Annotated in this window: 52 protein-coding genes, 2 rRNA genes and 2 riboswitches (2 of these 56 running past the window's edge); of the genes, 4 read left to right on the top strand and 50 right to left on the bottom strand. The window is 44.4% G+C overall.

Features of this window, described 5'->3' with window-relative positions; translation table 11 throughout:
• The 36 genes from nadB to NST85_RS00160 form a co-directional block, all read right to left on the bottom strand.
• On the bottom strand, positions 1 to 558 hold the 5' end (the start) of the coding sequence (gene nadB, locus NST85_RS00335) for an L-aspartate oxidase (RefSeq protein ID WP_127194211.1). It extends 1,059 nt beyond the left edge of the window; 558 of the gene's 1,617 nt are visible here — the first part of the coding sequence; its start codon is at positions 556 to 558; its stop codon lies off the left edge, out of view.
• Between the two features lie 36 nt (positions 559 to 594).
• The gene (nadA, locus tag NST85_RS00330; RefSeq protein WP_127194212.1) at positions 595 to 1,533 is read right to left on the bottom strand and encodes a quinolinate synthase NadA; all 939 of its coding nucleotides are present in this window, start codon (positions 1,531 to 1,533) and stop codon (positions 595 to 597) included.
• 360 nt (positions 1,534 to 1,893) lie between these two features.
• Positions 1,894 to 4,029 (bottom strand): ATP-dependent zinc metalloprotease FtsH, encoded by a 2,136-nt coding sequence (ftsH, locus tag NST85_RS00325; protein WP_127194213.1) that lies wholly within the window; start codon positions 4,027 to 4,029, stop codon positions 1,894 to 1,896.
• A 112-nt stretch (positions 4,030 to 4,141) separates the two neighbouring features.
• Positions 4,142 to 4,681: a hypoxanthine phosphoribosyltransferase gene (gene hpt, locus NST85_RS00320; protein ID WP_127194214.1), complete on the bottom strand. Its 540-nt coding sequence runs from the start codon at positions 4,679 to 4,681 to the stop codon at positions 4,142 to 4,144.
• Positions 4,682 to 4,742: 61 nt separating this feature from the next.
• A complete protein-coding gene (tilS, locus tag NST85_RS00315) occupies positions 4,743 to 6,188 on the bottom strand; it encodes a tRNA lysidine(34) synthetase TilS (protein WP_341188234.1) in 1,446 nt (481 codons plus the stop codon).
• 44 nt (positions 6,189 to 6,232) lie between these two features.
• Positions 6,233 to 7,195 (bottom strand): serine/threonine protein kinase, encoded by a 963-nt coding sequence (locus NST85_RS00310; RefSeq protein WP_127194216.1) that lies wholly within the window; start codon positions 7,193 to 7,195, stop codon positions 6,233 to 6,235.
• Positions 7,158 to 7,904 carry a hypothetical protein gene (locus NST85_RS00305; RefSeq protein ID WP_341191053.1) on the bottom strand — a complete coding sequence of 249 codons (747 nt, stop codon included), beginning with the start codon at positions 7,902 to 7,904 and terminating at the stop codon, positions 7,158 to 7,160. Before NST85_RS00305 ends, NST85_RS00310 begins: the two co-directional genes overlap by 38 nt.
• Positions 7,905 to 8,108: 204 nt before the next feature.
• On the bottom strand, positions 8,109 to 11,822 hold the full coding sequence (locus NST85_RS00300; protein WP_341188233.1) for a non-ribosomal peptide synthetase family protein: 3,714 nt from the start codon (positions 11,820 to 11,822) through the stop codon (positions 8,109 to 8,111).
• A 32-nt stretch (positions 11,823 to 11,854) separates the two neighbouring features.
• A complete protein-coding gene (locus NST85_RS00295) occupies positions 11,855 to 13,618 on the bottom strand; it encodes a methyl-accepting chemotaxis protein (protein WP_341188232.1) in 1,764 nt (587 codons plus the stop codon).
• A 171-nt stretch (positions 13,619 to 13,789) separates the two neighbouring features.
• Positions 13,790 to 13,881, bottom strand: a riboswitch (cyclic di-GMP riboswitch).
• Positions 13,882 to 14,026: 145 nt separating this feature from the next.
• The gene (spoIIE, locus tag NST85_RS00290; RefSeq protein WP_341188231.1) at positions 14,027 to 16,531 is read right to left on the bottom strand and encodes a stage II sporulation protein E; all 2,505 of its coding nucleotides are present in this window, start codon (positions 16,529 to 16,531) and stop codon (positions 14,027 to 14,029) included.
• Positions 16,532 to 16,928: 397 nt separating this feature from the next.
• Positions 16,929 to 17,429 carry a S1 domain-containing RNA-binding protein gene (locus NST85_RS00285; protein ID WP_341188230.1) on the bottom strand — a complete coding sequence of 167 codons (501 nt, stop codon included), beginning with the start codon at positions 17,427 to 17,429 and terminating at the stop codon, positions 16,929 to 16,931.
• Between the two features lie 113 nt (positions 17,430 to 17,542).
• A complete protein-coding gene (locus NST85_RS00280; RefSeq protein ID WP_246054383.1) occupies positions 17,543 to 17,890 on the bottom strand; it encodes an FtsB family cell division protein in 348 nt (115 codons plus the stop codon).
• A gap of 18 nt (positions 17,891 to 17,908) precedes the next feature.
• A complete protein-coding gene (gene yabQ / locus NST85_RS00275; protein WP_127194222.1) occupies positions 17,909 to 18,478 on the bottom strand; it encodes a spore cortex biosynthesis protein YabQ in 570 nt (189 codons plus the stop codon).
• Entirely contained in the window at positions 18,475 to 18,756 is a 282-nt protein-coding gene (yabP, locus tag NST85_RS00270) for a sporulation protein YabP (RefSeq protein ID WP_127194223.1), read from the bottom strand. The genes yabQ and yabP overlap by 4 nt, the downstream gene beginning before the upstream one ends.
• 118 nt (positions 18,757 to 18,874) lie before the next feature.
• Complete coding sequence (locus NST85_RS00265) at positions 18,875 to 19,156, bottom strand: RNA-binding S4 domain-containing protein (protein ID WP_127194224.1); 282 nt, start codon at positions 19,154 to 19,156, stop codon at positions 18,875 to 18,877.
• Positions 19,156 to 19,428: an HU family DNA-binding protein gene (locus tag NST85_RS00260; protein WP_127194225.1), complete on the bottom strand. Its 273-nt coding sequence runs from the start codon at positions 19,426 to 19,428 to the stop codon at positions 19,156 to 19,158. The genes NST85_RS00265 and NST85_RS00260 overlap by 1 nt, the downstream gene beginning before the upstream one ends.
• A gap of 184 nt (positions 19,429 to 19,612) precedes the next feature.
• Positions 19,613 to 21,109 (bottom strand): nucleoside triphosphate pyrophosphohydrolase, encoded by a 1,497-nt coding sequence (gene mazG, locus NST85_RS00255; RefSeq protein WP_341188229.1) that lies wholly within the window; start codon positions 21,107 to 21,109, stop codon positions 19,613 to 19,615.
• A 518-nt stretch (positions 21,110 to 21,627) separates the two neighbouring features.
• Positions 21,628 to 23,289, bottom strand: coding sequence for a putative polysaccharide biosynthesis protein (locus tag NST85_RS00250; protein WP_341188228.1), 1,662 nt, complete (start codon positions 23,287 to 23,289; stop codon positions 21,628 to 21,630).
• A gap of 205 nt (positions 23,290 to 23,494) precedes the next feature.
• Positions 23,495 to 24,037, bottom strand: coding sequence for a stage V sporulation protein T (gene spoVT / locus NST85_RS00245; protein ID WP_127194260.1), 543 nt, complete (start codon positions 24,035 to 24,037; stop codon positions 23,495 to 23,497).
• A 301-nt stretch (positions 24,038 to 24,338) separates the two neighbouring features.
• The gene (locus NST85_RS00240; RefSeq protein WP_127194228.1) at positions 24,339 to 25,445 is read right to left on the bottom strand and encodes a peptidylprolyl isomerase; all 1,107 of its coding nucleotides are present in this window, start codon (positions 25,443 to 25,445) and stop codon (positions 24,339 to 24,341) included.
• Entirely contained in the window at positions 25,432 to 28,956 is a 3,525-nt protein-coding gene (gene mfd / locus NST85_RS00235; RefSeq protein WP_127194229.1) for a transcription-repair coupling factor, read from the bottom strand. Before mfd ends, NST85_RS00240 begins: the two co-directional genes overlap by 14 nt.
• A 151-nt stretch (positions 28,957 to 29,107) precedes the next feature.
• Entirely contained in the window at positions 29,108 to 29,338 is a 231-nt protein-coding gene (locus NST85_RS00230; protein WP_127194230.1) for an anti-sigma-F factor Fin family protein, read from the bottom strand.
• Positions 29,339 to 29,420: 82 nt separating this feature from the next.
• Positions 29,421 to 29,981: an aminoacyl-tRNA hydrolase gene (gene pth, locus NST85_RS00225; protein WP_127194231.1), complete on the bottom strand. Its 561-nt coding sequence runs from the start codon at positions 29,979 to 29,981 to the stop codon at positions 29,421 to 29,423.
• Positions 29,982 to 30,087: 106 nt separating this feature from the next.
• Positions 30,088 to 31,041: a ribose-phosphate diphosphokinase gene (locus NST85_RS00220; protein WP_127194232.1), complete on the bottom strand. Its 954-nt coding sequence runs from the start codon at positions 31,039 to 31,041 to the stop codon at positions 30,088 to 30,090.
• A gap of 60 nt (positions 31,042 to 31,101) precedes the next feature.
• Positions 31,102 to 32,502, bottom strand: coding sequence for a bifunctional UDP-N-acetylglucosamine diphosphorylase/glucosamine-1-phosphate N-acetyltransferase GlmU (gene glmU, locus NST85_RS00215; protein WP_127194233.1), 1,401 nt, complete (start codon positions 32,500 to 32,502; stop codon positions 31,102 to 31,104).
• 124 nt (positions 32,503 to 32,626) lie between these two features.
• Positions 32,627 to 32,911: a septation regulator SpoVG gene (gene spoVG / locus NST85_RS00210; protein WP_110930526.1), complete on the bottom strand. Its 285-nt coding sequence runs from the start codon at positions 32,909 to 32,911 to the stop codon at positions 32,627 to 32,629.
• A gap of 183 nt (positions 32,912 to 33,094) precedes the next feature.
• The gene (gene purR / locus NST85_RS00205) at positions 33,095 to 33,925 is read right to left on the bottom strand and encodes a pur operon repressor (RefSeq protein ID WP_127194234.1); all 831 of its coding nucleotides are present in this window, start codon (positions 33,923 to 33,925) and stop codon (positions 33,095 to 33,097) included.
• Positions 33,926 to 33,994: 69 nt separating this feature from the next.
• Entirely contained in the window at positions 33,995 to 34,855 is an 861-nt protein-coding gene (ispE, locus tag NST85_RS00200) for a 4-(cytidine 5'-diphospho)-2-C-methyl-D-erythritol kinase (RefSeq protein ID WP_127194235.1), read from the bottom strand.
• Between the two features lie 253 nt (positions 34,856 to 35,108).
• The gene (locus NST85_RS00195; RefSeq protein WP_127194236.1) at positions 35,109 to 35,285 is read right to left on the bottom strand and encodes a small, acid-soluble spore protein, alpha/beta type; all 177 of its coding nucleotides are present in this window, start codon (positions 35,283 to 35,285) and stop codon (positions 35,109 to 35,111) included.
• A gap of 202 nt (positions 35,286 to 35,487) precedes the next feature.
• A complete protein-coding gene (veg, locus tag NST85_RS00190; protein WP_127194237.1) occupies positions 35,488 to 35,769 on the bottom strand; it encodes a biofilm formation stimulator Veg in 282 nt (93 codons plus the stop codon).
• Between the two features lie 192 nt (positions 35,770 to 35,961).
• Positions 35,962 to 36,876 carry a sporulation peptidase YabG gene (gene yabG, locus NST85_RS00185; protein ID WP_127194238.1) on the bottom strand — a complete coding sequence of 305 codons (915 nt, stop codon included), beginning with the start codon at positions 36,874 to 36,876 and terminating at the stop codon, positions 35,962 to 35,964.
• 48 nt (positions 36,877 to 36,924) lie between these two features.
• The gene (gene rsmA, locus NST85_RS00180) at positions 36,925 to 37,812 is read right to left on the bottom strand and encodes a 16S rRNA (adenine(1518)-N(6)/adenine(1519)-N(6))-dimethyltransferase RsmA (protein ID WP_127194239.1); all 888 of its coding nucleotides are present in this window, start codon (positions 37,810 to 37,812) and stop codon (positions 36,925 to 36,927) included.
• A gap of 6 nt (positions 37,813 to 37,818) precedes the next feature.
• Positions 37,819 to 38,373 (bottom strand): ribonuclease M5, encoded by a 555-nt coding sequence (gene rnmV, locus NST85_RS00175; RefSeq protein WP_341188227.1) that lies wholly within the window; start codon positions 38,371 to 38,373, stop codon positions 37,819 to 37,821.
• 116 nt (positions 38,374 to 38,489) lie between these two features.
• Positions 38,490 to 39,599 (bottom strand): 3D domain-containing protein, encoded by a 1,110-nt coding sequence (locus NST85_RS00170; protein ID WP_127194241.1) that lies wholly within the window; start codon positions 39,597 to 39,599, stop codon positions 38,490 to 38,492.
• A 257-nt stretch (positions 39,600 to 39,856) separates the two neighbouring features.
• Positions 39,857 to 40,069, bottom strand: a riboswitch (cyclic di-AMP (ydaO/yuaA leader).
• A 219-nt stretch (positions 40,070 to 40,288) separates the two neighbouring features.
• Complete coding sequence (locus NST85_RS00165) at positions 40,289 to 41,056, bottom strand: TatD family hydrolase (protein WP_127194242.1); 768 nt, start codon at positions 41,054 to 41,056, stop codon at positions 40,289 to 40,291.
• A gap of 17 nt (positions 41,057 to 41,073) precedes the next feature.
• Complete coding sequence (locus NST85_RS00160) at positions 41,074 to 42,363, bottom strand: HD domain-containing protein (protein ID WP_127194243.1); 1,290 nt, start codon at positions 42,361 to 42,363, stop codon at positions 41,074 to 41,076.
• Positions 42,364 to 42,691: 328 nt separating this feature from the next.
• Here NST85_RS00160 and NST85_RS00155 point away from each other — a divergent pair, with 328 nt between their 5' ends.
• A complete protein-coding gene (locus NST85_RS00155; RefSeq protein ID WP_127194244.1) occupies positions 42,692 to 42,946 on the top strand; it encodes an AbrB/MazE/SpoVT family DNA-binding domain-containing protein in 255 nt (84 codons plus the stop codon).
• A gap of 117 nt (positions 42,947 to 43,063) precedes the next feature.
• Here the strand turns inward: NST85_RS00155 and rsmI are convergent, their stop codons facing one another.
• From rsmI to NST85_RS00105, 10 genes are all read right to left on the bottom strand, one after another.
• Positions 43,064 to 43,954: a 16S rRNA (cytidine(1402)-2'-O)-methyltransferase gene (gene rsmI / locus NST85_RS00150; protein ID WP_127194245.1), complete on the bottom strand. Its 891-nt coding sequence runs from the start codon at positions 43,952 to 43,954 to the stop codon at positions 43,064 to 43,066.
• A complete protein-coding gene (locus NST85_RS00145) occupies positions 43,951 to 44,706 on the bottom strand; it encodes a tRNA1(Val) (adenine(37)-N6)-methyltransferase (RefSeq protein WP_127194246.1) in 756 nt (251 codons plus the stop codon). The genes rsmI and NST85_RS00145 overlap by 4 nt, the downstream gene beginning before the upstream one ends.
• Before the next feature lie 114 nt (positions 44,707 to 44,820).
• Positions 44,821 to 45,192: a DNA replication initiation control protein YabA gene (gene yabA / locus NST85_RS00140; protein ID WP_127194247.1), complete on the bottom strand. Its 372-nt coding sequence runs from the start codon at positions 45,190 to 45,192 to the stop codon at positions 44,821 to 44,823.
• A gap of 51 nt (positions 45,193 to 45,243) precedes the next feature.
• Positions 45,244 to 46,044 (bottom strand): PSP1 domain-containing protein, encoded by an 801-nt coding sequence (locus NST85_RS00135; protein WP_127194248.1) that lies wholly within the window; start codon positions 46,042 to 46,044, stop codon positions 45,244 to 45,246.
• A 113-nt stretch (positions 46,045 to 46,157) separates the two neighbouring features.
• Positions 46,158 to 47,141, bottom strand: coding sequence for a DNA polymerase III subunit delta' (holB, locus tag NST85_RS00130; RefSeq protein ID WP_127194249.1), 984 nt, complete (start codon positions 47,139 to 47,141; stop codon positions 46,158 to 46,160).
• Between the two features lie 56 nt (positions 47,142 to 47,197).
• On the bottom strand, positions 47,198 to 47,641 hold the full coding sequence (locus NST85_RS00125; protein WP_127194250.1) for a YaaR family protein: 444 nt from the start codon (positions 47,639 to 47,641) through the stop codon (positions 47,198 to 47,200).
• Positions 47,642 to 47,695: 54 nt separating this feature from the next.
• On the bottom strand, positions 47,696 to 48,025 hold the full coding sequence (locus tag NST85_RS00120; RefSeq protein WP_127194251.1) for a cyclic-di-AMP receptor: 330 nt from the start codon (positions 48,023 to 48,025) through the stop codon (positions 47,696 to 47,698).
• A gap of 52 nt (positions 48,026 to 48,077) precedes the next feature.
• On the bottom strand, positions 48,078 to 48,722 hold the full coding sequence (gene tmk / locus NST85_RS00115) for a dTMP kinase (protein WP_127194252.1): 645 nt from the start codon (positions 48,720 to 48,722) through the stop codon (positions 48,078 to 48,080).
• A complete protein-coding gene (locus NST85_RS00110) occupies positions 48,719 to 50,221 on the bottom strand; it encodes an aminotransferase class I/II-fold pyridoxal phosphate-dependent enzyme (RefSeq protein WP_127194253.1) in 1,503 nt (500 codons plus the stop codon). The genes tmk and NST85_RS00110 overlap by 4 nt, the downstream gene beginning before the upstream one ends.
• Positions 50,222 to 50,408: 187 nt before the next feature.
• On the bottom strand, positions 50,409 to 50,594 hold the full coding sequence (locus tag NST85_RS00105) for a sigma factor G inhibitor Gin (protein WP_127194254.1): 186 nt from the start codon (positions 50,592 to 50,594) through the stop codon (positions 50,409 to 50,411).
• Between the two features lie 220 nt (positions 50,595 to 50,814).
• Here NST85_RS00105 and NST85_RS00100 point away from each other — a divergent pair, with 220 nt between their 5' ends.
• Positions 50,815 to 51,339 (top strand): hypothetical protein, encoded by a 525-nt coding sequence (locus tag NST85_RS00100; protein ID WP_127194255.1) that lies wholly within the window; start codon positions 50,815 to 50,817, stop codon positions 51,337 to 51,339.
• Between the two features lie 127 nt (positions 51,340 to 51,466).
• Here the strand turns inward: NST85_RS00100 and NST85_RS00095 are convergent, their stop codons facing one another.
• Positions 51,467 to 51,892 carry a hypothetical protein gene (locus NST85_RS00095; RefSeq protein WP_341188226.1) on the bottom strand — a complete coding sequence of 142 codons (426 nt, stop codon included), beginning with the start codon at positions 51,890 to 51,892 and terminating at the stop codon, positions 51,467 to 51,469.
• Between the two features lie 505 nt (positions 51,893 to 52,397).
• Here NST85_RS00095 and NST85_RS00090 point away from each other — a divergent pair.
• Both NST85_RS00090 and NST85_RS00085 read left to right on the top strand, forming a co-directional pair.
• Positions 52,398 to 52,715 carry a helix-turn-helix domain-containing protein gene (locus NST85_RS00090; protein ID WP_127195317.1) on the top strand — a complete coding sequence of 106 codons (318 nt, stop codon included), beginning with the start codon at positions 52,398 to 52,400 and terminating at the stop codon, positions 52,713 to 52,715.
• Positions 52,682 to 53,584, top strand: a complete 903-nt coding sequence (locus NST85_RS00085; RefSeq protein ID WP_127195318.1) for an IS3 family transposase — start codon at positions 52,682 to 52,684, stop codon at positions 53,582 to 53,584. The genes NST85_RS00090 and NST85_RS00085 overlap by 34 nt, the downstream gene beginning before the upstream one ends.
• A 63-nt stretch (positions 53,585 to 53,647) precedes the next feature.
• Here the strand turns inward: NST85_RS00085 and NST85_RS00080 are convergent.
• The 3 genes from NST85_RS00080 to NST85_RS00070 form a co-directional block, all read right to left on the bottom strand.
• A protein-coding gene (locus NST85_RS00080) for an IS3 family transposase (RefSeq protein ID WP_127195313.1) occupies positions 53,648 to 55,008 on the bottom strand; the annotation gives its coding sequence in 2 pieces (ribosomal slippage) (positions 53,648 to 54,552 and positions 54,552 to 55,008; 1,362 coding nt in all).
• Positions 55,009 to 55,079: 71 nt separating this feature from the next.
• Positions 55,080 to 55,196: ribosomal RNA gene (gene rrf / locus NST85_RS00075) — 5S ribosomal RNA — on the bottom strand.
• 100 nt (positions 55,197 to 55,296) lie between these two features.
• A 23S ribosomal RNA gene (locus NST85_RS00070) occupies positions 55,297 to 57,671 on the bottom strand (it continues 557 nt past the right edge of the window).

Genomic DNA, 57,671 nt, shown 5'->3' with positions numbered 1-57,671 from the left:
TGGGTGCTGGACTAAAGCCCCTAAGCATTCATTCTCCTCTGTAATTAAATCAATTACAAAATGGTTATCCCATACTTCGATGTTCGAATGCGTGGTGACTTGCTCCGCCAATGCACGTACAATTTCATAGCCGGTTGCATCACCATTAGCGTGTAATATACGACGATGACTATGTGCACCTTCTTGAGTAAGCGCTAATTCTCCATTCTCCAAATCAAAGGAAGTACCGAGCTTAATTAACTCCTGCACACCTCCAGGGCCTTCATTAACTAGAATATCCACGGAATCTGAGGAACATAATCCCGCTCCAGCAAGCAGTGTATCTTGCCGATGATACTGAGGTGAATCCTCTTCAGAGATAACGGCGGCGATTCCTCCCTGGGCATATCTCGTATTACTTTCAAGCAGCGATTTCTTAGTAATCATAATGACACGGCGATCTTCACTCGCTTTAATTGCTGTGAATAGACCCGCGATGCCAGATCCAATCACAATAACGTCCGTATCGATTACTGTCAGTTCATTAACATCAAAATCAACCAAGTATTGTGGAATCAATTACGTCACCTATCTTGAACAAGAGAGTAGCGCATACTACTTTACTTGTAGCATGCGCTCTAGGGAGGTTCTAGCTTGATCGGCAATGGCAGGAGGCACATAAATCTGTGGTTGCATTGTCTCCAGACATTTGACTAGCTTCTTCAAATTATTTACTTTCATGTTAGGGCAGACAAGGAATTTTGTCGCAAAGTGGAACTCTTTATCTGGGCTGTCCAACCGTAACTGATATCCCGTACCGTCTTCTGTCCCAACAATGAACTTTTTATTTGTGGAATTTTTACAATAGTCAAGGATTGCTGTCGTGCTTCCAACAAAATCACCCATTGCTACTACTTCTGGGCGACATTCAGGATGTACTACAAACTCCGCACCTGGGTGAAGCGCACGCATCTCTATTACGTCCTTTATGGTCAACATATCATGGGTGTTACAATACCCTTCCCAGATGATTAGCTTCTTGTCTGTATGCTGCTGAACATAATGACCCAAATTTTTGTCTGGTACCCAAATAATTTCGTCAGCATCGACTGAATTAATCACTTTAACCGCATTGGAAGATGTACAGCAAATATCTGTTTCTGCTTTGATCTCTGCTGAAGAGTTAATGTACGTTACAACTTTAGCATTAGGGTGTTTAGCTTTCATTTTACGCAAACCGTCTACATTGACCATATCGGCCATTGGACAACCTGCACGTTCATCGGGAATGAGTACAGTCTTATTAGGAGCCAAAATTTTGGCGCTTTCCCCCATAAAATGAACCCCGCAGAAAACTATGACTTCCGCATCCGTTGAAGCCGCTTTCTGGGCAAGCAAAAACGAATCGCCTCTGAAATCGGCGACCTCCTGAATTTCATCACGCTGATAATAATGCGCTAGAATAATAGCGTTACGTTCCTTCTTCAACGTAATCAGTCTCTCCCGCAGCTCGCGGTTCATCTCAGCCTTCCGTTCCTGTGCTTGAGCTTCCACCTATTAGCCTCCCCCTTGATGCTTTGCGGTTCACTGCCGCAGACTCTCTCTATCATACATCTTATTAATGCTATTCATTGAATACGCCTAAAATCGATAAGAAAGTATAAAATTTCACGATGCTAGGCAGCGAACGCTAAAGTTTATTTGTTTCGGAGCTCCACTCTAATTTCCAGCGTAATCCTCCATATACTAAATAATTACTTTGCGGTGTTTAACAACTAATTTACACAAGCAAAGTTGCGCTGTCAATCTGCTAAAATAATAAATACAACAAAAGCCCGGAGAAACATAAAACTGTTTCCCGGGCTTAATGAATTGTTCTACATTCTTACATGTGAGAAGCAGGTAAAGATAAAATTAAACGGTTGGTGTGTTACCACCATTTCCTGGACCTTTATCAGAATCATCATGATCCGGTTTCTCCGGTGCATCATTAACGCTATCCGCAGGTTCATCCACCGTTGGTTCGCTAATGATATCATTTGGAGTTGGAGCTGGCTCATCATTAGGAATATCACCAAGTGGTGCTAACGATCCCGACTCCTCTGTTTTTCCTTGAATACGAACGCGAACATCACCAACATTATCAATGACAGGCTCACCAGTTACAGTTGAACCGCCATCTCCTTCATCGTTAGTCGCGACCGCATCAGGCAATTTACCCGTCTCAATAAGCGATTTGATTTGATCCAATTCTAATGTCTCAACCTCAAGCAACGTTTGTGCAATAAGGTGAAGCTCTTTAGAATGCTCAGTCAAAAGCTGCTTACAACGTTCATACGAACTGCTAATGAAATGCTGCATTTCTTGATCGATCTCATAAGCAATTTGATCACTATAGTTCTGCTCATGTCCGATATCACGACCCAAGAATACTTGCCCTTGAGAGGATCCAAACTGCATCGGACCAAGCTTATCACTCATACCATATTGCATAATCATGCTACGTACAATGCTTGTTGCTTGTTGGAAGTCACTGTATGCACCTGTACCAATTTCACCGATGAACAATTCTTCGGCAACCCGGCCACCAAGTAATCCAGTCACTCTGTCGAGCAATTCTTGTTTGGTCGCTAGCATACGATCTTCTTTCGGCATCATAATAACATATCCGCCAGCGCGACCGCGTGGAATAATCGTTACTTTATGAACCATATCAGCATGCTCTAGGAAATATCCAACAATCGTATGACCCGCTTCATGATAAGCAACGATCCGTTTCTCACGATCACTGATCACGCGACTGCGTTTCTCAGTACCGACAATAACGCGGTCAATTGCTTCATCCACTTCACGCATCGAAATATCTTTACGATTACGACGTGCCGCCAAGAGAGCTGCCTCATTTAGCAAATTCTCTAGATCAGCGCCCGTGAAACCAGTGGTACGTTTAGCGACAACATCCAGCTTCACGTCATTGGTTAACGGCTTGTTACGCGCATGTACTTTAAGTACTGACTCACGGCCTTTCACATCTGGGCGGTCAACCGTAATTTGACGGTCAAAACGTCCTGGACGTAGCAATGCCGGGTCAAGAATATCTGCACGGTTTGTTGCAGCGATCATAATAATACCATCGTTACCTGCGAAACCGTCCATTTCTACGAGCAATTGGTTAAGTGTTTGTTCACGCTCATCATGTCCACCACCGAGTCCAGCACCGCGCTGACGACCTACGGCATCGATCTCATCGATAAAGATGATACATGGGGAGTTCTTCTTCGCATTCTCGAACAAATCCCGTACACGGGATGCACCGACACCGACGAACATTTCGACGAAGTCAGAACCTGAAATACTGAAGAATGGTACACCAGCTTCACCCGCAACTGCACGAGCTAGCAACGTTTTACCTGTACCTGGAGGGCCAACAAGTAGCACCCCTTTTGGAATCCGTGCGCCAACGGCAGTGAACTTCCGTGGATCTTTCAAGAACTCAACAACCTCAACAAGTTCTTGTTTCTCCTCATCAGCTCCGGCTACATCCTCAAAAGTAACCTTCTTCTTCTCTTCACTATAAAGACGAGCTTTACTCTTACCGAAGTTCATGACCTTGCCGCCGCCACCCTGCGCCTGATTAAACAGGAAGAAGAACAGAATGAACATAATGGCTAATGGTACGATCGATGTTAGGAAGGTGAGCCAAATACTCTCGCCTTGCATCTTCTTCCAAGTCAATTGGAAGTCATTTTGATCGCTGTAGGTTGTTATTTCCTTCAAGACATTCTCGTCAAAAGGAATAAACGTGGCGAAGTTCTTCGTCTTGGTCTTGCCTTCCTCGACGGCTTCCCTATACTTACCGGTTACCTGATAGGCGTAACCGTCAAATTTCCCGGTTAGTTCAGCAACATTGTTATCTTTCAACTGTTGCCGCAATTCATCGTACCTAGGGGTGACGGTTGTTTCTGTTCCACCGTTGAGGAATTGCACGATGCCCACCACGACTAAGAAAAGTATCAAATAAAACCCAGAATTCCGGATGAACCGATTCATCCCCTACCTCCTCTCAAAACCTTAAGTTATTTTAACATAGTCCTTCACGCTTTTACAAAAAACAGAATGTAGAATGAGGTGATATGGGTAACAGGCCCAAAGAGCCCCTAATTCACTTGGTGTATACTTCTGGCTTCAGTACTCCGACATACGGAAGATTGCGGTATCCCTCAGCATAATCCAAACCATAACCAACAACAAATGCGTCAGGTAGGATAAACCCTGCTAAATCAGCTTCCAAATCAATTGTTCGGCCAGATGGCTTATCAAACAAAGTAACGATCTTGACTGATTTTGCATTACGACGTTGCAATACATCTACCAAATAGCTTAGTGTAAGTCCACTATCGATAATATCTTCCACAATCAGAATGTCGCGTCCTTCAATTGAAGTGTCCAAATCCTTGATGATCTTTACTTCTCCGGATGATTTGGTTGAGTTACCGTAGCTAGACACAGCCATAAAATCAAGTTCGATCGGTACTGTAATTTCCTTCACCAAGTCCGCCATAAAAATAAAAGCGCCTTTCAAAATACAAATCACGAGTGGATTACGTCCTTCATATTCCTTACTAAGACGTTGCCCTAGCTCAGCAACTTTCTCCTTGATTTCTTCCTGACTAATTAGAACTTCCTGAATATCATTCTGCAAGTTAGGTAAACCTCCTACGTTATACTATGAATGCCTGAACTTAACCATAACCTGGGTATTGTTACTCGCTACCCGCAACTAAGGTAATCCGCATAACGGAAGACGTATGCTGGGTCACCATGGCAACTGTGGACCTACGAATGCCAGCAATCCACAGAATTCGGCCTTCAGCATCACTCACAATCGGAATCTGAGATCGAAGAGAGGGGGGAATCTTTTCATCAATAAAAATATCCTTCACCTTTTTGCTCCCATCTAGTCCCATAACTCTCATGATGTCTCCCGGCAGCCGGGAACGGACTGTAAGCGGATAGACCAATTGATCCGCATCAAAAACTGCCTCGTCCTTACCCACCTTATTACTCTGCTTAACGATATGTTCTGCCTCGGACCGCATAAATTGCAGTCTATGTCCCGCCCAAGGAATGGGCACTTCAGTGCGAAATGGATCTACACTGTAACTATAACCAGATAAATCACGATCCGCCACATTCGAAACAAACCGGATGATATCGTATTCCCGCAAACAACATAATCCACCACCAAGATCGAGACTCCAAGTCGTGGGCCGGTTCTGAACCGTCCCTTTTCGAATCGCTTCGATCTTAACAAAGTCACTTTCTTCCATGTTAAAAGGCAGATAATCTAATATTAGTTTAATCAACCTCCGTTGTAAAGCGGCATGTAAGGATGCAAACTGTGGAACTTTGAAGGCCAGACCTCCATCAACCTGAGATACTAAATTATCGTAGACATGAACCACCTCTTGTTGCATGTAGTCGTCTTCATCACCTATTACCTCAGCCAGACGATTTAGCGAAGCCACCAACTGTCCATTATATTGCCCCAAAAAAGGTAGCACATCCAAACGCACAGCATTTCGATCATATTTATTCAACAGATTACTGCTATCTGTTACATAAGGAATGTTAGCCGATTGACACGCCCGGACCAGTTCCGTCTTGTATATACGAAGTAAGGGGCGAATAAGTTCCACATTTCTTTCGTGCCTTGTGATCTTCATGCCTGCTAGACCCGTTGGCCCACTCCCACGTAGCAAACGCATCATAACCGTCTCCGCTTGATCATCTGCATGATGAGCTAGGGCGATGGATTTGGCTCCATATTTATCAGCTACACTATGTAGAAATTCATATCTCTTCTCCCGTGCTGCTAGTTGCGTCCCTTTACCTGTCTCCTTCATATAAGCTGGAACGTCGAAACTACCGAGTTCAAATGGGATATCAAGCTTAGCTGCTATCTCTGCAACAAACTCCGCTTCCTTGTCCGATTCCAGCCCGCGGAATCCGTGGTTAACATGAGCACACACGAGGTTCAAGCACATTTCATTATCCCTAGCTAGTTGATTGAGGATATGCAATAAAGCCACAGAATCCGGCCCTCCGGATACTGCGACTATGATGCAATCTCCAGGAGACCATAAATGATATTCCCGAGAGGTGCGGCGAACTTGTTCCACCAAACGGTTCATGCTTGGATCGTTCATATATCCTCCTCTTTCCCTTGGTTGCTTATGTATTCTCCAGATAGTTAGAATCGAAGGGTCAAATAAACTGCGCAGATGAGTAAACTAAGCGATACCACAAATGCTCCTACCATCCACCTAGGTGTCGAACGTCTTATCCTCTTCCGCTGGGTACGCGCCCCCAATGTGAGCTCTTTCCATACAGCACAAGATTCCCTTGTATCACGAAAATCTCCCATGATCGCCCGCTTGAGCCATTCCCGATAAGGAGCAAGCGATGGTTCGCTACCGACGATTGCCAACAAATCAGTATGACTTCGAGTTTGCGGGAGCTGATTAGCTGCCTTCTTTAGAGAATCCTCCGCCAACAGATGTATGCATACGACAGCAAACGAGAACCAATCATACGATGGTTCAGCCGTCCGCCCACCTGCTCCCCAGAATCCACGGTCATACCATTCCGTAAACTGCTTCACGCTTCGTCCCATCCCACTAACGCCGCCAAAATCAATCAATTCGACTTCGCCGTAAGGTGCGACCAATACATTCTCTGGCTTCAAATCACCAAATACCCAACCCGTTTCATGCAAAGACCGCAATTGTTGCAATAAATGTAGTCCGACAACCTGCATCCATTTCCCACCCTGCTGGGCAAGAAAAGTACGAAGAGGTTGACCCTTTACATAGCGCATGACGTAGAAAGGAATCTCTCTTCCCTGAAGTGAATAATCATCCACTTCCACCAAGAAAGAGGGATTCCGTTCGGCCGCCACTCGTCGCTTACCCTGCTGTTGCAGAGCTTTCAGCACGTTGATCTCCGATTGTATGTCAATGGTGTCAAAGCCCATCTTGAGCGCATACAACTTGGCACTCTCCACCTGCTTCACCAAATATACGATTCCATTTGCTCCCTGCCCCAGCAGACGCTGGATGAGGTACCGACCACCATTCCAACGTCCGATGACCATCGTCCCTGGCGGTAAGCTCGATTTATATGACGGAATCACCGAGAACTCCTTCTCTTTCATAAGACTCCTCCGGCCATAGCCCGTGTCCATTTCTATTAAGTGTACCATAACGGAAGAATTCCATCACCTTCAAGATGGCCGGTCCAGTTGGAGTAGCACCTCTCATAGCGAGCCGTTGAAAGATCGATCGTGCCGAGCCTAAGTCTACCGTCCAATCCACATCTAACACTGCGTCTTCACCACTACGATGACCAGGGAAATGGAACACGGCTAACTTACTTTCTCCCTTCCGCGCACCAAGACTCAGCATCATATCTTGTATTGCGTCTTCTACAGCAGCTAACTTTGGTTTCATGCTAGCGCTAACATCGATTAACAAAGCTACCTGCAAAGGGCTTGTCTCTGCCATTTCATCAATGACCTCTACAACTTGAGAACGTTTATCCGGAGGTAAGTCCTCTACGGACTGATCACCTAAAATATGTCTTATCTCTCTATTAACCGCCTGCTGAATAGTCTGAACCACCGTCTTCCGGGTCAGCATCTGCATCGTTTGAGCTAGCTTTTCCGTACCTGATAATTGGCTCATTCCGCCACCAGCTTTAGCAATCTCCGCTATTTCGATGCTTCCCAATTCACCAATCGTACCGTAATCAACAATTCCAACCACATTCACCGTAATTCCATCTTCCCGAGCTAAAGCTGCTGCCATAACCGGACTTTCTCCCACATTAGAGCATCCGTCCGTAATAAGCATGATTTGCTTCATTATCATCCCGCCTTTCATCTTCTTTGTCCGTGACTCTCTCTTCTCTATCATTTCCAGAGATGAACAAATTCAAACCATAGAGAGCCAAAACAAAAGACGGGAATATATAACGGGTAAGATGCAAGACCAAAAAGAACCTGAGGTTTTCCCTCAAGTTCTCTCTGCTCGAACTGGATTAATTGCTCCTACTGAAGATACCCATATTTACGGTTGTTCAAAATAACCAATAGATATAGCATATTGAATCATCCGTGTGAAAAACGAGCGATCCATCTGCTGACATGTAACATTGGATCCTCTCAAATATTCGATCGTTTGCGGGCAAGTATACCTGTAAGGACTATTCTTAGCTCCGTCCCCTTCAAGCTGAGCCATGGCTAGCTCCAATCCACTGGCATCCTTAGGTTGACTACTATCCAACAGCCATGATTCATAATCCCGAATATCCATAAGTTCAATGTAATAGCCATATTCTCTGAAGTTTTCAATCATGTCGACATACGGAACCTGAACAGGATTACATATGTGGAACATTCTGCCCACGGTCCCCTGATGGAGCGCCAAAGAGATAATCGCTTCTCCTGCATAGTCTATCGGCGTGATATCTACCTGCCAGTTAACCCGCGGTGCTTTCTTCAATAGAATCATAGCTTTCAGCATTCTATAAAAAGCATTACTATCAATATTCCGTTGGAATACGCCCGTTTGCGAATGACAAGATAGATTGCCTACTCGATAAACGGTTGCCGCAACACCTTCCATTTCACAAGTACGTACAACCAGCTTTTCTGCTTCTAGCTTGCTGTTCGTATATACACTATCGAGAGAGACCGAATGATCATACGACTCCCTACTCGTGAACTGGTCCCATTGGCCGCTCAAGGCTAATTCTTCTGGAATTCCTACTGTTGAGACAAAATGGAAGCGAGCATTTCGTTTGCCTCTGACCAACCCTAGCAGGGAATATGTACTCTCAACGTTCACCCGATTGAAATACTCTGCCTCACCGAAATGCTTCACTTCAGCTCCGCAATGAATAATAGAATCCACTTTCTGCCGTAGCAATTCAGTGTTAGTCACCGTTAATCCCAAACTGTACTTCTCCAAATCACCCTGAACAACAATGACCTGGTTCTCCAGCTTCTCTATTATTTCTTGGCCAAAATAACTACTCATCACATGGGTAAGACGTTGACGTGGTTCCTCCCCTAAAGACGGACGGACCAAACAGTAAACTACGACATTGTCCTTCCGGTTTAGCAACTCGTATAGAAGTCGTGATCCTAAATACCCCGTAGCCCCAGTTAACAGAATATGCTGCTGGCTGTATTCTGTATCCTTGATGAATGGATTAATAAAGGAGAGTGGATATTCAGATAGATCCCTAATCTCACCATTGTCCTGGTCCATCTCATCTTCAGGAGCCGATTGGTTCAATGCGGTTACTCTCTCTGCCAATTTCTCAATCGTAGGAAATAAGAAGAAGTCGTTTATTTTTAATCTAGGGAACTGTGGTTTTAACTTGACTAATATCTCCAATATTTTTAGAGAATGCCCCCCAATTTCGAAGAAATCATCCTGAATGCCTATATTTGTACGATGAATGGCACTCTCCCAAGCGGTAGCAATTTCTCGTTGCAGATCGTTCTGAGGAGCCATATAATCTGCGTCCTGTTCATCCTCGGTTACCACTTCAAGCAGCGCTAGTTGCTTACGGTCTATTTTGCCGGTAGGGGAAACAGGTAACGACTCCACAACATAAAAATAGCTAGGAACCATGTATACAGGAACCTTGGTCTTCAGGAATTGCACTAGCTCATTCTTCGTTAGGACCTCGCCCGCCTTCGAAGTATAGAATGCGACTAACATTTTATTACCGTCAGCATCTAACTTAGGGATCACAACTGCATCCTTGATGTATTCATGCTTAGCCAGATTATCTTCGATTTCCCCAATCTCGATTCGAAAACCTCTTATTTTTACCTGCAAATCCTTCCGGCCCATGTAGTGAATACCATCCTCTTGCAATTGCACCAAATCCCCAGAACGGTAATATTTCTTACCTGACTCTGGATCAACCGGATCTATTACAAAGGCCTTCTCGGTCAATCCCGGCTGGTTCAAATAGCCTTTAGCCAAACCAACGGAGTGAATCAATAGCTCGCCCATGACGTTCAGCGGACAAGGTTGGTTATGTTCATTTACAATTAGCACTTCGTAGTTAGAGATGGGTTGACCAATACATACGCTCGATGTGTGTTCAGGAACTACATAATCAATGGTATGCGTAGTCGTCACAACCGTAACTTCTGTTGGCCCATAAGCGTTCACGATCACGGGATTGTGATGAAGTTTCTGCTGAAATGTCCGTACGACCTCTCCAGTCAACGCTTCGCCACCAATAACAAAGCTTTTGATTCCCGTATATTTCAACGCATCCTCATCAATGAGATAAGTGGATAATTGATTGAAAAATACAGTTGGCAAAATACCAATTCGTGTTGCTCCCGTATATTGAATAGCTGAAGTGAACATTTCCACCGAAAAACGCTCTTCACCCGTCAGCAAATGTAATCTAGATCCGCTACAAAGGGAACTGAATATATCGTACACGGACGCATCAAAGCTGAATGTAGAATACTGTAGAATGACATCCTGCTCACTGAGTTGCAAATGGTTCACCGTATCCACTGCCAGGTTAATCACCCCAACATGAGGAATTAAGACACCCTTAGGTTTACCCGTAGTGCCAGAAGTATAGATAACATAGGCTACATCATCCCCTGTGACAGATACATTACAAGTATCATCTGAATATACATCAAGACCCGTATCCATACAAAAAATGGCATCGTCTAAATTTCTCCCGGCAAGCAGCGTAGTTAATCGAGTGGTATAGCACTCTTTTGTAATGACAACAGGACAGTCTGTATCGGAAATAATATAGGCGTTCCGATCATCTGGATGCTCGGGATCAAGGGGAATATAAGCTCCCCCAGCCTTCAAAACACCTAGCATAGCAATCACAGCTTCGATACTTCGCTCCATGAATATCGATACAAATCCGCCTTTAACCAATCCCCGCTGTTGTAGCATATGAGCCACTTGATTGGACAAATTATCAAGTTGTCCATATGTGAGCTCTTGCGGGCCGGATGATAAGGCAATACGATCACGGAACCGCCGCACGGTCTCCTCCAGCATAGCAGGAACATTCAAAGCGTCAGGCAATACTGTAGACGTATCATTAAGTTTGTCATACGCATCCTTATCTTCTTCCGTAAGAATAGGAATGCTTGCTATAGCAATGCTGTCATCGACCAGCGAGGTTTGAACAATACATTGATAATGACCTGCGAACTTACGAATCGTACTCTCTTTGAATAAATTTTGATGATAGGAGATATCAATCGTCCATTGACCATCTCCTTTGTTCACATACCAGTTTAAGCAACTAGGTGCGTAGGTTCTGTCTACTCCATATAGGGTCTCTATAATTGGAGAATGTCCTATAATGTGCTCAATTTCACTTAGGGATAGAGGAGTAGAATGTTCTACTTTGAGCTTAGCGGATAGCTGCTGGTACAGCTTTCTAAAGGAAATGTTCCCGTTAATAACCATCCGTACTGGCATCAATTCTCCGTTACTTCTTTTTACTCCAACAATCTGGTCTTCTTCTCCACTCATTCTATAAAGGAATATAACATAGCAGGTTAACATCCATGTCTGCAAATCGAAATGTCCCTCAAAATGACCCATTTGATCTCTGCTAACATCCAGTATAAAAGTCGTTCGCTTAATCTCTGTAACGGATAGATGTTTGGGATAATCAGTGAACATATTCCATCCTGACAAAGGTGGTTTGAACTCATTGATCCAATACTCTTTGGTCTTTTCTGATAACAGTAGGGTATTCATCGGTATTTGCTCCTTAGCTCATCTATGCTGATCTATAATTTCAGTCCGGCAACAAGACTCTCCAGCTTCTCTGAAATTTGATTCATTTGCTGTGCAGAATCTACAATTTTATTGGATGAAGAACGCTGCTCTAAAGCTCGTGTCTTGATTTCATCGGATACAGCCGCATTTCTCTCTGCCAATTGGGCAAGTTGTTTGATCGCTGCTGTAATTTGCTCCGTCTCTGCAACCATCTCTTCCGTTGCCGCAGATACCTCCTGAATTTGACTCGTCACCGCATCTGTAGCCATCAGAATTCCACCAAACAATTCACCCGTCTGTTGTACAATGTTGATGCCGACCTTAACATTCTGCTCACCTTCATTGATTGATTTAACGGCTGTCAGGGTTTCCTGCTGAATGTAATGAACTAAATCTGTAATCTTCTTAGCTGAGTTACCAGACTGTTCCGCAAGCTTCTTCACTTCATTAGCAACAACTGCAAAACCTCGTCCGTCTTCACCTGCTCTAGCCGCTTCAATGCTGGCATTAAGCGATAATAGGTGGGTTTGCGTAGCGATATCTGTAATTACCTGCACAATTTCCTCAATCTCACCAGAACGTTCTTGTAAACGTTCAATGGAAACGACGGAATCCATTACAGATTGATGAATAGAGTTCATCTGGTTCATTACTTTTACGACATTGTCATTACCTTGCTCCGATTGATCTCTCATTTGCAGAGAAGCTTCGGATACGGAGGAAGTGCTTCCAGCGATCGTATTGACCCCTGAAGTGATTTCCTCAAGTGAGGTTACCCCTTCCGAGATGGATTTGCTTTGCTGCGATACCTTCTCAGAGATCTCCTCAATATTTTCGGTAATAGCCAAAGAGTGCCCATGATTTTCTTCCATTGTTGTCGATAGCACTTTAGACTGTTCTGCAGATTGAATGGAAACCGACTTTATCGTTGTTACTAAAGTATTAATATTGGCTACGGTTGAGTTAAACTTCGCATTTACCTGACCAAGCTCATCCTGACTTGTCTTTAACTGCACGCTAAAATCACCCTGGCTAAGTTTATCCAGAGCTTGCATTAAATCCTTAACTGGAGCGAATGTACGTCTGGTAGTCCAGAACTGGAATATCAAAATTAAGATAATGGTTATAATCAGTGCAATTGTAGTATATTTCAACAAATCCTGCTTACCTTTCAAGATCAAACTAGCGTCAATATCCATCCCCATATATGCAAACACCTTGCCCTGCTCATCCTGAAAAGGATAGAACACGGTTAGCCAGGTTCCATAATCATCCTTATAAGGTTTAGTAAAAGTAATCTCTTTGGTCTTAAGTAGTTCCTTTACTCCTTCAATATGAAAATCTACTTGTCCCAGATTATCACCCAAATTCAAGTCTTCTCCAGCAAACATATCCAGAATGGCTGTTGGGAAAGCAATCATCAACGTCTTGTTGCCTTCTACAATCTCTGAGCCAAAGATATATCCTTGGGCAACATTAGGATGTGTCGCTGACAATTCATCAAATATTTCAGTTACTTTCTTCTGGATAGCTGAATTTCTGTCCGTACTAGCCATAGCTTCGGCCGCTTCTGCGGGGGTGATTTTGTTCTTCCAAGCCTCCATGACTAGCTGTGAATCAGATTCCAGTTGATTGGTAAGAACCTCGCCTTGAATATAATAACTAGCTGTAATTAAAATAGCTCCCGTTAAAACAACAGAAAGACTAGCCAGTAGCATGTTCTTAAAAACAATACTTCTGTTAGTCACAATCTTGAATACATTATGTAACTTCATTTTATGTCTCCTCATTCGTATCTTAGTATGAATCTATTTGAATCTATTATGTAGGTCTTGATGGCTAAACCTTCATCACCATACCTATTCCCCCTTCAATGTCTAAACTTCTAATATTCCGAGAACAAAAAAAATGACCCATAGCAAAAAAACACCATAGATCACCAATTTTTGTGCAACTGGCTGACATCTCCCACCAAGGTAGGAAGGAAGTCCCTATAGCTTTGCGTCACTACTTTTCAGTAGTTTTGCCGAAATATTTAATTATTTGAGAATAGATTGAAAAAAATAGTTACAAAAACAAAGATAGTTCTATTTTACTTCATTCCCCTAAACTATTCCATATTTAAAAAATATACTAAAGGAATTTTATGGATTTAACTCGGTGGGTCAGCACAAAGAATCAATCTAACTCACGGTACGAGGTCGTTCTAATCTACTGATACCTGGTATATTGAGCGTTGCCCATTGCGGGCGTAAGTGATCAACCTTCACTACCACAACGGTCATATCGTCTAGAATGAGATTTTGCTGATATCGAATGACTGAATCTAGCAGGCGGTCAGCCATCTCCTGGGGCTCTTCCTCTTGAATTTCTTGGATCAATCGTTTGATCCACAATTCCTTATTCACAGCGTGACCTGGAGCATCATAAATTCCGTCTGTCATCATAATCAGTGTGTCCCCCGGGTATAATTGTACGGTTACCAAGTCAATCTCAATCTCCTGTATAATTCCGATGGGTAAATTGCTGGCTGATACAGGAATCACCTCTTGCCCACGCTTGATGAAACTTGGCGAGGATCCAATCTTCATAAATGTAGTCCGGGCAGAATATTCATCGATCAATGCCAGGTCCACCGTGGCATAAATCTCATCCGGTGATCGCAGCATCAGAATAGAATTGACCGATTTGATGGCCAGGGTCTCATCCATACCGGATTGCAACAATTGTTCGAGAATATTTAGAGCAGTACTGCTCTCCATCCTCGCCCGCTCCCCATTGCCCATACCATCACTGATCGCTACCGCGTAGGTGCCGTTTCCAAGCTCCATGGCACTAAAGCTATCACCTGAAAGTAAATCGCCACCTTTAGCTGCACCCGCCACCCCGGTAGTAATCTCATAGGTCTTGGCTGACCCAAAAGTAACACATGCAAGGCCTTCTCTTCCGCCAAGCGAAGTTTCATTGATAACTGCAATATGTTCAACTAGAATATCCGACAATAACGGAGCTATAATCTTCCGGCATTCGTCGTACCCACGAGTATAAGCATGTACAATCTCGATCTCTACGTTCCCATGATCCAGATTAACAATATCGATACTTTGGATGGATAGACCCATCTGCTCCAGTGCTTCCCTAATCTGTTCCTCCTGCCGATACATCGCTTGTCCTTCCCGCTTAATCTCCTTGGCCAGGTCTTCCATAACCTGCGAGACACCCGAGAGCTGCTCAGCCACAAGCTGACGACTATCGTATATTTGCCGTTTCCAATGCATATCATGTTGATAGAGGCCGTACTCATGCTTCATCACTTCTAATACTTGCTCCGTCTTGGAGCAAATTTTGCCCCACTTTGGAGGGAGCTGCTCCTTGCTCAAATTCGGCTTATCTTCAATCATTGTCATCATATCGGTCATATATTTATAGGTTTGATAGAACTTACCGTCCCAGCATGAATTGCGGCGAAAGCAGTTCCCACAAACTTCTTCCGTCACAGAATTCATGAAGTGCTCCATATCCCTGTTATGTCTCGCCATCTCACCAGAACCTGAGGTAACCCCGAAACTGTGAGATAACTGTTTAAATACATGTGAAAATTTCGTTACCCGCTCTGCAGTAATATCTCGTACACGCTTCGCATATTCTTGCTGTGTATTGATATGATCCTGCGTGCCAGGAACATATTTGGAGATGGCGCTAATTAAACCTTTTGGCGTCAGAAGAAACATCCCTACAGCGATGCAACTCTCCCAAGTTGAGGACAATACATCGGCTGGCCCCGTGAGATAGATGGACAAGATAGAGGAACCCAGTAACATCCCGAAACCGACTGCCCATTTACGTCCTTCGCGTAGCATTCCAGCCAACATCCCTGAAAAAGCTAGTAGACTCATTTGATAGAGTGCCGATGTATCAGCCAAACTAAGAATCAATCCGGTAACAACGCCAACCGACGCCCCTAGCGGTGCACCGCCTACTAGGGCAAATATAAGAATCAAATATCTCGATAGTACATGCTCTATGGATAACCCACTAATTTCCCAACCAACCGAACCAGTCATTACGGAAGCCAGTAAAATAACGAGACATAAAATTTCCTCATTACGCAGTTGATACGTTTTCTTGCGATAAGTCAGGATTGGCAGTGCCTGAATAAATACCAAAGTGAGCACAAAGCTTAACACTGCATCCATTACTATCATGGTCATGGCATACCAAGTAAGGGACGGACCAACGATAGCATTAAACAGACCTACGAAAAAGGTGGACGTGAACACCATTAACGGCGCATAAGATATATCCGCCCGATCGAACGACTCTACTCCTTTGTGGATCAAATAGAATATGAGCAACTCTGCAGCAATAACGATGACATGATTACCCTGAACGGGTGAAAATAAAGCTCCAGCAACCATCGACGCTCCAGCTAAGATGGCGATATCCCGGCGCATAAACATAATCACTGCGAAGAATGCGGCAGCAAACGGAGACAATTCCCCTAGGATTGTTGCTTTGCCTAGCAAAAAGCCCATGAACATCAGTAACCAGTTCCATTTATTTGCCCCAAGGATTGTACTGAATTTATTCACCATGGGGATGCTTGTCCACCCGTTCCACCACGTTGTCTTGATCGGCTCCTTCGCCTTCTTCATCCCTGGGAATGAGATGACATTCCACTTCTCCATCGTCCCGGCACCACCAATTCTAGTTTTTATAAGGTATGTCCCATTATAGGAGGGCGAAGATGGAAAGTTTGTCAGATGTCCGCATAGGTACAAAAGAATTTTCCGACAAATTGAGAGGGAATTACGAAACACCACGAACGTAGACGCACACTGTATCTGGCTTTCCTTATACGCCTTTATGTTCGCACATATTTGCATGATCTCTACAGAAGAATATCAACTCCTCACGCTGAGATAACTGGAAATGCGTAATAACCTGTCGGCAAAAGAGGGAAGACGACAAAAAAAACATGGATGGGTAATGGAGGCACGAAGTTTGCCCTAATTTCAAAATAAACACAAAAAACCGTAGGCAATCGCAATTGCCTACGGTGGGTTTAATATATAATTTGCGGAATTATACTCGTTTGGCTCCGCGTCCTCCGCGTTTGCCTTCGGTGTTCTTCTTCAGTGAAGAAATACGTTCCTCACTATCTTTAAGGAAACGTGACACCTTATCTTCAAATGTAGCTTTACCAACAGGGGGTTTAAATGAACGACCTCCCCGATCTCGGTTAAATCCACCACCACCGCCGCCACCACTTGGACGGTTTCCATCTCTTCCGCCACCTGGCGGTCGATCAGGCCTTGGTGCACGAGGCGGTCTAGCAGCCTCTACTGGTTTGTCTACAGTTTGCTTAATGGATAGTCCGATCTTACCGTCCTTATCGACATTAATTACCTTCACGGTAACCGCGTCGCCTATCTTCAGATGATCGTTGACGTCTTTAACGTAATTGTCGGCGATTTCCGAGATATGAACGAGACCCGTGACACCTCCTGACAGATCCACAAATGCTCCGAAATGCGTGATGCCTGTCACTTTTCCTTCTAACTTGGTGCCCACTTCTATTGCCATAAAATGAAATGATCCTCCCTTAAAAATATACAGTCAGTTCTCACAGTCTTGACTGCGGTGATTTGATTATACCGAATGACTCAAACAAGGTCAACAGACGTATATCCCTTAAGTCAATCATTCCCCGTCTCTGACTCCGATACCCGGACTGGAATTTCTCCTGGTTTGTAAAGACCGTATTTCTTCATTGCAATTTGGCCGATATATTCGGGATCTTGAAGGCGGTTTAATTCATATTGTAATTGATTCAAGCTTTGTTGACTCTTTGTTAAGGAGGCCTGTCTCTCCTCAAGCTCTTGTGACTTCGCTTCGATCTCCCCAGATTGGGCTATGAAAGTATATCCCGCCCAACCGAAGAACAGGATCATACACCCCATCCATAAACGAAGCCGCCTGCGTGCCCCGGTAGAACTAGAAGAAGCTTGGCCTTTGTTATTGGATTTCGTCTTAACTGAGCTCACCTGGGCACCTCCAAACCATCAATTCTTACCGAACCATTGTTGCCATATTCTAATTATCCGCTGTTGTATGTAGCGAAAGCCATCTATAATTCGAAGACGCTTTACAATTGGTCTAGTTGTCCATATTAAAAGTTTCCAAAGCGGCAATAACGTGATCCGTCCAAGAAACAACAATATGATCCCAACAAAACCCAAAAGTAATTTCATTAGTTTCAACAGCCATAGTATTGGAGCAATTAACAAAATCTGAACTACTCTTACCGTTATTGCATAAATTTGTCTAACTATCCTAATTAACATTACCACAAAACGTTCTGTTATAACACTGAGGAACAAAAAATAAGCCCAAACTCCTATAAACAGCCCTAGGAAGACATAGAACCTCAGTTCACCATGATTACTGTGATAAAGATTTCGAAATACGAACAACGAGGCGGCAATCCAATAGATCAAATCCAAAGTGTGGACACTCCAGCGCGGGAAACGAAGTTGTCCCGATATCACGCGATAGCTGTCAAAGGCAGTCCCCATGATTAACCCAGAGAATAACATCCACAGTAGGGTGGCCCACTGCATCTGTAGATTCATCGGAATAGCTTACCCATCAATCCCTTGCCCGATGACTTAGAGCCAGGATCCAAATAGGACAGAGAATTAACCAGGCCTTCGATACTGACGAGTCCCTGCTCCAAATTTAAATTCTTAATATGCAGATTTTGGCCGCGAATCGTTAAATGCCCAAGCTCGGTCTGCAGCAGGAACTCCTCACTGTCGAAGCTCTCTACATTGAGGACACCGCAAATCTCCAACAGCTTTCTTTGCAGTAAATGCAGTTCCTGACGTTTTCCTTTACTTTGTTCGATCATGGCATGTACCCCTCCTTCTTACAGATAGCTTATGGAGGGGATGCTGCCTTTAGAACTCCATATAAAGAAAGAAGCATGCCTCAGAATAACAAAGGCATGCTTCTTAAAGTCCAATCATTCAGGGCCAGTCTAACCCGGTTTCCTTCACGATCGGTTCTTCCTTAACCAAGGTATACATGGTGGCAGCGTCTTCCTTACGAGTTGATTCAGCTAGTCGGTCGACAGAAACCGTCACCAGCTTCTGGCCAAATTGAACGGTAATTTCATCGCCAACTTTGACCGCACTACTCGGTTTAGATTCACGCCCGTTGATCAGAACTCTCCCCTGTTCGGAGATATCCTTCGCCACCGTGCGACGCTTGATTAACCGCGACACCTTCAGGAATTTATCAAGACGCATTATTTTACAGCTTCTTTAAGTTTGTTACCTGCTTTGAAAGCTGGAACATTCGATGCAGGGATTTCAATTGTCATACCCGTTTGTGGGTTACGGCCTGTACGACCGGAACGTTTACGAGTTTCAAAAGTACCAAAGCCGATCAATTGTACTTTGTCTCCGTCTGCAAGTGCACCGGTTATTTCACCGAGGAATCCATTTAATACAGACTCAACGTCTTTTTTGGTCAAACCACTTTTACTTGAAATGTTGTTGATTAGGTCTGTCTTGTTCATTAATAATGCCTCCCATATAGTTAAGAAAATAGGTGATATGCAGCAGTATAAACAGCGTAAGCTTGGTACAACCGCTAGAATATCTTGTATGAATATTCTTTCTTGAAGCCCGAATTCCTGCTCCAAAGTGATAAATATTTTGTTTTTTTCGCAAAATTAGACGAAATTTAGTATTTCCTGCATATTATTGTATACCTTTGGCCTTAGCTTCATCCCATAAATTGTCCATTTCAACCAAGGTACTCTCCCGCGGTGTTTTCCCCCGCTCACGCAGTATCTCCTCTACATATCCGAAACGCCGTACAAATTTGAGAATCGTCAACGATAGTGCTTCTTCGGGATCGACCCCAATAAAGCGAGCTACGTTAACAATCGAGAATAACACATCACCAAGCTCCCTTGTCTGCTCAAGTGGATCAAGCCCACCTTGCACCGCATCCTTAAGTTCACCCAGTTCTTCCTCGATCTTAGACCAAGCCCCGTCGATATGATCCCAATCAAACCCTGCCTTAGCTGCCTTCTTCTGTAGTTTATATGCTTTCATCAAGGCAGGCAAATCTCGAGGCACGCCATCCAGTACAGAGAGCTCCTCAGGCCTAATGCCTTTTTGCCGCTTCTCCTCCGCCTTCATAGCTTCCCAGTTGTTAAGCGCCGCCTCAGCATCCTCAGCACTGAGCTCTCCAAATACGTGAGGATGACGATATAACAACTTCTCATTCAGCTCTTGAACGACATCATATACTGTAAATGCTCCGGTCTCCTCTTCAATCTGAGAGTGAAGCATAATTTGCAGCAACAGGTCACCAAGTTCTTCACGCATATGATCCGGATCATCATCATCGATCGTCTCTAGAACCTCATAAGTCTCCTCAATCAGGTTCTTGCGGATCGATTGATGCGTTTGCTCGCGGTCCCACGGACAACCCTCAGGGCTACGAAGGATAGTAACAATCTCATGAAGCCGCTGAAAGCTTCGAATCCGCAAATTATCATCCTTACTCGCCGGAACGTATACGAGGGACAGATTCCCATACCCTTCCGTACGATCAAGCTCATAGAGTGGCACCGTAATGATCTGTTCCTGTTCATCTACCCCAAGCGCATGACCAATAACGACTTGATAGTCATCAGGATAGATTTCCATCAGACTCAGCTTCACTTCTGAGGCCGTAAAGACATCATATACTTGTCCAATCAGCGTATGCATCCGCGGATCAATATTGGCGGGTGATAACCCTGAGGCATCAAGCAATTGGAATCCTTCGATGGGATCAAATCCAAACCGAAGGAAGGCCTCATCAATAAAGCTCTCTCCACCGATAACATTCAGTTCGATCTCTTCCTGCGGGCAACGTCCCCTGAGTAGCTTTACTGTGGCTTCTGCTACCATCGGATGACCCGGGACGGCATATACAATCGCTTTGCCCCCAGATTCTGATTTAGCACGCGTGATGAGTCTCTCTGTAATTTCCTTATAGACGGAGGGAAAGTCCGCTTTCTCCTCGTATACCTCATCAAATGATGAGAAGGTTACTCCTGTCTCTTCCAACCATGTAACAACGGGATGATCCTTCGTACGTACATACCGTTCTTGCGCAACTTGAAGCTGTTTTAAGCTTCCCAGAGTCAATCGGTCGGGATCTCCGGAGCCTAGTCCAACAACTGTAATGATGGCGCTCATTCTTTCACACTCCTGTCCCGCAAATATAAAAGCAGCGAATAAGTATACGTACCCGACGTATTCAAGTCTGCCTCAAAGGCGGGTCAAATTCTTGTAATTACTATACCACTAGTTCCGGTCGTTTACTAAAACCTAAGGTGTATGAGGCGAAGGTGCCTTGTCACTGAAAAGAATGGAAAGCTAACAGAGGCCGCAAGGCACCAAAAGTGATTATAGGGTATTGTAAGTGCCGTTAGGCGCGATGAAGGCCGTGCAGGGGCGGCAGAGACTGCATACGGCCAGAAATGCCACAAAAGCCGTTAGGCCCAATGAGGGCCATGCAGGGGCGTCACTGAGCGCGAGCGACCCCGAAATGCCGTGAAGGCCATTAGGCGCGGTAAAGGCCTCTTAGAGGCGGCAGTGACTGTGGGCCGACCTCATCATGCCGCAAAGCCGTCAGACACGACGAAGGCCGCCCAGGCGCCAGTTGCGGCCGTGTCCCGGGGCAAGCGGTAGTTCGGGCGAGAGCGTTAGGGTGCTTAGCGCAGCAGCCCCAGACGCCGAAGCGCGCTTAGCAGCTTCGGCCCAACGCGCGGCAGCGCGGACAGCTCCGCCTCGCTCAGCAGGCGCGTCCGCAGCACAGCTGCGGCGAATACGGCTGCGCCGAGCAGCACGCCGAGCAGACTCTCCACAACCGCCGCTAGGCGGGTGTGCGGCAACGAGGCTGTGGCGAAGCGCAGCAGGGTCAGTGCCGCGGCGAGCGCAAGCGCCGCGGCAGCAGGGCGCAGCAGCGCGTCACGGACGCGCAGCGCGATCCCTGCGCGTCGTAGCAGTAGCGCGAGGTTCAGCGCGGCTGCTACGGCGTAGGCGACGATGCCGGCGATAGCGGCACCGTCTGGGCCTAGCTGCGGCACGAGGAGCATGTTCAGCACCAGCTTTAGCACAGCTGCAGTAAGCAGGTGTAGCGCAGGCGCTCGAACGTAACCAAGGCCTTGAAGCAGGGCAGCCGTTACAGTAACGAGTGCTCCAGGTGCCGCAGTCCATGCGACCCAGGCCATCGTTCCACTCCCAGCCACATCACCGTACAGCATCACATTAATCGGCTCAGCTAACATAGCCAGACCAATTGAGGAAGCTAGACCTATCAGCCAGAACCAACGCAGCGCCACACTCGACTGACGCCGAATCCCCTCAAGGTCGCTTCTCATTTTCAACTCCGCCAGGGAGGGAATAAAGAGCACAGAAAGCGAAGTTGCAATCATGGTCACCAGTTGAACTAGAGGAATCCCCCGGTTATATATACCGACCTCTATCATCGCCCCTATTTCGCCCCCGCTCCCTCGAAGTAGGCGCGGCAATGTAAATGTATCTACCAGACTGATCAAAGGCACGGCTAGCGAAGCCAAGCAGATCGGGATCGCATAACGAAGCATACTCCGTAGAAGACCCCAACCCCATTCCCCTTTATCCAACGATATCTCACGAGTGCTCTTAGTGTGTTTCTCCGCTGGGGAGACCGTCACCATTTGGATCTTGCTCTCGCCTCTGCTGTACCTACGCCAATACATCAGCATAACAATAAGCCCTGCTACTCCGCCCGCAGCTGACCCAGCTAAAGCCCCACCCGCGATCAAATCATCTGAGGATCCTATACCACCCAAATAAACTAACAAGACGATCATAACCGCTACCCGGACAGCCTGTTCAATTACTTGAGAGACAGCGGTGGGCATCATATCTTGCAACCCTTGAAAGTAACCGCGCATCGCTGCACTAAGCGGTATAAATAACAGCGCTGGAGCTGAACTCCGTAGCGCCGGAATTAACTGACTACTTCCAATCAGACGCGATAGAAAAGGAGCCCCAAAATACATAAGAAAACTACATGCCACACCTAGAATAGCCATCACTATCGTAGCCATCCGAAGTACTTCTCGTTTGCCAGTTTCCTGCCCTACAGCGTGACGCTCCGCTACAAACTTCGAGATCGCTGTTGGAAAGCCCGCCGTCGCCAGTATGAGCAAAATCGTATAAAAGGGATAAACGGTGTTATAAATCCCAAAGACACCGTCGCCCCCTATATTCTGTAATGGAATCTTCTGTAGGGTACCAAGCAACTTGGTTACAATCGCTGCCAAGCTTAGCACTGCTGCCCCTTTAAGCAACTTAGAGGGTCCTGTTTGTTGATTATATTCCTTCATGAGTTCCCTACTTTACGGAGAAATTCTTATAATGACCTAGTACTGAGATCCATTATATGACGAATTGCCTCCTCCGTAAAAGCTAAGCATCTCACTTTACCCTTATAAAACGACAAAAAGAACACACTCCCGTGTAATCAGGGCGGCTTAGCCAATCTGATTGACGGAAGTGTGTATGTAGCAAAATTTTTATGTCAGGAGACATTTACTGCTCCATTTGTTTAGCTAGAAAACCAGCAGCTGTTTCAGCCATTTTTGACTCAAGCTCAGACATCTTGACGGAATCATCTTTGTTCAAGAGAATCACAGTACCGATTGGATCTCCCCCTGAAATGATGGGCGCCATCACAAATGAAGAAATGTTCTCTGGGTGGTCTTTATTAATTTCATAAGTTCCCGAGTTTACTTCAACAATAATCTTACGGCCTTCCATACAATTCTCTAACAACATGCTAATCTGTTTATCCAAATATTCCTTCTTGGATGCTCCTGCCACGGCAATCAATGTATCCCGGTCAGAGATTAGCGTAATATGACCCGTACTCTCAAATAATGATTCAGCATATTCCTTGGCGAAATCGCCTAACTCACCAATTGGTGAATATTTCTTCAGGATAACCTCACCATCACGGTCCACAAAAATCTCTAGTGGATCCCCTTCTCTAATCCGCAAGGTGCGACGGATTTCCTTAGGTATTACCACACGGCCCAGATCATCGATACGGCGTACAATTCCAGTTGCTTTCATTTTATAAGTTGCCCCGCTTTCTAAAGAAGTTTTGAAATACGATACGGTGTAACGGATTTTATTTAACCCGCACGTTATTACAACATCAAGAGCTTCGTATAACCAACTTAGTGATGTTTGTAAGAAGTGGTGGGATTCGGTTACTGTGATTCTAACCATAGTATTCATCCGTTTTCAGCGACTTATTCATCCGATTTATCGGTGAATTTTGAAACGTTAGTCCCTTCGCAGAGACAAGAAAGCAGCGCGAGTTATCACGCTGCCTCTTATTACTATAACTCAAACTTTCCTATGGAAGCAATTATTTGGCACTGTTGGTATTTGTATCAGTTTCTTCAGTCCCTGTGTTGGTCCCAGTATCCGGTGTTGTAGCACCATCTTTATCTTCTGTTCCTTCAGTTCCTTCAGTTGTATCAGCTGCCTTTTCAACCTTAGGTAGCTTGATTTCCTTGATGATCTTTGTCTCTAGTTCACCATTCATAAACTCGTCCAACTTATTGGAAGCTACCGTTGTTTTCACTGTTTCCTTCTCTTCATCGGTTAGTCCTTCGAAAGTCTTCTCATTCCGTGATTCCACACGAATAATATGATATCCATAAGCTGTCTCTACCGGTTCGCCTATTTCGTTAAGCGGTTGCGTCAGAGCAGCTTGCTTAAATTCTTCTACCCATTTATTAACTTTAGCATTCTCATACAATCCACCGTTAGCATTGGAACCACCGTCGGTACTGTATTCTTTGGCAAGAGTTGCAAAATCCTCACCCTTGTCCAATTTTGCTTTAACTTCATTCGCTACTTTTAGCGCTTCTTCTAAAGTATACTTCTCGTTACCTTCGGCATCCTGCAAACCAATTAGGATATGACGGACTGAAGCTGTTGTGAAATCGTCCTTAGTTGCTTCGAATTCAGCTTTAACTTCTTCATCTGTAACCAGATTCAATTGACCTTCCATTACCGTATAGACACGAACCATATAATTCTGGAATTCTTTCTCTGTCACTTTTTGTGCATCGAGCATTGCTTTAAACTGATCTTCGCCATATGCTTCTTTCATTGCCTTATATTGTTCATCGGCTTTTTTCTTGCCTTCTGCTTTCGTCTTGTCATCTGCTTTGGACTCTAAATATTTGTAGGCAATTTCTTGCTTGATCAGATATTCACGGAAATCATCCAATTGAGTGAACTGTTCCATTGTAGGTTGAAGCGACAATACGATGCGCAACTCCCGATCGAACTCATTTTCCGTAATTTGTCCACCTTCATAAGTAGCAACTACAGCACTATTGTCGCTATTTTCTGCGTCTTTAGATTCATCTTTCTTACCGCATCCTGCCATAACTGAGAAAGCTAGTACGGCCACCATTGCAATCGTCAACCTTTTCCACGTACGTTCTTTACTTCGAAACATCTAGTAATTCCCCTTTCGCTTTGAACGAAATCTTTAGCGCCTCCAGAAATTGTTCCAATAGGGCCATCAATTCTTTGTCGTCCATTCCCTTAGTTTTAATATTGATCAACATCGTCGGTCCTTGATTAAATTGTACACGTCTTCCGAACAGATTTCCAACTTCCGCAAGCTTGGATGGCATAATGTCCTTCTCACGACCCGCGTAGAACTTCATAATGACCTCATCGCCTCGTCTAGTAATGGATTCGATACCATACTTCTTACCATACAGCTTGACCCTCGCTACTGAGAGCAAGTTCTGTACAGTTTCCGGCAATTCTCCGAAACGATCGAGCATCTCATCCTCAAGTTCCGAGACATCTTCAAACGAAGATGCAGAAGCTGTCTTCTTATATATCTCAATCTTCTGAATACTATCATAAATATAATCCGACGGTAAATACGCATCTATACTAAGGTCGATCGACGTATTCCATGATTGCTCCTCCGGAACCTTCTCACCGAGCATGGATACCTTACGCTTCTTGATTTCCTCCGCTAACATTTGCGAGTATAGATCAAATCCAACGGAAGCAATAAACCCATGCTGTTCCGCTCCTAGCAGATTACCAGCCCCCCGTATTGTAAGGTCACGCATAGCGATTTTGAATCCAGAACCAAGTTCAGTAAACTCCTTAATGGATTGCAACCGCTTCTCCGCCACCTCTGTCAGAGACTTATCACGCTGATAAGTAAAATAAGCATACGCAATCCGATTGGAACGTCCCACACGTCCACGTAACTGATACAACTGGGACAAGCCCATTTTATCAGCATCATGTACGATCAAGGTGTTAACATTCGGGATATCCACCCCTGTTTCGATAATGCTTGTGCTTACCAGGACATCATATTCTCCGTCAAGAAAGTCAAGGATCGTCTTCTCTAGCTCCTGCTCTGACAATTGCCCGTGACCAACCGCAACCCGTGCGTCTGGAACAAGCATCGAAATTTGCGCCGCCATTTCTTGAATTCCTTGAACACGATTATACAAGTAATAAATTTGTCCTCCGCGCGCCATCTCCCGTTCAACCGCCTCACGCACCAGTGACTGGCTATGCTCGACAACATATGTTTGTACAGGGAAGCGATTCTCCGGAGGTGTCTCGATAACAGATAGATCACGGACTCCGAGCATCGACATATGCAAGGTTCTCGGAATCGGCGTGGCCGTTAACGTCAACACATCGACATTCGTCTTAAGGCGCTTCAGTTTCTCCTTATGCGTCACACCGAACCGCTGCTCCTCATCGACGATCAGTAGCCCCAAATCCTTAAATATGAGGTCTTGAGACAACAAGCGATGGGTGCCGATCACAATATCGACCGTACCCTTCTTAACGCCTTTAATCGTCTCATTCTGTTCCTTCCGACTGCGGAAGCGGCTAAGACTTTGTATATTAATTGGATAACCCGCAAATCGCTCACGGAAAGTTTCATAATGCTGTTGTGCGAGAATCGTCGTCGGTACAAGTACCGCAACCTGTTTGCCTTCAATGGCCGCTTTAAAAGCAGCACGAATAGCAACTTCGGTCTTCCCATATCCAACATCACCACATAACAAACGATCCATAGGCCGAGTCTGTTCCATATCCTTCTTGATTTCCTCGATAGCCCGAATCTGGTCTCGAGTCTCTTCATAAGGGAACATGGCTTCAAACTCCTGTTGCTCAGGTGTATCCTTCTCAAAGCCGTAACCAGGAGATGCTTGTCGATCGGCATATAGTTTGATAAGCTCGTCTGCAATATCCTGAACTGAGGATTGCACTTTACTCTTCACCCGAGTCCAGTCATTACCACCAAGCTTGTATACTTTCGGTTCTTTGTCTTCAGAGCCAACATATTTCTGTATCAGATCGATCTGTTCAATCGGTACCGACAGTTTATCCCCGCCAGCATACAGGATATGCATATAGTCTTTATGAATCCCGCCTACTTCAAGCGTACCAATCCCAATATACTTCCCGATCCCATGGTTCTGATGGACAACATAATCGCCAACCTTCAGCTCCGTATAGCTCTTGATGCGCTCCGCATTGTCCATGTTCTTGCTAATCTTACGCACTTTACGCTGCTTCTGGGAGAACATTTCGCCTTCGGTTATAACGACCAAATGGACGGAAGGTAGCTCAAACCCCGATTGAAGATTACCATTCAGTAGGGTTGGCTCATCAATCCCATAATCCTGCAGCACACGCCGCATTCGTTCCATCCGTTCTTCCCCGTTGGCCAGCATAATGACCTTGGCTCCGCTCTTCTTCCAGCGGTCCATTTCTGACTTCAACACATTCATCTGACCATGGAAGTCTTGCATAGCACGACTAACGAAATTCAGAATGTTCTGAGGTTGGCTATGCGGTACTTGCCGTAGGAATAACGACAAGAATAATGTTTGAAACGGCCGACGGTAGAGAACATGATCACCCTCGAACGCTAGTGGAAGCTCTGGCAGACTTTTACCATTCTGAAACAGGTTTAGATTCCACTCCGCTTCATCTCGTTCGAGTTGTTTGGCTGTCTCTAATAGACGAGCTGGCTCATCCAGAATAAGCAAGGTATCACTCGCTACATAATCGTATAACGTCTTATTCTCCGGATAAATCAGCGAAATATATTTATAAATCTCCGAAAAATATATATGCTCACGCAGCATTTCAATTTCCTTAGAGACCTCTTCCTTCAGCTTGGCCTTAGCCTTACGGTCTGTCATCTTCTCTAATTGCGCTTCCAAACGGTTGCTCGCAGCTTGCGCCGCTTTCTCCAAACGATCCTTAGAGGCAATTAGCTCCTTACAAGGAGGGATAGACACTTGCTTGACTTGATCCACCGATCGTTGATCTGCTGGATCAAACGTACGCATCGAGTCGATCTCATCGTCGAATAATTCTATCCGGTATGCTAATGTCGAGGTTAAGGGATAGAAATCGATAATCCCCCCACGAATACTCATCTCTCCTCTGGATTCAACCCGCTCAACCCGCTCATATCCGAGCTCAATCATCTTGTTCAGAAATGCATCAAGCTGAAGGGTACCTCCCAGCTTAATCTCAAGCCAGGCTTCGCGCATCGTCTCCGGTGTGGGGATAAACCGACGAACGCCAGAATAAGGCGCCACGACAATCCCCCGAAAACCCTGGGAGCATTGTAACAGCACCTCAATCCGCTGTGCCAACATCTCCGGACTGGAGACGGCAGATTCAGCAGCAACTAGCTCATTTGCTGGATACAGTAACACCTCATCAGTGGAGAGTGCCTCCTGTAAATCCTCAGCAATCTTCTGAGCGGCAAACATATTATGGGTAACGACAAGCATTGGACGATCACTTTCTTTATGAAGTGCTGCCAACATGACTTGTCTAGACGATCCCGATAATCCAGAAATTAACTGCTCTTTCATTCCGGCTTTTACACCTGCAACTGTTGAGGCAAAATCCGAATCTTGGGAAAATGCTTGAATAAGTGCTTGTAACAAATGGGGCACCTCTCTTATTGCTTAGTGGAATCTATTGTAAGTCCTGTGGGACATCCCTACACGAATCAAAAAGGAGCCTCAGCAAACGTGCCAAGGCTCTATAACCGTTAAATTCGGTATACATCCTTCGTTATTCCGCCATCATTTTCATTCATTGCAACGGACTTGATTGTAGCGAGAGTTCTGGGTTATTCTGGAGTGCTTCTCTGCAATAATCACAGGTCACTCGAACCGTTGTTTCCCCGCTTGAATCATACGCTATTATATCTCTCCGCTCATCAGGGGTCAAGAAATGGAAACCCAGTTGCAACTCTGAGACATGAGGGGCCTCGATTCTACCAATAAATGTTCGGCAATGCCTGCATACATAGTTTATTGCCATCTATATGCCTCCTGAAGAATCATTATTCCTTCAGTATGCCCTAAGCGATCTCTCTTTAGCCTCTTCCGTACACTTCAATCTACTATCCATTAAATTTTGCCATCGTCTGTTCAAAGGAATGATCTAGGCTATATTCTATAGCATCACATGCAGCATCAATTGAGGTTTGCAACAGCGCTGCATCCTTTTTTGCAAAAGTAGATAGAACGTAATCTACGACGGCATGTCCTGGATCTGGTCTGGAGATTCCCATTCTAATACGGTTAAAAGTTTGCGTTCCCGTATGCTGAATCAGCGACTTGATGCCGTTATGCCCACCCGCACTACCTTGATAACGGAGTCTGTTTCTACCTAGCTCGGTGTCCAAATCATCGTAGACGACAATCATGTCCTCCAAAGCTACTTTATAGTAATCCATATATGCCCGAACTGCTTCACCTGACAAATTCATATAGGTCATCGGCTTAATTAATGCCACTTTGTGACCTGAAATAAAGCCTTCGCCTAGTAATGCTTTGCATTTGCTCTGTTTGATGTCAATACCGTGTCTACGACCCAATTCATTAACCGCCATAAAGCCAATGTTATGCCTTGTCTTCTCATATTGGGCCCCCGGATTACCGAGACCTACGATCCACTTCAACTTTAATCAATCCTCCATTTTCAAGCCACACTAAGTATAAATATGCCGATAGGGGTTACACCTCCCAGGTGGAAGGTGTAACCCCTGTATGACTGTATCTCAGAATTTATTCTATTTCGAATAGTTTACTGATGGACAATTCCTCATGGACACGAATAATCGCTTCTCCCATCAGCGGAGCAACAGATAACACTCTCAGCTTGCTGGTTGGGTTAGCATGTGTAATCGGAATAGTGTCCGTTACGATAACTTCCTTAAGCGGGGAGTTCTCTAACCGTTCCATTGCTGGACCGGAGAGCACTGCATGAGTACAGCAAGCATAAACTTCTGTAACTCCACCCTCTTTAAGTGCATTAGCGCCAAGCACAATCGTACCAGCAGTATCGATAATATCATCAACGAGAATCGCAGTTTTACCTTCAATGTTCCCGATGATGTTCATAACCTCACTTACGTTCGGCTCTGGACGGCGTTTATCGATAATCGCTAGCGGTGCATTAAGGAAATCAGCCAACTTACGTGCTCTGACCACTCCACCATGATCCGGCGAAACGACAACAGGGTTAACAATTTGCTTAGAACGGAAGTATTGTGCCAAAATTGGCACACCTAACATGTGATCCACGGGAATATCGAAGAATCCTTGAATCTGCATAGCATGAAGGTCCATTGTAATCACACGGTGGGCTCCAGCTTTCTCGATCAAATTAGCAACCAATTTAGCTGTAATTGGATCGCGTGAGCGAGCTTTCCGGTCTTGACGGGCATAACCATAATAAGGAATAACGACATTAATACTCTTAGCCGAAGCACGTTTCAGAGCATCAACCATGACGAGAAGTTCCATCAGATTGTCGTTAACCGGACCGCAAGTTGACTGCACAATGTACACGTGACAGCCACGAACGCTCTCATTCAATTTAACTTGGATTTCGCCGTCGCTGAAGCTCGTCGTTTCCGAGTCTCCCATGGGAATCCCGATATAATCGGCGATTTGATGGGCTAGTTTGGGATTGGAATTACAGGTGAATATCTTCAATTTAGAATCACAATAAGTCATAAATTAAAAACCCTCCGTGCTGTAATAGATAGTTAAGTTATCTCATAATTAAGGAGATTCCTATGAGTCCTGTTCTCTTTGTTTCTTAGCTTTGGCACGAGCACGTATCTTCTCGGCATAACCTGATTTGTTCTCCTGCCGATTTCTAGCTATTGCAAGGTCATTGTCATTTACAGAATGAGTAATAGTCGATCCCGCAACAACATATGCACCCTTACCAACCTTCACTGGTGCGATCAAATTAACATTACTGCCAATAAATGCATCGTCCCCAATTTCAGTAATAGACTTATTATATCCATCATAATTGACTGTAATCGCGCCGCATCCGATATTTACGTTCTTGCCTACTTTGGCATCACCGATATAACTAAGATGTGACACTTTGGAGCCATCATCTAGAGAGGCATTCTTGATTTCTACGAAATCGCCTACCTTGACACCTTCTCCTAATTTTGTACCTTGACGCAAATAAGCGAAAGGCCCAACCGTCGTTCCCCTGCCGACTTCTGCTTGACAGAGTACTGATTGTTTTACCTTTGCATTAGAGTGGATTTGACAATCTTCAATTTCAGCAGAGGGCCCAATAATACAATCCTCACCGATGACACTATGACCGGAGATAAACGAACCCGGATAGATAATACTATCGGCTCCGATTGTTACATCCGCTCCGATATATGTCGAACTTGGATCGATAATGGTCACTCCACCGAGCATATGCTTCCGCAAAATTCTCTCACGCATAAACGACTCCGCCTCGGACAGCGCCAAACGGTCGTTAACACCAATAGATTCTGCGTAATCATTTGTCAAATAACCCTCGACAATCTCGCCTTCTTGCACCAAAATACCGATCACATCTGTCAAATAATATTCCTGTTGGGCATTTTGGTTCGTGACTTTCTCCAGCGCAGCAAACAACTTAGCATTATCAAAACAATAGGTGCCAGTATTGATCTCCTGCACTGCCGCATCCTCTGCCGAGCAATCCTTCTGTTCAACAATTCGTTGAACGGAATTGTTCTCTCCTCGAATGATCCGTCCGTAACCACCAGGATTATCCAAGGAAGCTGTTAACACAGTAGCCGCGGCTCCGCTGCGGGTATGAAGACTGATCAACGCTTCAAGGGTCTCCTCTGTCACTAGTGGAGTATCTCCGCAAACGACAAGGGTGATTCCTTCTTCTTCTCCCAAGAGCGGTTTAACTTGCTTCACAGCATGACCGGTTCCGAGCTGCTGCTCTTGCAGTACATATTCAGCAGACGTTCCGAGATAAGATTGAACCGCTTCAGCACCATGGCCTACGACCACAATACTACGTTCACAATTGACTTTCTTCACCGCGCTCAGGACATGCCCGACCATCGGTTTGCCACACACGGGATGGAGCACTTTATAAAGCTTGGACTTCATGCGCTTCCCCTGACCTGCGGCAAGAACAATCGCTAATCTTTTCAAGGCCCCTGCCTCCTTCTCTTAAACTCATTACTGAATATATCTCATTTAGGCCAAAAAGAAAAGAGAGCCATGTTACATGGCTCTCTTTTCTCAAACCCCAATTGATTAAAAAACTAAAATTGAATTAAGCCCCTTCTTCGATAACTTCCTCCTGGTCAGCAGCACGTTCGTATTCAGCCAATACCGCAGCTTGAATCTTCTCGCGTGTGCCGGAAGATATCGGATGCGCGATATCCCGAAATTCCCCGTCCGGTGTGCGCTTGCTTGGCATTGCCACGAACATTCCATTATTCCCGTCGATTACACGAATGTCATGAACAACAAACTCGTTATCGATGGTAATGGATGCTATCGCTTTCATTCTACCTTCCGAGCTAACCCGGCGAAGCCTTACATCCGTAATTTGCATATGTGTTCACCACCTTTTTCCATCAGAGACTTGGTGTATTATTCCACATAGCAAACGGAAATCCTTTTTTTTTCGTAAACAAAATGACCTAAATTCAGGAATTTTTTTAAGAATGAGTGATTTTCGACAAGTTTCGTCCCAAACTCATTATTTTAGTGTAAAATCGACATCTCTTTCGACCTATTATTTCCTGGAGAAATAGTTCCCAGGTTCTACTGAAATTTCCTTACCCTTGGCATCTACAGCTCTGAGTGTAGCAAGGGACACATAATCATGTAGTAGCCGTTGTTCCGACTCAACCTCACCTGATTCCACCAGTACGCCAACCCCTGCAACAGTCGCATCAAACTCAGCCAACAGGTCGACCATACCTTGAATCGTTCCGCCTGCTTTCATGAAATCATCCACGATAAGTACTCGGGATCTTTCTTTGAGTGCACGCCGAGACAGGCTCATGGTATGCAGGCTCTTCTGAGATCCAGACACATAATTAATGCTTACGGCGGACCCTTCCGTCACCTGATGATCTCTTCGCACTAGTACGACCGGCAAATTAAGCTCAGCACCCGTGGCATAAGCCAAAGGAATACCTTTGGTCTCTACGGTCATAATACAATCAATTTTTGCGTCTGCAAAAGCAGTAGCGAATAACTTACCCGCTTCATTCATCAGACCTGGTTGTCCTAACAGATCAGACATATACAAATAACCACCAGGGAGAATGCGATCAGGCTGCGACAACTTCTCACAGAGCTGATTAATAAAGATTAGAGCCCCTTCACGACTCACCTTCGGAATGTATTTAACTCCACCAGCTGCGCCGGCTAATGTAAGTAATTCACCCATTCCTTGGTCCTCGAATACTTCCTTGATAATTGCCAAGTCCTCACTGATCGACGATTTGGCTGCGCCATAGCGCTGAGCAAACGTAGTGAGCGGTATGAGGTGATGCGGACGGGATAATAAGTATTGTGTCATGTCTACCAATCGAGCGCTTCTTTTTAATTTTTTCACGAAGTACCCCTCGCTAAATCCGAATATTTTATAGAAAATATACCACTTTTGTACGGATTTGTCCAAACTTTACCCTCGAGTTAGTAGTCGCACTGCATATACTTCTTTACAGAAGCCGCGCAGTCCATTATATATTCGTGACACTTTAGACTCTTTGGAGACAAGTCCAAATACCGTAGGTCCACTGCCGGACATGAGAACACCATCCGCGCCAAGCTTAAGCATGGCCTCCTTCAAGTGAGCCACCTCTGGATGCAATTGTAGTGTCACATCCTCCAGAACATTACCAAGCCCTTCGCATACAGATGAGAAGGATCCACTCTCGATCGCCTCAATCATAGTATTGGCTGAAGGATGGTGTGTGATTCTCGAGCTACGTAGACGCCCGTATACCTCTGCGGTTGATACATTGATGGGAAGCTTCGCTAAAACAACCCAGCATTGCGGCGGATTAGGTAGCGGGGTGAGCTTCTCTCCCCGGCCTGTTGCAAGCGCAGTACCACCGGTCACACAGAAGGGGACATCCGAGCCCAGCTCTGCACCTAGTGCTTTGAGCTCTTCAACAGGGATGTCCAGCTCCCATAGTCGATTCAACCCCCGAAGTGTAGCAGCTGCATCACTGCTACCTCCAGCAAGCCCTGCTGCTACGGGAATATTCTTATCGAGATGGATGTATACACCTTTACTCACATTATAACGATCCTTAATTAACCTAGCCGCTTGAAAGGCAAGATTCTTCTCATCCAGTGGAATGTACCCAGCCTGGCTTGAAATAATAATGGTATCCCGTGGAAGAGTGCTCATTTCTAGGCGGTCAGCAAGATCGACCATCGTCATAATCATCTCTACTTCGTGATATCCGTCTTCTCGCTTATGTAATACGTCTAACATTAAATTAATTTTAGCCGGTGCTTTTTCATATATTTTCAAGGTATTCACCCACCCTCAGCATTTCCATAGATTCACATATAACTTAACATATTATAAAAAAAACTTTCACCTTCGTCTATGCAGAGAAGGAAAGGCTCCTCTTAGCTTACAAGTATCACGCTATCCCCTCATTCTACTTGATCTTCACATAAGAATAAAAGGCTATAAAGTCCCTAATTATTATCTTGGCATTATTACAGCCTTTATAATTTAAAAAAACGAAGCCTCCCAAAGGGATGGCTTCGTTTCCTTTCTATCGTTTTGAGGCGGCTTGCTCTGCGAGTTGAATCGCTCTTTTGACCATATTGCCAGCATCTTTGGCCTTAATGCCACCCCAACCCTCTTGTTGGACCGTATCGTAAAACCCTAGATCCTTTGCAAGTTCAACCTTCAAATCCTCCGACATAACGCTGCGCCTTCTACGTGACATAGCTAGCCCTCCTTACGAAATGATGGATATGAAGAAACAATGTTAGTATGACGCCTTCAAGCTCCTCTCATACGGTGGAAAACCTACCCACCCTACAGTCGCACATGACTAGGAGCTTTTGTCTATTATTGAGTATCCATTATTGGGCGCAAAAAAACGACCTAGCTTTGGGCCAAGGTCGTTTACTGAATAATCATGATGTTCACGGCTTAATATACGAAATCCGCATCTCGCTATTGTTATTATCGTTACAGATCATAACCTCAACGGATTCAGTAAGTATATCGGCATAACTGTATGACACACGTTTAAAAGTCTGTTGCTCTTCATCCAACTTCACGATAAAGACGGAAGGATAAGTTTCCTCCAATACACCGGTACGTTCGACGGTCTTTCGGCGTCCTCCGTTGGCCCGGAGCAGAATTTTCTGTCCTACGTGAGCTTCGAGACTGTGCTTAATATCTGACAGCGCATTTTTAGCCATTACCTGTGACCACCTACTTTCTTTTTCTATTATACAACAGAAAGCAGTGTCTTGTCAATTCCAAACAAATAAGTATATCAGCAAGAAAAATCGGTTGTCAATTGTTTTTTTTGGAAACCTGTATTACGCCTCATTTTCTCAGTAAAAACAAAGAAAACGCCCGATAATATCGGACGTTTCAGGATAACTAAACTACATAGAAGGTACAACCTTCAAAGTTGATAAATCTTTAGGTTTGGGCAGACCAATACGATAGCTCCCCCGTGTCTCAATACCACCTACACCCTGAGTACCGCTAATTGTATTGTTCAGCACGTCGGTGATATGAATGGTGTCCCGGATGGACGTAAACGAAGCCTTCGCGGCAATATAGACCGGATCGAGTGCATGAATGAGCACCCTCCCTGGTGAGCTGGCAAAATTGGCTCCTGCCTGTAACAATGCCTCGAAATGCGATTGACATGCTCCTGCAACAATAGTCAGGGTATCAAAATTACGTTCATATTGCCGAGCCGCTCCAATAGCCTCTACAAAATGTCTTGAGTTCTTATAGCTCGACAAATTGTAAAGATTGCTGTTAGGGCGATTCTTGAGTACACCGTCATGACCTGTCACTACCACGATATCTGGACGAACACTTGGCAGCAAACGCTGCAGTGCTCCGGCCATAGCAGACTCGTTCACAAAATAACCTTCAGCAGGCACTCTTAACTTCTCATACAGTTCAAGGCTTTTCTGCAAATACCGCTCATCACCATCTAAATGAAGTACCTTACCAGGCACCTCAAAGTACGATGGTTCAGTTTCTACGTTATCTTGTGGAAGCCATTCCTGATTTAATACAGTCTGATTTCGCTGTGCTTGCTCGACTCGTTCTCGATGTAACCACTCCAGCGATTTTGTAGCCTGGATATTCGCACGTCTCGCTCTTTCGCTAGGGGAATCCGGATCCACTTTAACTAAGTCAGTCAAAGGTGCGTCAGCCAGCAACCGAAAATCTATTCCCTTGATTATGGCCACATTTCGCTCAATCTTCTCAATTCGGAAGGTTACATCTCCTCCGTAAGATTTGCGAACGACCAAGTCTCCCAAATTCGTCAAGTCCATCACCTCTACCCCCATCGTATGGGCTAACAGAGGGAATGGTTACAGTAACTAAGAGTTCAATCCAGCACCAAGGAAAACATTGCTAAGACGAGCGAACTCCTCTAGACTGAGCGTTTCTGCACGTCTTGATGGTTCAATCTCTGCCTCTGCCAACAGGCGTTCCAATGTCTCGCGCCCTTCACCTGAGAAGAAACGGCTTTTCAGGTTATTTGCAATCGTCTTACGTCTCTGAGTAAAAGAAGACTGTACGACCTCGAAGAAGAAAGCCTCATCATCCACCTGCACTGGTGGCTCATCACGAACTGTTAACCTGATGACTGCCGATTCTACATTCGGCTGTGGAATGAAGACAGTAGGAGGCACCATACAAATTAATTCTGGCTTGCTGTAATACTGAACAGCAATACTAAGACTGCCATACTCCTTGCCTCCTGGAGAGGCCGCCATCCGCTGGGCTACTTCCTTCTGAATCATGACGACAATATGTTCCAGTGGTAATTTCTCTTCCAATAGCTTCATCAGGATCGGCGTCGTTACATAATAAGGTAAATTAGCCACCACGCTAACACCGCTAACATCGCCGAATTCTGCCTCAAATAGTGCGCGCAAATCCAGATCCAGAACGTCGCCCTGTATAACATTTACTTGAGGATAAGGCTCCATAACTTCTCTAAGAATAGGAATGAGACGACGATCGATCTCTACGGCCGCCACCTTCCCTGCTTCTTGAGCCAGCTTTTCCGTAAGCGCACCAATACCTGGACCAATCTCCAGTGCTCCTTTGGACTCATCTAATCCTGCTGCAGCAACAATCTTACCGAGGATATTCTGATCGATCAGAAAGTTCTGACCTAGACTTTTTTTAAATTTAAATCCGTGTCGCGCAATGATCTCTTTCGTCCGGCGTGGCGTTGAAACGTCTTCCAAAATATTCATAACAAGTTATACCCCTTTGTCTTCCAATTGAGCTAATGCGGCCGCAAATTCTTCCCGGCTAATTCTAAATACTGTCATCCGCTTATAAAATTGTTTCCCATTACAATATCCAATACCAAGTATTTCACCCATGACTCTCCGCCGAGCAGCTGCCTCCGGATGAATAATAAGCCCTGCCGCCAATAAATCCTCCCAGTCGGTCATTCCCGCTTCACTGGCTTCACCAACGACTTCACTGCGTACATTAGCTAGGGCCTCACGTATGACCTCAGGAGAAGCATTCTCGACGCCGATATCTCCCCGCTTCGTCGCATCTGCTTCCCGCAGGAAGGCATGCTTACAGCCAGGCACCCGATTGGCTACAATTTTGCGGATGCGCTCACCGGCATGATCAGGGTCAGTAAAAATAATAACACCACGTCGCTCCTGTGCTAGGGCTATCTTCCGCAGTGTCATTTCGTTAATTGCAGAGCCACCGGTTTCAATCGTATCTGCTTCTAAGGCACGTTTCACAGCAACCGTATCGTCCCGGCCCTCCACCACAATGATCTCTTTGATCATGTACTCTCTTCCTTCCTTATCACAACAAAAAGAAGAGGATAAATCCTCTTCTTGAACTTAAGCTTATTTATTAACATAATATTATCCGATTCCCTACCCAATGTAAAACTAGATCTCTAGTTTAACTCAGGCTTGGTAGGACCAATGACATAGACTGTACGACCCTTCTTGCGGCCAAATTGATTGGCTGCCTTCAAGCTATCGTAATAGACGTCCATTTTATTACCTTTAATTGCACCACCCGTATCCTCGGCACGACGGAAGCCAACACCTTCGATATAGACCCACCATCCCATCGGGACAACGCTCTTATCTACAGCAATTGTTCTTCCCTCTTTCACACGAGTACCGGAAGCTGTCTTCGTACCAATACCGTCTTCCTCGGCAGAATAGGCGGTAAGAGTGACGTTCTTCAGCACTTTTTTATATTTAAACGAGACGCCACCTTTGGTCGTTAGTCCACTAATATCAACCTTATCACCGGTCCGAGTGATACTGGCAGACAGAACGGCTGTTGGTTTCTTTGTACCAACGGCTATCACTTTCGGTTGAGCGGTCTTAGAGACCTCTTTACCGAGCCACTGCTTAGATACAAAAATTCCGTCTTCATATACTTTCTCTATGTTGTGGGTAACTAAACCTTTGCTTCCCTGCTGGATGACCTTAGTCTTCCCCTTAAGCAGATCTGGATCAGAGGTCTTCACGATGGTGAATGGTACAGCCTCTTGAGTTTGAACCAGTTGCTTGTTAACCCGGACAATCCGAATCTCCAAATTGGACTTAAGCTCACTACTCAAAGCAGGGGTAATTTTATCTATGGGGTCCAAGGAAACACCTAGTTCCTTGATAGCACCCTCTACGTCTTTCTGAGTTGTAAAATGTGTCTTGGTTGTTCCGTCCACAGTAAGCTTTACGGGAACGGCTCTCACAACGGAAATTGCAAGTGGACTTGAAACTTTGTCCTCCGGATTCAATAAAATGGAGTGTTCATCCAACACCTCATTCATTAGCGAGTGCTGTGTCTCTACTGATCCCATCTCACCGTCTTTTGCCAAGGCGACATTCTTCTTGTCTTGGCTATTCAAACCAATCAGTGTGACAACTGCAGCGATCACGAACAAGCTAATTACAGAAATCCGACGTAAATTTTCAGGCTTCCAATGCATTGCGTAAGACATGCTGGATGAGCGTGATTCATGGGTCTCCTTTTTGTGGAAAATGCCCATATCTTCTCTCCTCCTTCATAGCCCCGCCGTCTAAGTCGATATAAGATACATTTGACGTGACTATTATTCATTTGTACGAAATGCATAAACAACTGCATTCCGCATCCTGCCCCAGTCCGGTCGGCATAGGTCATCCTCCTGTTAAACAAGAGTATGATGTGCCTATTACATTTATTCAAAAACAAAAGAAGCCTAAAGAAAGAGTTAGAGGAACTCCTTCGTGGCTTCCGCATGTCATGATGTAATAGGATGCACGAGTTGCCTCTCTTGAGACGCTTACGAGGTTAGCTGTCGGATTCGGACGCAGAGAGCCGCCCTTTCTCAGTACATTCGCTCATGGCGCAATGACCTCGAATTCACCCCAAAGACCCATAAAGAAATCAATTACGAGAGGATCGGTATACGAACCCTGATCAATCTACGTATCGGTTCCCCCGTTCTCCATTAAGGAGATTCAGCGAGACTGGTTCATGGAAACATGTGATCGAAGACGTCCCATTAGTTTCCAGATGGACACCGAATTCGATTACTGAAAAGATTCTATCCTGTTTCGATGCATGTTGTAAAGCATCAATCAACCACGTTTCTTTTAAAATATGGTTAATTTTTTGTAATATTCTCGCTTTAAACAGTTAAAAAGTATTAATCTTTCCCGTTTACTCACTTTTTCAGCTCTTTTACTCTCGAATTCATCTAATCCCAAATAGTCCCAGCGCATTTTGAGTTGTTATTTCAGCGATTTCTTCGAAGGACATGCCTTTTATCTCAGCTGCAGCTTCTGCAACTAGACGAACATGTGCAGACTCATTTCTTTTACCACGATATGGGTGTGGTGTTAAATATGGGGAGTCCGTTTCGATCAATAATCGATCCATCGGTGTCTGTGCTAAGACCTCTTTTGGCTGTTTGGCATTTTTAAACGTAATGGGGCCACCAAACGACAAATGAAACCCCATATCCAGACACATTTTAGCAATTTCCCAGCTTCCGGAGAACGAGTGCATCACTCCGCCAACCTCACTTGCCTTCTCTTCACGTAAAATCCGAACCACATCTTCATGTGCATCCCGGTTGTGAATGCAGATTGGCATGCCCAAACTCCGAGCCAGTCCAATTTGATTACGGAGTACCGTATGTTGTACATCCTTAGGTGAAGTATCCCAATAATAATCGAGGCCTATTTCGCCGATCGCAACTACCTTTTCGTGGGCACATAATTCGGCGATCCAGTCCAAGTCACCTTCTTGCATCGTAATCGCATCCTGTGGATGCCAACCAACAGCTGCATAAATGAAGTCATGAGCCTCCGCAAGCTTCATTGTTGTCGGGATCGTCTCCCGATTAAAACCGATATTGATCATTCGAGTAACACCTTGCTCCAGTGCCCTTGTAATCGTTTCCTCGCGGTCTTCATCAAACTGAATTGCATCCAAATGAGTATGAGTATCGAATAGCATTCTGCTAATCCTCCTAATTATGTCTGTAATTGAAACAAATCCGCAATTTCCTGGGGAAGCTTATCTAACACAGGGGTCAATTTATTATCCGGAAAGTACAAATGAAATTTACCCCGATGAAGTCCACTGATTGACCGAACAATATCCGATACCTCAGAAATTTCTCGCAACTGATCTTGACGATCCAAGAGTAGTATTTGTTTCTCCCTAAATTTCCCGTCAGGTCGAAAAACATCATACGGCAGATCAGTGGGAAAATCAATTTCCAAGTCGTAATCTGGGTTAAGTCCCACTTTTGCAAAAGCGTGCCGTATTTCTTCTATCATTTCCTTATCAAGGGATTCAGTTTCTACATATTTATACAATTTACGGTCCATAAATCGGGAACAAAGATCACTAAGTAAATCATCCTTCTCATTTCTCCATTGCATAAATGCAGTTTGAATGAGCGCCTCATCTAATAGTAGATACTCCTGCACAGTTAATTCACGTTTGAATAGGCCTGGCAATGGATCAGGTAAAAAAGCGAAGGAATGCCCACTCTTATACAATTCCTTAGCTCGGCGAAGAATTTGCCTTAGGATGATCTCTGAACTACGGGTAACGGGATGAAAATAAACCTGCCAATACATCTGGTAACGGGACATCAAATAATCTTCCACCGCATGCATTCCTGATTCCTTCACAACAACCCTACCTTGAAATGGCCGGAGCATCCGTAATATTCGGTCCATATCAATGGTGCCATAATTTACACCCGTAAAATAAGCGTCCCTGAGCAAATAATCCATTCGATCCGCATCAAGCGGGCTTGAGACCAAGTTAACAACGATCGGTTTGTCATAATCTTTACGAATGACGGATGCCACTTTGGCCGGGAAATCATCACCCAATCTTCTTAATACTGAAGCAACCTCACTATCTCCGAGCAATATTTTACAAGTCCAATCCTCATGGTCCATTTGAAATGCCTGTTCTATAGAATGAGAAAAGGGACCGTGCCCAAGATCATGGAGCAATGCCGCACAAAGAGCAACCAATCGCTCATCCCTTGGCCAATCAGGGTACTTACCCTGTTCAAACTGCGAGATGATTCGACGAGTAATTTCATATACACCTAGAGAATGAGAGAATCGGCTGTGCTCTGCACCATGAAATGTTAAGTAAGATGTGCCAAGCTGCCTGATGCGACGGAGACGTTGAAATTCCGTAGTATTAATGAGAGACCAGATAATTTCATCCTGCACATGTATATAGTTGTGTACCGGATCTTTGAACACCTTTTCTTCACGTAATTGGCGATGCATGGCTAACACTCCTTATCTCATATTTTTTCATATCTAATTCTTAAAAATATTTAGCAGAATTATGCCTTATATCGACATAAAATGTCGAATTATGTCGAATAACGACGAAGTGTTGATTTCCAATATGTCGAATGTTGGAAAGCACTTATTTTTACTGGATTTATAGGAAAAACAGACCCTGCAAAGCGCAAATATGGAGAATTAAAAGAAATATTCCATTAATAGGTTGACTATTTTGGCAATGGTTGGTATTATAAATATCATAAAAGATAGAAGTTTGTCGAACTATGACATATTTAAATTATAGCGGAAGGGGTTATCATCAGTTATGATGAAATCAACTGGAATTGTAAGAAAAGTAGATGAATTAGGTCGGGTTGTTATTCCGATTGAATTACGCCGTACACTCGGTATTGGCGAAAAAGATGCACTGGAAATTTATGTAGACGGAGAGCGGATCATGTTGAAGAAATATGAACCTGCTTGTATCTTCTGCGGCAACGCTGAGAACGTTATTTACTTCAAAGGTAAGATCGTTTGTCACGAATGTATTTCTGAAATTCCTGCCCCTGTGACAAACTAGGAATTATAGTATATAATAGATTTATTGAAACTGTTAATTCTAACCTTTTTCATATCTCCTTGGTCCCTCTAGTAGGATTACTCCTACTAGTAGGGATCACTTTTTTTGTCCTTACCTCTATAATAGCAGTTGGTAAATATCTCTTTTTGAGACTCCTCGATCTCCCGCAGCTTTTTTCATCGCATCTTTACGCGAAATTCCCTCTTGCTCCTCATAATGAACAACATGTTCTTCTACTGACAATGTTTGCCACCATGCATCTCGTCTCTGTTTAACATCTTCGGGATTCGCTCCGTCTATAACAATACAATACTCACCAAGCGGTGGATGCTCTTGCAACCAAGCTTGGCATTCGCTGATCAGCCCCCTGGCCATCTCCTCATAACGCTTGGTCAATTCTCTAGCTAGTACAATTTTGCGGTCTCCCCAAGCCTCATGGATCGACTCCAGTGTCTTGAGCACTCTATGGGGTGATTCATACAGCAACAAAGTCCCTTCCTCATCTTGAAGACTCTTCAGTAGATTCTCACGCTCCTTATTATCACGGGGTAGAAATCCGAGAAATTGAAATCTTTGGGTGGATAATCCCGAAACGATAAGTGCTGATAAAGCGGCGTTTGCCCCAGGTATCGGAATGACGGATATATGCTGTTCTAACGCCAATTTTACGAGGTCGCTACCAGGGTCTGAAATGGCTGGTAAACCGGCATCACTCACGAGTGCCAAATTATTTCCTTCTATTATAAGGCGAATTAATTCAGGACCACTCGCTGCCTTATTATGTTCGTGATAACTCAGTAATTTTCCCGTTGTAATCTCATAATGAGTCAGTAGCTTCCGTGTCTGGCGTGTATCCTCAGCAGCAATAATATCAACCTCTCGCAAAGTCCGAATAGCTCGGAACGTCATATCCTCTAAATTACCAATTGGCGTAGCAACGAGATACAACTTCCCGCATGGTTTTGCATCCGGTTTTTCTACAAAACTTTTCTGAACTTGTATACTCATACTTTTCCCTCTTCTGATCCGTAATAAATGTCCATGATTTCTTCACAGTATTCCCCGTTCTCCTTGTAAACGATCAGCGGAGGTAAAATTCTCATATCGGGTTTACCATCCTTTATCGCTTCAATTAACACAATATTAGATTCCATTCCCGATCTTGGGTGTACAAATCGAATAACTTTCGGTTCTAACTTATATTGCCTAAGCAAAGTAATAATTTCGCCGAGCCGCTGCGGTTTATGCACCATGTTTACTTTCCCGCCATTTCTAACTAGTTTCGTGGCGGCGGATATCACATCCTCCAAGCTACAATGGATCTCATGTCTGGCGATCGCTTGGTGGGAGTTCAGCTTGATGTCCCCCCCGGTAAGCGGCATATACGGTGGATTTACCGTGATAGCATCATATACTCCATGACCAGTTTCCTTCACTAGTTCCCGTAAATCACCTTCGCGAATAAAAATCTTGTCCTGTAGGCCGTTCATTTCCACACTTCGTCTGGCCATATCTGCTAATCTAGGCTGAATTTCAATACCCTCGATATTAGCTTCACTCCGTGTCGATAGCAAGATGGGAACTACCCCGTTTCCGGTACACAGGTCCAGAATCTTTCCATACTTAGGTACGGATGCAAAGCGAGCTAGTAAGACAGCGTCCATCGAGAAGCTAAACACTTCGTCACTCTGAATGATCTGTAATTGATGAGTAAGTAGATCATCTACTCGTTCTTGTTCATGTATAGGCACTTTGTTCATCTATCTGATCTTCCATTCTTTTAAATTATAGAAATTGAGTTCATAAGCAAAGTATGAGCTGACCTATACTTCCCTTATATTTAAAAAAACCGTAGGACTTATCCCTACGGCTTGTTATTTATTCAAAAAAGAGAGACAGAAGAGACAATCGCCTTCCGTTCGTAAATGCCCGTAATACACATTGCAAATATGAAAGCCTTCATGATAGAGACGCGCCAGATTATCGTAACCTTCTCCCACCATGTCGATGATTTCCTTACCCTCAAGTAGAGGATTAGAAGCCTTATCCGCAGAGGTCAAAGTTAAGCGGCCTTCAGTGCTCTCCCGCTTTAATATTTTGCGCAACTGCTCGTTCTCTACAAGAAGTCGCTGGTTTTCTTCTACCAGTTTCTTCACTTCAAGTTTGAGCGTGCCCAAATCACCATGTATATCTCCCATTTGTGTTTCTACAGCTTGCATATGAGTAAAAATATCTTTGTTCTTCAAGTTCCCACCCCAGAGTCATCTCTAAAGTCTATCTTGAAAATATGTGTTACTTTACTTAACAACAACATCATCCAAAGGCAATTCTTTAACCTTGCCCACTTCAAATAATTGTACATGAACGGTACGAGAACCCGCATTCAGACCGACGACTTTACCATCCCCCAAAGAGGTAACAACTACTTTACCAACGGAAGGAAGCTCTTCCTTCACGCTTTCGTAATTATCATGTTCAAATTTCAAACAACACATAAGGCGTCCACACAATCCAGATATCTTAGTTGGATTGAGTGACAAACTCTGATCTTTAGCCATCTTAATTGAGACGGGCTCGAAATCACCAAGCCAAGAAGAACAACATAATACGCGTCCACACGGACCAATACCACCCAGCATCTTAGCCTCATCTCTTACCCCAATTTGTCTGAGTTCGATTCGAGTGCGGAAAATGCTAGCTAAATCCTTGACCAATTCGCGGAAGTCAACCCGACCTTCAGCAGTGAAATAGAAAATGATCTTATTACGGTCAAATGTAAATTCTACATCGACCAATTTCATTTTCAAATCATGATCCTTGATTTTATTTAAACATGTGGCAAATGCATTCTTTGCCGCAAGCTTATTCTCATCAACTACACAGGCGTCAGATTCATCAGCAATTCGGATGACCTTCTTCAGTGGAAGAACGACATCGGATTCTCCAACCTGTTTCTTCCCGATCACTACTTTGCCGTATTCGATCCCTCTTGCTGTTTCAACAATAACGCTCTGTTCTTTCTCAACTGGAAGTTCCAGTGGATCGAAGTAATATATTTTGCCCGCCTTTTTAAAACGGACACCCACTACAGTATACAAAAACTTACCCCCTCGTATAGCCAATAAACAACTTGATGAAGCTTTTTAATGGAAGTCCCTGCTCTTTCACGGGAGAAAGTTTGTTTATCTAGTATGCGCGTACTGCTCTCTACTTAATGTTGACCTTCAATACCAATGAGGAAACTTTCAAGACAAAGCTGGGCATTCATATTATACCGTAATTTCTTCTTGCTCTCCGCGGCCAATGCCATAGCATCAATCCACTGATCTGCACTACGAGACGACGAGTACTTAACTATAAAATCCAGTTCATCTATAAATATAATTCGGTCATGTTTATGATAGAGCGCATGAACCATATCTTTGAACCACAAATGGAAAAGGTTAAACAACATATCTAGGTGCTCACCTAGACCTGCTTTGAACACGCTTTGCTGAGCTGTAATTAATGGAGAACCACTACGGCTGATGGTCTCCTTCCCTAATTGTAACACTACGTTTCTAATTTCTGCAAACCAATTCTGTCCAAGTAGATCTCGGCATGGTCCGAGCCCTGCCGCCAAATGCACAGCGCACCCTGCTAGTATCCGTGGAATTCCCTCGTCCGACAAAATTTGGAGCATCCGATCTGGGTCTAGAGGGGTAAATGGAACCCATTGTGCCCTAGATTGAATCGTTGAAAGTAGGGCTCGTCCGTTGTCAGACAATAAGATCGCTACGGCCGGGGAAGGTGGTTCTTCAAGAAACTTTAGTAGGCTATTCGCTGCCTGCACTGACATTTTTTCAGCTTCATCAATAATATATACTTTATAATTCCCACTCTCCGAGCGATAGGAAAATATTCGCTGCAGGTCACGGATTTGGTCAATCTTAATCGTGGAACCGTCTGGAGCAACTTGGTGAAGGTCGGGATGATTACCATGTTTTACTTTGCGGCATTCCAAACATTCTCCACAAGGATTCTCACCGTTTCGCTGAGTACAGAACAGCGCTTGTGCAAAAGTCAGCGCCATTTCCTTTTGTCCACTTCCCGGCGGTCCACTGAATATATATGCATGAGATATTTGACCTCGACGAAGTCCACTCATGAGCAACTGTTTCGCAGCATCTTGACCTAATATTTCATCAAACGACATGATTGCTCTCTTACCTCCCTGCAAAAAAACCTAGAAGTGAGATGGTAAACTCACTTCTAGAAACTAAAATTAATTAAAATACCGCGAATCTCGCCTATTTTCTGCAGTAAATCAATTTTTCCTTGCTCTGTTTCTAACAACTCATCGGCCATCGCGAGTAATGCGGCATCGACCTCATCTATTAATTTATATCGTTTACCTCGTCCACGGCGGTCCCATCCCCTGGATTCCTTCATACTTACGCCCCGCCGAACCGTATCCTCCAGAAATCTTTTAACAAGAAGACGATACGCTTTCAATTCTCTGATGGTCATGGACCGCGCGAGACGATCTCCTTGTGACTGAATTTCCTTGAACCTCCGATCAAGCTCCTGCTGAGAGGCTTGTGCTCCCTGTTGCTGTATGACATCGGAGAAACTCTTCGTCTGAACTGGTTTAGCAGAACTGTCGGTTACTCCCAGTCCGTTTTTGAGCGGTCTGAATCCAGGCTCTATTTTCACTACAATCACTGCCTAACTTAGAATATTTCAAATTGGACCTCTGTTGTAACTAACTTAAAAATGTTCAAACCGGTCAACTGGAAGTACAAATACAGTAGCTCCACCAACCTGAACCTCTACAGGAAGTGGCAGATATGAATCCGTCGTTCCACTCATTGGTGTCACAGGCGTAACTAACTGCTCACGGATTTTGCAACTATTGCGAATGACATTCATTACTGATTCTATCTGATTATCGTCGACACCAATCATAAACGTTGTGTTACCCGCCCTTAGAAAGCCGCCGGTACTAGCCAATTTGGTTGCCCGAAAATTTTCCTTCACTAGTGCGCTGGATAAACGGTTGCTATCTTTATCCTGAATGATCGCAATTATGAGTTTCATATACAGCCCCTCCTCGGTATCATAAAATATAACTCACCTTATTATTTGACAATTATATCAAATAATCCTTCAAAAGTGCGGAAAGACAATTATTTATCTCCGCTGCTACCTCTTTTTTTGCTCGGGAAGCATCAATTGTCGTAATTCTCTGCGGATACATGTCCGCCACGATTAAATAACCTTCTCTCACCTTCTGGTGGAACTCAATACTCTCTAAATCCAAACGATTCACTTCTCTACCCTGTCCTGCTGCAATTCTAGACAAACCCTGCTCCGGATCAATATCCATATAAAAGGTATGATCAGGAAATCTTCCGTTAGTCGCAAAGCTGTTTATCGTAAGCACTTCCTGCACGCCTAATCCCCGTGCATACCCTTGATATGCGAGACTGCTATCAATAAACCTATCACACAACACGACCATTCCTCGCTCAAGTGCAGGCTCCACCTTCTCGACTAAATGCTGTCGTCTTGCAGCTGCGTACAATAATGCCTCTGTGCGTCCTTCCATAGCCGTATGCATGGGATCAAGAATAATACCGCGGATTTTCTCTGCAATCTCAATTCCACCTGGCTCACGAGTTATAACATATGGAACCCCTCGTTGTTCTAAGGCACGGCCTAATTCCTCGATGACTGTCGTCTTTCCAGATCCTTCTCCGCCTTCTAGTGTAATGAATAATCCTCTGCCCTTCATACCTTTCCCCTGCTTCCTTCTTTAACTTTCCTGACTCTGATCGCTCTGAGCAGTGGATCCTCCGCTCCCTGGCACTTTGCTTTGGCCTCTCTGAGCCCAACTAAACGAACCATGGTTTCCTTAGAGACCATTTCCCCTGGATATAAAAGCGGAATACCCGGTGGGTAGGGAATAATCATCTCTGCTGCTTGTCGCCCTACGCTTTGTTCGATAGAGACGGCTTCTGTCATCTCCTCAGAAATCGGAGTTAAGTTGAATAATATAGGGGATGACACTTCATCCTCCTGAGCGATGTTCCACGTGGAAAACCGAGTGTTTTCCCTAATATATCCGACTTTATCCATATTTTCCAAAGTAAGAAGCAAGCGTACAGTGTCTTTATATGTCGTTCCCTGACTTAGCGCTAACACGACATAACGATCATCACTCATCTCAGGAATACATCCTGCTGCCTCTAACTTTTCCTGCAACTCATATCCACTCCACTGGCCAGAAGTGTCATACAATACCACTTTAAAAGGATCTTGTATATCATATGCAGCATTCGTATCACTAGCGTTTACTTTGAGCACATCAAAGCGTGAAAGGTTTGCTATTCCATTACGAATAGTCTGAAATGCGGCTAATCCCTCTTCAAAAATAACCGGACCCTTCGTCTGCAGCAAACTACGACTCAAGTCGAGCGATGCCATAATGGGATACGACGGGCTTGAACTCTGGATCATAGCAAGCCGCTGAGCCAATAGCCTGCGATCCAGTAAGTCGCCTTGTACATGCAGCATCGCGCCCATAGTGAGGGCCGTCAACATCTTATGTGTTGATTGGACGACACCATCTGCGCCTGCTTCCAGCGCATTCTCCGGCAACTTCGGATGCAGCCCGAAATGGGCGCCATGTGCCTCATCAACCAGCAATGGCACACCGCTGTTGTGGCAAAGCTCTGCTAGTGGCTTAAGTGAAGTACCCATCCCATAGTAGTTCGGATGCGTCACTAGTACTCCTTTTGCGTTAGGATGCCTGCGTAGGGCTTCACGGACTGTATCTTGAGCCGGTATAGTGGCTAACCCACTCTCCGCATGTATCTGTGGTGCAAGGAACACCGCATTAGCATTAGCTAGCATTAGTCCGTGAATAACCGACTTGTGTACATTCCGCTGTACAAGTAGGACATCTCCTGGTCTAGTACATACGCTTAGAATAAGTGCCAAATTTCCTGCTGTGCTACCTCCAACGAGAAAAAAAGTTTGATCAGCTCCGAAATAACTGGCTGCCCTTTGTTGTGCCTCCAAAATCACGCCCTCAGGATGATGTAAATCATCACTTCCGGTTATTTCTGTAATATCGATATCCATCACTTGTGTTAATGGCTCTCCACCCATTTGCAATGATCGATAGGCTTGTCCATCCTTATGTCCCGGCACATGAAAGGAAACATCTTCACTTTTCTTATACCGAAGTAATGCTTCATATAATGGAGCAGATTCTTTACTATCTAACATTTCTATCTAAGTCCTTCCGGATTGTCTATTTTACCCTATAACATCAAAAATAAAACGATACTATGCCTTTATCTTACCGCTTACATCACTATGAGAGCAACAAAATAACCCCACAAAGTGGAGTCTATGTTTTAATTACTATACCTACCCCTAATTTACGAGGGTATTAGATTATTTAATAGTTCAATTATGCATTCTTCTGTACCCAAATCTGTCTTAATTGATGAATAAAGAAATGATATTTGTCCTCCTGTACTTCCGTATGCACCATCTCGGATTCACAAGCATCACATATAAATTCGGATACGATATGAATCCCTTCCGTTTTAAGCTCCCCGCATATGATACAGGTGTCTTCGATAAGTTCATTCATGAACGATCCCACCTTGTTCCGTTTTACTATCAGTATGGCACAGTTTCTATCAATTTAAACCCTTTCATAGTCCCGTTCCTGCTTTATATATATGCCGTTTATCTTCTTACGGTGTTTGTACAGTATAAAATCTTAAATATTCTTTCTTTTATCCGATATATTAAGAAAGACATGTATTTCTTTGGAAAGCTATCATGTATTAAAGGAGGGTTATGTGATCATGCCTGAGGACACAGTAACCAATGCAACATTTTATCAGTATCGACTTCTTAAAAAACTGTTGTTCCCTAAGGCCCTAATCATGAGTTATCTAACCATCCCTTTTATTTGGTTAGCAGCCGAAATGCTATTTATCTCTTGGACTAGCATCTTTTTCTTTATACTCTCTATTCCAGTGGCTTTATGGATTCAATATGTCATTTCAAGATCCGTTCTGATTGTTGTAAGCCAGGTCAATCGTAAACGATGGAAATTCTCCTTACATCTTCCTTGGATCGGATATATGCCGGATCAATTCATTAGTTATGCTGTTTTTCGCCGGGTACATTATCATTCTGCCTGGATGGGTTTCTGTATTATAGCTATCCTAATTCCTTGGTCTCCAGTATCCTTTACTTTCTCACTTTTTTTCTGGTACCTTTGGCTCATGACTCCAAGACTATTTGCTCTAATCGGTCTAAGAGACCAGCCCAAAGATGGTATGTTAAAATTCAATGAACAAGACCTCTCCTACTACAAACAATAATAAAACTTTACTAGCCCTATATTTTATAAGACCTGTTCTCTGCATAAACGCAGGCAACAGGTCTTTTGGCTTTACTCCATATGTTCTACTTCTCAACTCTATCTTGTCCGTATCCAAGCTACAGATACTAGGGGCTACTCTCTATTCCTTGTATAACCACTTTCTCATCTGTCTTCGGTACCAATACGGTAAAAGAATCATCATGAATCGTTAATTGAACAATCAACTTGCCCTTCTCGTACACCGTTGTCGTGCCCGTATTCTCTTCCACCCTTTCAACCCATCCCCACTCCGAAATTGCTTTCTCGTAAGGTTCTGGTACCCCGTCATCTTCACGAAGCCCTGGGAATGAATAGTGGACATAGTCCATCTTAGAGTTGTTAAGTACGGCATCTGTTCTATTAGCTTCTTTGGGGACAGGGTAACTTTTCTCCACCGCCGCACCTACAAAAGTCGACCAAGAAGGCTCGGAAGACGTACAGCCTGAGATGATTATGGTCATCATCAAGACTACTCCTATGAAGTATAAGGAAGACTTTCCTCTTCTCCACATGACACATTCCTCCTTACCAGCTTATATGCTATAAAAATCTATTATAATTAAATTCATATAATTGATATACCGGAATAGATGTGAATAGGCTAAATTGCCTATTTTTTATTACCACACTTAATTATAACGGTAGTCTCCATTCCGTCGGTAACAAAAAGGTTACATTCCTTTTGATAGGTCCTAAATTTATTTTTTTCTTCGCATCAAATTATTTTTCTTGCGATATATGGACATGACATGGAAGGTTTCACAGGCATATAAGTCCTCCTCCCTCTATCAACATAGCCTGTTCTTGAATTAACGTTCCCGCACAAGTTCAATTATTTACTTATAACTTACATTGATCGCCCCGTACTATTACTCTTCATCATGCTTTTCGAGTTAAATTCAAATAAATAAAAACCACCACCGATAAATGAAGTGACCCCCTAAAGTTGATATTATCCCCTTTAAGTAGACAGTAAAAAGAATGACGTTTATTGTTGATATTTGGAGGGGATTTTTTATGGCCAGAATACTACAAAGCTATACCACCGAGATGAAACTTAAAGCGGTACAAATGTATATAGAAGCTGGAATGGGTTATAAACGAGTAGCAAGAGAGCTGAATATACCTGAACCATCTGTTAGACGTTGGGTGAAGCGTTATGAAAAAGAAGGGGCATCCGCACTGGAGGAGAAACGGGGTAAAACAAAAGGTTTGACTAAGGGAAGACCCCGCAAAAATCCATTAAGTCCGGAAGAGGAGTTAGTTAGGCTCCGAGCTGAGAATGAGTACTTAAAAAAGTTGTGGGCGCTACAAAGGGGGCAAAGAATAGAGTAAGTAAAGTCTCCCAATATGAACTGGTTAATCAATTAGTATCTGCTGGATACAACATCACGTTACTGTGCGAAATCGCAAAAGTATCTAGAAGTGGATATTACAAATGGATAAGAAGAATGCTCACTCCGTCGTCAAAGCAACTTATGGATGAGGAGCTGAAGGAAAAGATCATGGAAGTGCATCAACGTTTACACGGCATTTTCGGTTATCCACGAATACAAACATGGTTGTTTAAGACGCATGGCATACATGTTAATCATAAGAGGGTCTATCGTTTGATGAAAGAAATGGGGATCAAATCTAAGATTCGTAGAAAGAAACGATTTCATGGAAAAAAGGAGACTTATGTAACTTCAGACAATATTTTGAACCGCGATTTTCATGCATCCCAACCCAATGAAAAGTGGGTCACAGATATTACTTACATTCCGTATAACCAAAAAAACTTATATCTTTCCACCATTTATGACCTTTTTAACAACGAAGTCATCTCATACCAAATAAGTACTAGAAACGATTTACAGCTTGTCATAGACACGGTAGAGCTTGCTCGCGGTGTACGCAAAACGGAGGGAGTTCTTCTCCATAGTGACCAAGGTTATCAATACACTTCTAGGTTGTACAATAAACTTCTGACCCAATACAAGATGAAAGTAAGTATGTCTAGAAAAGGAAAATGTTTGGACAATGCCTGCATGGAGAGTTTCTTTGGACATTTCAAAGCAGAATGTATGTATATCCAGTCTTTTCAATCAGAGGAAGCATTGATCTCCGCAATTCATGAATACATACGGTTTTACAATTATGATAGGTTTCAGAAAAAATTAAACAACCTTAGTCCAGTGGAATACCGAACTAAGGCTGCTTAATGTACTTCAGTTTTATTAATGTCTACTTGACAGGGGTAAGATCAAGTTAGACAGGTTATTTTATTAGGCAATTTGTTGGGCATGAGTTCGGTACTGTACCGGACTCATGCCTTTTAGTTTTGCCTTAATTCGCTTGTTGTTGTAATAATGGATGTATTTTGATAGCTCTTGTTTAAAATGTGCGATACTTTCAAATTCCTTTAAATACAGAAGTTCAGATTTCATGATGCCAAAGAAGTTCTCAATGACGGCATTGTCGTAGCAGTTACCTTTACGGGACATACTTTGCTTGATGCCACGTTCTTCAAGGGCATGACGATACTGTTTCATCTGATAGTGCCAACCTTGGTCAGAATGAATAAGGGGCTTATCTACATCTGTTAATCGACTGAATGCTTGATCTAACATCGTAGAAACAAGCGAGTAGACCGGTCTTGAACCGATCGTATACGTAATAATTTCACCATTATATAGATCGAGTACTGGAGATAAATATAGCTTTTCTCCGAATAATTTAAACTCTGAAATATCCGTAACCCATTTCTCATTCGGCTTTTCAGCGTGGAAGTTACGTTCTAAAATGTTGGGTGCAATCTTGCCAATCATCCCTTTGTACGAGCGATATTTCTTCATACGTACCAGGCACTTCAATCCTAATTCTTGCATGATACGCTGAACCTTTTTGTGATTTAACTGACGTCCTCGATTCATCAATTCGTCGTGAATACGACGATAGCCATAACGTCCTTCGTGTTCATCATAAATCGCTTGAATCAATGCTTTTAGCTTCGCATCTGGGTCAGGCCTACCAATGTTCTTTACCCAGTAATAATACGTGCTACGTGGGACATCTGCCAACTGCAGGAGTGCTTTCACCGAGAATTCGTTCCTTAGTTCATAGACGACTTGTGCTTTGTCTTCTTTGGTGATTTTTCCTTGTTTTGAACTAAGGCATTCAACTTTTTTAAGTAAGCATTCTCCATGCGTAAACGCTCTAACTCTGCTTTTAAAGCCTCGACAGAACCATCATCTGGCACCTGTTTCTTGGCTGCTCCTTGTTTTTCACTATTCATGATAGGACGCCCCTTTTTCTTTGAGTTGAGGGCGTCCATTCCTTCATTCTCTATCCTTCTTCTCCATTTCCGAATCATACTAGGTTCAGATATGTTGAATATGGCTGCTGTTTCATTAGGTGACGTCCCATTTTCGTTCATATAATTGAGTACGTCTAGTTTATACTGAGTAGAATAGCTTGTATAGGATTTCTTAAAAGCGTCGGCTCCATGATACTTATATTGTTTAACCCAGTTCATTACGACGGCTGAACTCGTTCTTAATTCTTCCGCTAGCGAGTTAAAACTTTCTTTGCCTTCTAGGTAACTAAATACGGTCCGTAGTTTTATTGCTAAAGAATACTTGGACATAAAAACTGCACCCCAATTGTTAGTTGTGTCTAACAATTGGGGTGCAGTTCATAAATCGGCAGTGGTTCTTTGCTTGGCGGCGTCCTACTCTCCCAGGACCCTGCGGTCCAAGTACCATCGGCGCTGGAGGGCTTAACGGTCGTGTTCGGGATGGGTACGTGTGGAACCCCTCCGCCATCGCCACCAAACGTGGTTCAAGGTTTAATCCTTGAAAACCGGATACGAAACAAAATTGTGTGTAAGTGTGTGTACACCCGTATGTCTGCGAAGATGAATCTTCGTAACATGTAGGATAAGCCCTCGACCGATTAGTACTTGTCAGCTCCATACATTACTGTACTTCCACCTCAAGCCTATCAACCTCGTCGTCTTCAAGGGGTCTTACTAATTGGGAAATCTCATCTTGAGGGGGGCTTCACGCTTAGATGCTTTCAGCGCTTATCCCTTCCGCACGTAGCTACCCAGCTATGCTCCTGGCGGAACAACTGGTACACCAGCGGTGCGTCCATCCCGGTCCTCTCGTACTAAGGACAGCTCCTCTCAAATTTCCTACGCCCACGACAGATAGGGACCGAACTGTCTCACGACGTTCTGAACCCAGCTCGCGTACCGCTTTAATGGGCGAACAGCCCAACCCTTGGGACCTACTTCAGCCCCAGGATGCGATGAGCCGACATCGAGGTGCCAAACCTCCCCGTCGATGTGGACTCTTGGGGGAGATAAGCCTGTTATCCCCAGGGTAGCTTTTATCCGTTGAGCGATGGCCCTTCCATGCGGTACCACCGGATCACTAAGCCCGACTTTCGTCCCTGCTCGACTTGTCAGTCTCGCAGTCAAGCTCCCTTTTGCCTTTGCACTCTTCGAATGATTTCCAACCATTCTGAGGGAACCTTTGGGCGCCTCCGTTACACTTTAGGAGGCGACCGCCCCAGTCAAACTGCCCACCTGACACTGTCCCCGAACCGGGTCACGGTCCTAGGTTAGAACTCCGATACGATCAGGGTGGTATCCCAACATTGCCTCCATAGAAGCTGGCGCTCCTACTTCTTAGGCTCCCACCTATCCTGTACAAATCGTATCAAAGTCCAATATCAAGCTGCAGTAAAGCTCCATGGGGTCTTTCCGTCTTGTCGCGGGTAACCTGCATCTTCACAGGTATTAAAATTTCACCGGATCTCTCGTTGAGACAGCGCCCAAGTCGTTACGCCATTCGTGCGGGTCAGAATTTACCTGACAAGGAATTTCGCTACCTTAGGACCGTTATAGTTACGGCCGCCGTTTACTGGGGCTTCGGTTCATAGCTTCGCATTGCTGCTAACCACTCCCCTTAACCTTCCAGCACCGGGCAGGCGTCAGCCCGTATACTTCGCCTTACGGCTTCGCACAGACCTGTGTTTTTGCTAAACAGTCGCTTGGGCCTTTTCACTGCGGCCCCCTCGTGCTATTCACACTACCGGGGCACCCCTTCTCCCGAAGTTACGGGGTCATTTTGCCGAGTTCCTTAACGAGAGTTCTTCCGCGCGCCTTAGAATTCTCTTCTCGCCTACCTGTGTCGGTTTGCGGTACGGGCACCTTCTCCTGGTTAGAGGCTTTTCTTGGCAGTCTGAGATCATGACCTTCGCTACTATAAATTTTCGCTCCCCATCACAGCCCAGCCTTTAGTGTGCGGATTTGCCTACACACAAGCCTCACTGCTTAGACGGACACATCCATCAGTCCGCGTCACTACCCTACTGCGTCACCCCATTACTCATAACGGATTACGGTGGTACAGGAATTTCTACCTGTTGTCCTTCGACTACGCCTTTCGGCCTCGCCTTAGGTCCCGACTTACCCTGAGTGGACGAGCCTTCCTCAGGAACCCTTAGGCTTTCGGCGGATCAGATTCTCACTGATCTTTTCGTTACTTATACCGGCATTCTCACTTGTATACTCTCCAGCACTCCTTACGGTATACCTTCAACGTATATACAACGCTCCCCTACCCCTGATACTAATGTATCAAGCCATAGCTTCGGTGGTGTGTTTAGCCCCGTTACATTTTCGGCGCAGAGTCACTCGACCAGTGAGCTATTACGCACTCTTTAAATGGTGGCTGCTTCTAAGCCAACATCCTGGTTGTCTGTGCAACTCCACATCCTTTCCCACTTAACACACACTTGGGGACCTTAGCTGATGGTCTGGGCTGTTTCCCTTTTGACAATGGATCTTAGCACTCACTGTCTGACTCCCGGATATGAGTCTATGGCATTCGGAGTTTGACTGAGCTTGGTAACCCTTGGCGGGCCCCGCACCCAATCAGTGCTCTACCTCCACGACTCTCTACTCCGAGGCTAGCCCTAAAGCTATTTCGGGGAGAACCAGCTATCTCTGAGTTCGATTGGAATTTCTCCGCTACCCCCACCTCATCCCCGCATTTTTCAACATGCGTGGGTTCGGGCCTCCAGTGCGTGTTACCGCACCTTCACCCTGGACAGGGGTAGATCACTCAGTTTCGGGTCTACGTCCACGTACTATAATTCGCCCTATTCAGACTCGCTTTCGCTGCGGCTCCGGCTTCTCACCTTAACCTTGCACGGGAACGTAACTCGCCGGTTCATTCTACAAAAGGCACGCCATCACCCATATAGAGGGCTCTGACTTTTTGTAAGCACACGGTTTCA

It is taken from the genome of Paenibacillus sp. FSL K6-2524 (genome assembly GCF_038005525.1).
GTDB lineage: Bacteria > Bacillota > Bacilli > Paenibacillales > Paenibacillaceae > Fontibacillus > Fontibacillus anaericanus.
The sequence above is the reverse complement of the archived record's forward strand: the minus strand, read 5'-3'. Positions and strand labels throughout refer to the sequence as shown.

Coding starts and splice junctions, on each gene's coding strand:
- tmk (WP_127194252.1), bottom strand. CDS start 48,722: ATGAAGGGCAGAGGATTATTCATTACACTAGAAGGCGGAGAAGGATCT.
- NST85_RS00120 (WP_127194251.1), bottom strand. CDS start 48,025: ATGAAACTCATAATTGCGATCATTCAGGATAAAGATAGCAACCGTTTA.
- spoIIE (WP_341188231.1), bottom strand. CDS start 16,531: ATGGAGAAGTGGAATGTCATCTCATTCCCAGGGATGAAGAAGGCGAAG.
- spoVT (WP_127194260.1), bottom strand. CDS start 24,037: ATGAAAGCAACTGGAATTGTACGCCGTATCGATGATCTGGGCCGTGTG.
- NST85_RS00300 (WP_341188233.1), bottom strand. CDS start 11,822: ATGAATACCCTACTGTTATCAGAAAAGACCAAAGAGTATTGGATCAAT.
- spoVG (WP_110930526.1), bottom strand. CDS start 32,911: ATGCAAATTACGGATGTAAGGCTTCGCCGGGTTAGCTCGGAAGGTAGA.
- ftsH (WP_127194213.1), bottom strand. CDS start 4,029: ATGAATCGGTTCATCCGGAATTCTGGGTTTTATTTGATACTTTTCTTA.
- NST85_RS00310 (WP_127194216.1), bottom strand. CDS start 7,195: ATGAAAGAGAAGGAGTTCTCGGTGATTCCGTCATATAAATCGAGCTTA.
- NST85_RS00195 (WP_127194236.1), bottom strand. CDS start 35,285: ATGTCACGTAGAAGGCGCAGCGTTATGTCGGAGGATTTGAAGGTTGAA.
- rsmI (WP_127194245.1), bottom strand. CDS start 43,954: ATGAGTATACAAGTTCAGAAAAGTTTTGTAGAAAAACCGGATGCAAAA.
- NST85_RS00265 (WP_127194224.1), bottom strand. CDS start 19,156: ATGCGTCTTGATAAATTCCTGAAGGTGTCGCGGTTAATCAAGCGTCGC.
- NST85_RS00100 (WP_127194255.1), top strand. CDS start 50,815: ATGCCTGAGGACACAGTAACCAATGCAACATTTTATCAGTATCGACTT.
- NST85_RS00305 (WP_341191053.1), bottom strand. CDS start 7,904: ATGAAGCAAATCATGCTTATTACGGACGGATGCTCTAATGTGGGAGAA.
- mazG (WP_341188229.1), bottom strand. CDS start 21,109: ATGAGCGCCATCATTACAGTTGTTGGACTAGGCTCCGGAGATCCCGAC.
- veg (WP_127194237.1), bottom strand. CDS start 35,769: ATGGCTAAAAATGCGCTGTCAGATATTAAGCACAGTCTCGAAGCTCAC.
- NST85_RS00230 (WP_127194230.1), bottom strand. CDS start 29,338: ATGGCAATAAACTATGTATGCAGGCATTGCCGAACATTTATTGGTAGA.
- yabG (WP_127194238.1), bottom strand. CDS start 36,876: ATGGACTTGACGAATTTGGGAGACTTGGTCGTTCGCAAATCTTACGGA.
- NST85_RS00165 (WP_127194242.1), bottom strand. CDS start 41,056: ATGCTATTCGATACTCATACTCATTTGGATGCAATTCAGTTTGATGAA.
- NST85_RS00090 (WP_127195317.1), top strand. CDS start 52,398: ATGGCCAGAATACTACAAAGCTATACCACCGAGATGAAACTTAAAGCG.
- NST85_RS00250 (WP_341188228.1), bottom strand. CDS start 23,289: ATGAAGGAATATAATCAACAAACAGGACCCTCTAAGTTGCTTAAAGGG.
- NST85_RS00240 (WP_127194228.1), bottom strand. CDS start 25,445: ATGTTTCGAAGTAAAGAACGTACGTGGAAAAGGTTGACGATTGCAATG.
- NST85_RS00155 (WP_127194244.1), top strand. CDS start 42,692: ATGATGAAATCAACTGGAATTGTAAGAAAAGTAGATGAATTAGGTCGG.
- rnmV (WP_341188227.1), bottom strand. CDS start 38,373: ATGATCAAAGAGATCATTGTGGTGGAGGGCCGGGACGATACGGTTGCT.
- tilS (WP_341188234.1), bottom strand. CDS start 6,188: ATGAACGATCCAAGCATGAACCGTTTGGTGGAACAAGTTCGCCGCACC.
- NST85_RS00285 (WP_341188230.1), bottom strand. CDS start 17,429: ATGGCAATAGAAGTGGGCACCAAGTTAGAAGGAAAAGTGACAGGCATC.
- yabQ (WP_127194222.1), bottom strand. CDS start 18,478: ATGAATCTACAGATGCAGTGGGCCACCCTACTGTGGATGTTATTCTCT.
- NST85_RS00220 (WP_127194232.1), bottom strand. CDS start 31,041: ATGACTTATTGTGATTCTAAATTGAAGATATTCACCTGTAATTCCAAT.
- yabP (WP_127194223.1), bottom strand. CDS start 18,756: ATGATCGAACAAAGTAAAGGAAAACGTCAGGAACTGCATTTACTGCAA.
- holB (WP_127194249.1), bottom strand. CDS start 47,141: ATGTCGTTTGATGAAATATTAGGTCAAGATGCTGCGAAACAGTTGCTC.
- NST85_RS00105 (WP_127194254.1), bottom strand. CDS start 50,594: ATGAATGAACTTATCGAAGACACCTGTATCATATGCGGGGAGCTTAAA.
- NST85_RS00145 (WP_127194246.1), bottom strand. CDS start 44,706: ATGAACAAAGTGCCTATACATGAACAAGAACGAGTAGATGATCTACTT.
- NST85_RS00095 (WP_341188226.1), bottom strand. CDS start 51,892: ATGTGGAGAAGAGGAAAGTCTTCCTTATACTTCATAGGAGTAGTCTTG.
- rsmA (WP_127194239.1), bottom strand. CDS start 37,812: ATGAATATTTTGGAAGACGTTTCAACGCCACGCCGGACGAAAGAGATC.
- NST85_RS00260 (WP_127194225.1), bottom strand. CDS start 19,428: ATGAACAAGACAGACCTAATCAACAACATTTCAAGTAAAAGTGGTTTG.
- NST85_RS00295 (WP_341188232.1), bottom strand. CDS start 13,618: ATGAAGTTACATAATGTATTCAAGATTGTGACTAACAGAAGTATTGTT.
- NST85_RS00110 (WP_127194253.1), bottom strand. CDS start 50,221: ATGTTAGATAGTAAAGAATCTGCTCCATTATATGAAGCATTACTTCGG.
- NST85_RS00160 (WP_127194243.1), bottom strand. CDS start 42,363: ATGCATCGCCAATTACGTGAAGAAAAGGTGTTCAAAGATCCGGTACAC.
- NST85_RS00170 (WP_127194241.1), bottom strand. CDS start 39,599: ATGGGCATTTTCCACAAAAAGGAGACCCATGAATCACGCTCATCCAGC.